Below are 57,671 nucleotides of genomic sequence, written 5' to 3'. Positions count from 1 at the left end.
GTTGGCGGAGATATTCACCCCGTTGGCGTCCACCGTGAGCTTATAGGTTTCATCGCTGTCCGGCAGCGGCTGCGGCTTGACCTTTTTGGCAATCGCGATGCGGATAGTCGGTTTGTCCGGCTTTTCAGCCTGCGGCTGCAGCGTCCAGCCGGTTTGCAGGGCGATGCGCTGGCGCAGTCGGTTGACGGCGTCACCGAGATCGTCCCCGCTGACGCTAATGGATACGTTGTTGCTGAGCACCAGCGCGCCCTGGGTCGTCGGGCGTTCGACCTTCGCAGGCCAGGGCATTAAAGGGAGATCCCCTGCCGGGGCGGCAAAGGCAGAAGCGCCGAGCATCAGCCCGGCGGTTAAGAGACTGTACCGTAACATGAATGTTCCTTATCTGACGGGCCAAATAAAGGCAAAACATTCTGTTAACATGCGCTCAATTTGTCGTCAAGCGAATGCGCCGACGGAGATCACAGGTTGTTGAATTTAGGAGGAAAGCTAGCTGCCCGGCGGCGCTGCCGTTACTGCCACCCATACCGACGCGCATAGAATCCTTTCACCATCTGGGTCAGCACCATATAGCCCGCGAGGATCGCCACCAGCCACGGGAAGTAGCTCAGCGGCAGCGCCTGAAGCTGCAGGTAGCTCGCCAGCGGTGAGAACGGCAGCGCGATGCCGAGCGCCATCACAATCCCCGTCATCACAATCAGCGGCCACGCGGCACGGCTCTGGATGAACGGAATGCGGCGGGTGCGGATCATATGCACAATTAGCGTCTGCGACAGCAGGCCTACCACGAACCAGCCGGACTGGAACAGCGTCTGATGTTCCGGGGTGTTGGCATGGAACACAAACCACATCAGGCAGAAGGTCAGGATGTCGAAGATGGAGCTGATCGGGCCAAAGAACAGCATGAAGCGCCCGAGATCTGCCGGGTTCCAGTGCTGCGGCTTCTGGATCTGCTCGTCGTCCACGTTATCAAACGGAATCGCCACCTGAGACACGTCGTACATCAGGTTCTGGATCAGCAGGTGCAGCGGCAGCATCGGCAGGAACGGCAGAAACGCGCTCGCCACCAGCACGCTGAAGACGTTACCGAAGTTGGAGCTGGCGGTCATCTTGATGTACTTGAGCATATTGGCAAAGGTACGGCGCCCTTCGATGACGCCCTCCTCCAGCACCATCAGGCTTTTTTCCAGCAGAATGATATCCGCCGCTTCACGGGCAATATCGACCGCTCCGTCTACGGAGATACCGATATCCGCCGCACGCAGAGCGGGCGCATCGTTGATGCCGTCGCCCATAAAGCCCACCACGTGCCCTTCGCGCTTGAGCAGGGTGACGATGCGCTCTTTGTGCATCGGCGTCAGGCGGGCAAACAGCGTGGTACGCTGGGCAAGCTTCGCCAGCTCGTCATCAGAGAAATGTTCAATATCGCTCCCCACCACCACGTCACCCGCGTCCAGCCCCACCTCGTGGCACACTTTCGCCGCCACCAGCTCGCTGTCGCCGGTGAGGATTTTCACGGTAATACCGCTCGCCTTCAGCGCTTTGAGCGCCGGGGCGGTGGTCTCTTTCGGCGGGTCGAGGAAGGCGATGTAACCTTCGAGGATCAGATCGGATTCGTCAATACGCTGGTAATCACCCTCGCGCGCGGGCAGGAACTTGCTCGCGACCGCCACGACGCGCAGCCCCTGACGGTTCAGGTTGTCGGTGACGCGCTTGATGCGGCGCAGCATAGTGTCGTCCAGCGGCACGATGTCGCCGTTATAGCGAACCTGCGTCGACACGTTAAGGATCTCCTGCAGCGCACCTTTGCAGATCAGCTGATGCACGTCCGTCTGCTCGCTCACCACCACCGACATGCGGCGGCGCTCGAAGTCGAACGGGATCTCATCCACCTTCTGCCAGCGGCCGGAGAGCGTGCGGGCTGATTCTTCATCCACCCCTTCCAGCACCGCAACGTCGAGCAGGTTTTTCAGCCCGGTCTGATAATGGCTGTTCAGCCACGCGCTGTGAAGGACGCGCTCGCTGGTTTTGCCGGAGATATCGGTGTGGTTCTCCAGCACGATTTTGTCCTGCGTCAGGGTGCCGGTTTTATCGGTACAAAGGATGTCCATCGCGCCAAAGTTCTGAATGGCATCGAGGTGTTTAACGATCACTTTTTGTTTAGAGAGCTTCACCGCACCGCGCGCCAGCGTGGATGTGACGATCATCGGCAGCATTTCAGGCGTTAAGCCAACGGCCACGGAGAGCGCGAACAGGGCCGCTTCCCACCAGTCGCCTTTGGTGTAGCCGTTGATCAGCAGCACGATTGGCGTCATCACCATCATAAAGCGGATCAGCAGCATGCTGACGCGGCCAATCCCTTTCTGGAAGGCGTTTGGCTCGCTCTCCTGCTCGCTGACGCGCCCGGCAAGCTGTCCAAACCAGGTGTTGCCCCCGGTGGCGGTGACAATCGCCTGCGCCGTACCGCTGACCACCGTGGTGCCCATAAAGCACAGGGTGTCGCACTCGAGCGGATTCATCTGCTGCGGGTCGCGGCTGCGCGCCACCTTTTCAACGGGCAGGGATTCCCCGGTAAGGGAGGCCTGCGCGACGAAAAGATCGCGCGCCTGGATGATGCGTAAATCCGCCGGGATCATGTCCCCCGCGGCCAGCTTCACCAGATCGCCCGGCACCAGCTGGTCGATAGGCAGTTCCACCCAGGCGTTTTCGCCGAGATCGTTAATCACGCGCGAGACGGTCGCGGTGTTGCTGACCATCGCCTTCAGGGCGTCAGCCGCTTTGGTAGAGCGGGCTTCCTGAATAAAGTTCAGCAGCGTGGAGATACCGACCATAAGGGCAATGACGCCTGCGGCAAACAGATCTTCCGTCGCGTAGGAGATGAGGCCGAGCACGGTCAGCAGCAGGTTGAACGGGTTGCGGTAGCAGAGCCACAGGTGCACCCACCACGGAGACGGCTTTTGCGCCGGAATGAGGTTATCGCCATGCACGGCGCGGATTTTTTCCACTTCTGACGCGTTCAGCCCTTCCGGGTGTCCGCCAAAGGCGCGCCAGACTTCGTTTTCATCCATCGCCGCCACGTTCAGGCAGCGTTCGGTCAGGGACGCGGGGATCGCCGCCCCCGCCATGTTTTTGGCATTAGGCAGCGGGTCGCGCTGGACAAGACGGTGTGGCAGGTGGCGGCTCAGCAGGGCCTGCAGCTGCCGGGTGATATTTTTAAACATAGTCATTCCTCCGCATCCGCGAATGCGGACGCAGCATTTCCTTCAGGCGTGGCAAGGCCGTACCTGAGAGGCACTCAATTTTTCAAGCAGGAACGTTTGGGACGTTGCTGCCTCACATCACCGGTGAGACAGCAAAAGCTGGCTTACCGGAAAGAACGCATTCTCCCGTTCAGGAGAGGTGAGGGATCGGGATCCATGAAGCCTCCGGTAAGTAAAAAACAGGGTGTCGCCGCGCAGTCCAGGGATTTAGGCATACCCTTTATGACGATTCGGGCGGTATTATACCCCCCTGCAAATAAACCGAACGTAAACCAGACTTTGCCCATAGCGAAATCGCGCTATAGCATTAGGCTCAATTCACTACATCGTCGTTGTTACAGGGAATACAGCATGCAGAACCGCCTTACGATTAAAGACATCGCACGTTTAAGCGGCGTGGGGAAATCGACCGTCTCACGCGTGCTGAATAACGAAAGCGGCGTCAGCGAACGCACCCGCGAGCGCGTCGAGGCGGTTATGAATCAGCACGGTTTTTCCCCTTCCCGCTCCGCGCGCGCCATGCGCGGGCAGAGTGACAAAGTCGTCGCCATCATTGTCTCGCGTCTGGACTCTCTGTCTGAAAACCTCGCCGTGCAGACGATGCTGCCCGCCTTCTACGAGCAGGGATATGATCCGATCATGATGGAGAGCCAGTTCTCGCCACAGCTGGTGGAAGAGCATCTGGGCATGCTCCAGCGGCGCAACATTGACGGCGTGGTGCTGTTCGGCTTTACCGGCATCAAAGACGAGATGCTAAAACCCTGGCAGCCGTCGCTGGTGCTGCTGGCGCGCGATGCCCACGGGTTTGCCTCCGTCTGCTATGACGACGAGGGCGCGATTATCACCCTGATGCAGCGCCTGTTTGACGAAGGCCATCGCCACATCAGCTTCCTCGGCGTCCCGCACGCGGACGTCACCACCGGCAAGCGTCGTCATGAGGCCTACCTGGCCTTTTGCAAAAAGCACAATCTTTCCGCCGTGGCCTCCCTGCCGGGTCTGGGCATGAAGCAGGGCTACGAGCAGGTCGCCAGCGTACTGACGCCGCAGACCACCGCGCTGGTGTGCGCCACGGATACCCTTGCACTGGGTGCCAGCAAATATCTGCAGGAGCAGCGTATCGATAACCTGCAGGTGGCGAGCGTCGGCAGCACGCCGCTGATGAAGTTTCTGCACCCGGAGATCATCACCGTCGATCCGGGCTACGCCGAATCCGGCAGACAGGCCGCCGCGCAGCTGATCGAGCAGATAAACGGGCGCGCTGAGCCGCGTCAGATCGTCATTCCCGCTCACCTTTCGTAATCGCCATAAAACAGATTATTGTGATCTTCGCCCGATTTCGGGAACGTTCCCATTTTCGCCGCCACGCTGAAGGAGTAGGCTTGCGCTCAGGTCATTACCCCCCTCACCATCTGTCATGAGGTTTCATGATGAGTAAAGTCAAACAAGCAGATATCGATCGGCTGATCGTCCTGGTCGGCGGCCGCGAAAACATCGCCACCGTCAGCCATTGCATTACCCGCCTGCGCTTCGTGCTGAACGATCCGGCCAAAGCCAACCCGAAGGCCATTGAAGAACTTTCCATGGTCAAAGGCTGCTTCACCAACGCCGGGCAGTTCCAGGTCGTTATTGGTACCGAAGTGGGCGATTACTATCAGGCTCTGCTGGCGACAACCGGTCACTCCTCCGCCGATAAAGAGCAGGCGAAGAAGGCCGCGCGCCAGAATATGAAGTGGCACGAGCAGCTGATTTCCCACTTCGCGGAAATTTTCTTCCCGCTGCTGCCCGCGCTGATCAGTGGGGGCTTGATCTTAGGCTTCCGTAACGTCATCGGCGATGTGCCGATGAGCGACGGTAAAACCCTGGCGCAGATGTATCCGGCGCTGAAAACCGTTTACGATTTCCTGTGGCTGATTGGCGAGGCGATCTTCTTCTATCTGCCGGTCGGGATTTGCTGGTCCGCGGTGCGTAAAATGGGCGGCACGCCGATTCTCGGAATCGTGCTGGGCGTCACGCTGGTCTCTCCACAGTTAATGAACGCTTACTTACTTGGTCAGCAGCTGCCTGAGGTGTGGAACTTCGGCCTGTTTACCATCGCCAAAGTGGGCTATCAGGCTCAGGTCATTCCGGCCCTGCTGGCGGGTCTGGCGCTGGGCTTTATTGAAACGCGCCTGAAACGCATCGTGCCGGATTACCTCTATCTGGTGGTGGTGCCGGTCTGCTCGCTGATCCTGGCGGTGTTTCTGGCGCACGCCTTTATCGGTCCGTTTGGCCGCATGATTGGCGACGGCGTGGCCTTCGCGGTGCGTCACCTGATGACCGGCAGCTTCGCGCCAATCGGCGCCGCGCTGTTTGGCTTCCTGTACGCCCCGCTGGTGATCACCGGCGTGCACCAGACCACGCTGGCCATTGATATGCAGATGATCCAGAGCCTCGGCGGCACGCCGGTCTGGCCGATTATCGCCCTGTCTAACATTGCTCAGGCGTCCGCGGTGACCGGCATCATCATCGTCAGCCGCAAGCACAACGAACGCGAGATCTCCGTTCCGGCGGCCATTTCCGCCTACCTCGGCGTCACCGAACCGGCGATGTACGGTATCAACCTGAAATACCGCTTCCCGATGCTCTGCGCGATGATCGGTTCCGGTCTGGCTGGCCTGGTATGCGGACTGAACGGCGTAATGGCAAACGGGATTGGCGTCGGCGGCCTGCCGGGCATCCTCTCCATCCAGCCCGCTTACTGGCAGGTGTTTGCCCTGGCGATGGCCATCGCGATTATCGTCCCAATGGCGCTCACCACCGTGGTTTACCAGCGTAAGTTCCGTCAGGGCTCGCTGCAGATTGTTTAACTCTCTCTTTCGGGGCGCAGTTGCGCCCCTTCGCATTTGCAGGAACACACTATGAATACCCTTCCTCACTGGTGGCAAAACGGCGTTATCTACCAGATTTACCCCAAGAGTTTCCAGGACACCACCGGCAGCGGCACCGGCGATCTGCGCGGCGTGACGCAGCGTCTGGACTACCTGAAAACCCTCGGCATCGACGCCATCTGGCTGACGCCGTTTTATATCTCCCCGCAGGTGGACAACGGCTACGACGTGGCAAACTACACCGCCATCGACCCGGCCTACGGCACGCTGGATGATTTCGACGAGCTGGTCGCTGAGGCGCACGCGCGCGGCATTCGCATCGTGCTGGACATGGTGTTTAACCACACCTCCACGCAGCACGCCTGGTTCCGCGAGTCGCTGAACAAAGCGAGCCCGTACCGCCAGTTCTACATCTGGCGAGACGGCACGCCGGAGCAGTTGCCCAACAACTGGCGCTCCAAGTTTGGCGGCAACGCCTGGCGCTGGCACGCGGAGAGCGAGCAGTATTACCTGCACCTGTTCGCGCCAGAGCAGGCGGACCTCAACTGGGAAAACCCGGCGGTGCGCGGCGAGCTGAAAAAGGTGTGCGAGTTCTGGGCCGACCGCGGCGTCGACGGCTTGCGCCTCGACGTCATTAACCTGATTTCGAAAGATCAGGATTTCCCTGACGATAACACAGGCGACGGCCGCCGCTTCTACACGGACGGCCCGCGCATCCACGAATATCTGCAGGAAATGAGCCGCGACGTCTTCACCCCGCGCAACCTGATGACGGTGGGCGAGATGTCCTCGACCTCGCTGGAAAACTGCCAGCAGTATGCATCGCTCGACGGGCGCGAGCTGTCGATGACCTTTAACTTCCACCACCTGAAGGTGGACTACCCGGGCGGCGAAAAATGGACGCTGGCGAAGCCGGACTTCGTGGCGCTCAAAACCCTCTTCCGCCACTGGCAGCAGGGGATGCACAACAAAGCCTGGAACGCGCTGTTCTGGTGTAACCACGATCAGCCGCGCATTGTGTCGCGCTTCGGTGACGAAGGAGAATACCGCGTTCACGCCGCGAAGATGCTCGGCATGGTGCTGCACGGCATGCAGGGCACGCCGTATATCTACCAGGGGGAGGAGCTGGGGATGACCAACCCACACTTCAGCCGCATCACCGATTACCGCGACGTGGAGAGCCTGAACATGTTCGCCGAACTGCGCGCCAACGGCCGCGAGCCTGAGGAATTGCTGGCGATTCTGGCGAGTAAGTCCCGCGATAACGGGCGAACCCCAATGCAGTGGGACGCGTCGCACAATGCGGGCTTTACCGAGGGCGAGCCGTGGATTGGCGTCTGCGATAACTACGAGACGGTGAACGCCCGCGCGGCGCTGGACGACCCGGATTCGGTGTTCTATACCTACCAGTCGCTGATTAGCCTGCGCAAAACCCTGCCGGTGCTGACGTGGGGGGATTATGAGGATCTCCTGCCGGAGCATCCTTCTCTGTGGTGCTATCGCCGCCAGTGGCAGGGACAGACCCTGATTGTTGCGGCAAACCTGAGTAATACGCCTCAGGAATGGCAGACAGACCTTCTCAGCGGTAAGTTGCAGGTGCTGATGAGTAACTACCCGACACCGCAAACGACGTCGCTGCGTCCATTTGAAGCCGTCTGGTGGTTGCAGCAGTAGCATTCCCTGCCGGGTGCGGCTCAGCACCCGGCTTACTTAACTGTTTTTGTTGAGTAATTAATCAGATTTTTCTCTCGCGCCTTTACAATCGCTGAAGCGCCCGTCGTTTGTACTCTCGTCTTTTTACTTTGTTCTGCATCAAATAAATCGCAAACATGTTTGATGCAAATCACTATATGTAGCACTTAAAATGCACGCCAACCCAACATCTTGTATTTATCGTCTACTATTCCAACAACAAGACGGCGCTTACGCTGGCCGGAATTGTGGATAACACGAGCTGGGAACGCGGGAAGTCTTTGGCCTGGCGGGGAATACGCCCGGAGAAGACTTCTCCACCTCTGTGGATAACCTGTTTTCAAAAAATGGAGTGATCATGACACCGCATGTGATGAAACGTGATGGCTGTAAAGTGCCGTTTAAATCAGAGCGCATCCAGGAAGCCATTCTGCGTGCAGCTAAAGCAGCGGGAGTCGATGACGCAGATTACTGCGCCACCGTCGCAGAAGTCGTTAGCAGCCAGATGAACGAACGCAGCCAGGTCGATATCAACGAGATCCAGACCGCGGTTGAGAACCAGCTGATGGCGGGGCCTTACAAGCAGCTGGCGCGCGCCTACATTGAGTATCGCCACGATCGTGACGTGCAGCGTGAGAAGCGCGGGCGTCTGAACCAGGAGATCCGTGGTCTGGTAGAGCAGACCAACTCTGCCCTGCTCAATGAAAACGCCAACAAAGACAGTAAAGTGATCCCGACCCAGCGCGACCTGCTGGCCGGCATCGTCGCCAAACACTATGCCCGTCAGCATCTGCTGCCGCGCGACGTAGTCTCGGCGCACGAGCGCGGCGAAATTCACTACCACGATCTCGACTATTCGCCGTTCTTCCCGATGTTCAACTGCATGCTGATCGACCTGAAAGGGATGCTGACCCACGGTTTTAAAATGGGTAACGCGGAGATTGAACCGCCTAAGTCGATCTCCACGGCCACCGCGGTCACGGCGCAGATCATCGCCCAGGTCGCCAGCCATATTTATGGCGGCACCACCATTAACCGCATTGATGAAGTGCTGGCCCCGTTCGTGACGGCAAGCTTCATCAAGCACCGTAAAACGGCCGAAGAGTGGCAGAGCCCGGACGCTGACGGCTACGCCCATTCCCGCACCGAGAAAGAGTGCTACGATGCCTTCCAGTCGCTGGAATATGAGGTGAACACGCTGCACACCGCCAACGGCCAGACGCCGTTTGTGACCTTCGGCTTTGGCCTGGGCACCAGCTGGGAATCACGCCTGATCCAGCAGTCGATCCTTCGCAACCGTATTTCTGGCCTCGGCAAAAACCGCAAAACGGCGGTGTTCCCGAAACTGGTGTTCGCCATCCGCGACGGCCTGAACCACAAGTTTGGCGATCCGAACTACGACATCAAACAGCTGGCGCTGGAGTGCGCGAGCAAGCGCATGTATCCGGACATCCTGAACTACGACCAGGTTGTGAAAGTTACCGGTTCGTTTAAAACGCCAATGGGCTGCCGCAGCTTCCTCGGCGTGTACGAGGATGAAAACGGCGAGCAGATCCACGACGGGCGCAACAACCTGGGCGTCATCAGCCTCAACCTGCCGCGCATCGCGCTGGAGGCGAAAGGTAATGAAGCTGAGTTCTGGAAACTGCTGGATGAACGTCTGCAGCTGGCGCGCAAAGCGCTGATGACCCGCATTGCCCGTCTGGAAGGGGTGAAAGCCCGCGTCGCGCCGATCCTCTATATGGAAGGGGCCTGCGGCGTGCGCCTGAAGGCGGACGATGACGTATCCGAGATCTTCAAAAACGGTCGCGCGTCCATTTCGCTGGGCTATATCGGTATTCACGAAACCATCAACGCGCTGTTTGGCGACACGCACATGTACGACAGCGAAGCCCTGCGCGAAAAAGGGATCGCCATCGTTCAGCGCCTGCGCGACGCGGTAGACCAGTGGAAAGAGGAAACTGGCTACGGGTTTAGCCTGTACAGCACGCCGAGCGAGAACCTGTGCGACCGCTTCTGCCGTCTGGACACCGCCGAGTTCGGGATTGTGGAAGGCGTGACCGACAAAGGGTACTACACCAACAGCTTCCACCTCGACGTGGAGAAAAAGGTCAACCCGTACGACAAGATCGACTTCGAAGCGGCGTATCCGCCGATCGCCAGCGGCGGCTTCATCTGCTACGGCGAGTACCCGAACATTCAGCACAACCTTAAGGCGCTGGAGGACGTGTGGGATTACAGCTACCAGCACGTGCCGTATTACGGGACCAACACGCCTATCGACGAGTGCTACGAATGCGGCTTTACCGGTGAGTTCGAGTGTACGAGTAAAGGCTTTACCTGCCCGAAATGCGGCAACCACGATGCGGCTCGCGTATCCGTGACCCGTCGCGTATGCGGCTATCTCGGTAGCCCGGACGCGCGTCCGTTTAACGCCGGCAAGCAGGAAGAGGTGAAGCGTCGCGTCAAGCATTTGGGGAATGGGCAGATCGGTTAATCCTCAGCCACGTTAATGCCCGGTGGCGCTGCGCTTACCGGGCCTACGGACCGCTCTCTTTTGTAGGCCGGGTAAGCGCAGCGCCACCCGGTGTGGTTATTCGCTATGAACTATCACCAGTACTACCCTGTCGACATCGTCAACGGCCCCGGCACCCGCTGCACCCTGTTCGTTTCAGGCTGCGTCCACGAATGCCCCGGCTGTTACAACAAAAGCACCTGGCGTCTGAACTCCGGCATGCCGTTCACCGCGGAGATGGAAGATAAAATCATCCGCGATCTGAACGACACGCGCATCAAACGCCAGGGGGTTACGCTCTCCGGCGGCGATCCGCTGCACCCGCAAAACGTGCCGGATATCCTGAAGCTGGTGAAGCGCATTCGTGCAGAGTGTGCGGGAAAAGATATCTGGGTCTGGACAGGCTACAGGCTGGATGAACTGAATACGCAGCAGATGGAAGTGGTGGATCTGATTAACGTGCTGGTCGACGGCAAGTTCGTGCAGGATTTAAAAGACCCGGCTTTGATCTGGCGCGGCAGCAGTAACCAGGTAGTGCATCATCTGCGATGATCAAAGGCGGATGTTATCCATCCGCCCTTACCTCAAAACCGACTCAAACTCTCCATCGCCACCGCCTTAAACCCGGCAAAATCTCCGCAGCTAGAGAGCCTCGACATCGCCCGCTCGCGCAGGAAGGTGACGAAGATATCGTAAATCGCCATCGCCTCTTCGTACTCGCTTTTGCTGATGGCGAGCAGGAAGATGACGTGCGCGGTTTCGTCGCCCCACTGAACGCCGTGCGGGGCGAGCACGGTGTAGACCACCGTTTTCTGCGCCAGCAGGCCGAGGGAGTGCGGGAGCGCGATGCCGTCGCCGAGCATGGTGCTGACGATGGCTTCACGCTCAACAACCGAATCCAGAAACTCCGCGCCGACAAAGCCTTCTGCTTCAAGCTGTTCACACAGCTCGCGGAACAGCGTCTGCTGATCGATTGGCTTGTCGATAATGCGGAAATGGGCCGCGTCGAAGTATTTATCCAGCATCCACGGGCGGGTGCGGTCCACGAGCACCAGTTTGCCAATCTGTTCTAACTGATAGTCGGTCGGGAACGGGGCGATCGTTACTACCGGTTTCGACTTTTCGCTGACGCGTGCGGTGGCTATCACAAAGTCTTCGCCAATGGTTTCCGCAACCTCGTACTCGCGCAGGGTGAGCGTGCGCGTCACCTCAATCTGCGGATATTTACGCTGCAGCACCGCCTCAATCATGCGGACCATCGCGTTACCGGCGTCGCATACCAGCAGCACGCGCGGCTGGCGCTGGTAGCCGATGTTGTAGTGGCGCTCGAGCCCGACGCCAATGTGCAGCACCAGGAAGCCAATCTCGTTTTCGCTGATCGCATACGGCGTGTATTTGCCCCAGCTCGACACCGCCGCCAGCGTCATGTCCCACGCCATCGGGTAGTGCTGCTTGATGTTATCCAGCAGCGGATTGGGGATCATAATTTGATACCGCACGCGGGTGATCATGGTTTTGATGTGCGTGAGCAGATCCGCGTGCAGCTGTTCGTCGCTGAGCAGGTTGTAGTTATAGTGGGTGTTGATGTAGCGCAGGATGTAGTTGACCAGCGCTTCGTCGTCGTCGGCGTTAATGGCGCTGGGCGCGATCTCCTGAATCTGCCGCGCCGCAATGTGCACGCACAGCCAGCTCTCCTCTGATGGCGAAAGCGCCTTGCCCGCCAGCTGCTGGATGGTGACGGCGATATCCTTAGCCGCCTCGCGCACGTTCTCTTCAACGTCTTCGGCGTGGAATTCCGGCAGCGGATAGCCCTCGCTGATGCGCCGTACCGACACCGCGCAGTACAGGCGCAGGAACAGCTCGCCTTCATCGGTCAGGCGAATGTGGTGACGCGTCAGGGCGTCGTGTAGCACCGGCACCATCTGCTCCGCCACGCCCGCATTCAGCGCCACGTCGGTCACCAGCGGGTTCAGGCTGTCCTGCTGCGCCAGCTCCCAGAGCAGATCGGTCAGGCACGCGCGGGTCGACATCTCGCTGCCAAACAGCTTCATGCCATGGCGCGGACGCGTTTCCAGCGTCAGGTTGTAACGATGAAACCACTCGCGCACCTCCGCCATGTCACTTTGCAGCGTGGCGCGGCTGATAAACCACTCGTCCGCCAGATCCTCCAGCTTAAGAGAAAATGCCGAGGTCAAAAAACGTACCACCAGATAATGCACCCGCTCCGGCCCGGTGCGGGGGATACGCAGCGCGCGCGGGTGGGATGCCTGCAGCTGCTGGTAGCGCTGGGCATCATCTATTTTGAGCTGGTAGCCATTGCCCCTGCTCAAGATAAACTGCGCGCCGTGGCTTGCCAGCAGCGCGTTCAGGGCGGTGATATCGGCACGGACGGTTCGCGTGGAAACCGACAGCCGCTGCGCCAGTTCGTCCTGCGGCAGCGTCTCGTTTTGCAACAGTTCGAAAAGTTGCGCTAAACGTTGGTTCGGAAATCGCACGTCGTTGTCCTCTTACGGCTTAAGGTGAAATGACCATCTGGGATGGGCTGCCGACCGGGGTATAGTCCGGTTCGAAGCTCAATTTCCCGTCCTGCGCCACGCGGAAACGGGTAATGTTGTCGCTGCGCTGGTTCATGACGTACAGCCAGCGTCCCTGCTTATCGAGCGTCAGGGTGCGGGGATAATCACCACGCGTCCACACGTCATCCTGATGCGTCAGCGTGCCCTCCGCCGTTACGGTAAAGTGCCCGATGCTGTTATGCAAACGGTTAGCCACATACAGCTGTTTGCCGTCTGCGCTTAACGCCAGACCGGCAGCAAAGCTGGTGCCTTTGTAACCTTCAGGCAGGGCTGAAATTGTTTTGCCCTCTTTTAAGGTGCCGTTGGCGTTCACGGTATACCGGGTGAGCGTAGACGCCTCTTCGTTAATCAGCCACAGGGCATCGCCCTTTGGCGTAAAGACAAAGTGGCGCGGCCCGGCCCCTTTTGAGGAGGCGCTGATAAACGGCGGATCGTTCGGCGTCAGCTTTCCTGTCCGATCGTCAAAGCGGTACTGATAGATGCGATCCAGCCCAAGATCGGTCGAAAACACGTATTTCCCGCTCGGATCGGCGGCGATCATGTGCGCATGCGGGCCGTTATGATCGCTGATCGCGAAACTGCCCTCGACGGCAGCTTCCGGCTTCGCCGCGCCCGGTTCGCCTTGATCCTGACGTTTGTCCGTGGCTTCCCCCAGGCTGCCGTCTGCTTTAACGGGCAGCACCGCGACGCTTCCGCTGACGTAGTTCGCCACCAGAAGATGCTTGCCGTTCGGCGTCAGGGAGAGATACACCGGCCCCGCACCGCCGGAGGCCACCTGATTCAGCTCGCTCAGCTCACCGTTATCGCCGACGCGCAGCGCCTGCACCACGCCCTGCTCCACTTCGCTTGCCAGATACAGCGTTCTGCCGTCCCGTGAAAGGGTCAACTGCGCCGCATTCGGCAGTTTGCTCACCAGCGTTTTATCTTTCAGCGCGCCGGTTTGCGGGTTAACAGTAAAACGGTACAGCCCTTCACCGTTCGGATTATAGGTACCCACCCAGGCGTATTGCGTCTGGGCGACAGCGGCGGTGGCGAACATTGAGAGTGAAGCGACAAGCAGGGTACGGGTGTGCATGGTGGCTCCTTCAGGTATGTGCGGTTTAGTTTTGTTTTATTTAACCAGCTTCTTCGTCATCGCCAGCAGCGTACGCACGTCTTCCGGACGCGTATCGCCGCTGGCTTTATCGATAATCGAGCTGTAGATATGCGGGACGATCTTGCTCACGCCCGCGTCGAGGGCGATCTGCAGGATCTCCTCATAGTTTTCCAGATCGATACCTCCGGTCGGCTCCAGCCAGAAGTCGTGGCGGGCGCAGGCTTCCGCTACCGCCTTGTACTCGTCACGGTACTTGAGGCCGCCCATCGGGAAGTATTTGATGGAGCTGCCGCCGAAATCTTTCAGCAGGGCAATCGCGGTATCAACCGGCACGATACCGTCCGGCGCTTTGCTGCTCAGCGGGCCGGTGGAGATTTTTACCATGCCAACGGTGCCTGTCGGAGAGACCAGACCGTTGACCACGGACTCATTCTGCCCCAGCAGCGCGCGGCTGGTGGCCACGCCGGTAAAGACCTGGTTAACGTGCTGCGGCTGCACCTGGCGGGAGATTTCACTCACCATCGCCGACTGGTTCGGGTCGCCCGCGCCCAGCCCAACAGACAGCGCGTTATCAATCAGCTTCGCGTATTCGCGCATATCAGCAACAGCGCTCGCCACGTCCGGGTAGTTTTTGGAGAGCACGCCCACCAGCACGTGACCTTCCGCCGCCTCGTAAATAGCGCTGGCGTTGGCCTTTGAGCCGGCCAGCACGTTCAGGCAGACGCGGTCACGGTAAAAGTTGGGGGTCAGTTTCATGCGTTTTTCTCCTGTCCTAACACTTCGCTAATGCGGCGGTACACGATGTTCAGCTGGTCAGCATTCACGCTGCGCACGTCCGCTTCGATTATCCCTTCGTTGGCCTTGTAGCCACGGAAGTAAATGGCGTATTCGCCCTGCTTCAGCTTCGCCACCAGATCGCCCGTGCCGACGCCGGTCGTGACTTCGTCGAACTTAATCTCGGTGCGGGCAATATCGCGTCCGGCGCTGTCCCAGACCACGCGTGCGGTAACGCCGTTCAGGGTGTTGAGCGCCTCGATAAACGGCGTCATTTTCGCCACCATCTCGGCGCCGCTCTCTTTGGTGGCCGTCAGATAGTGTTCGATGGCGCAGGTCAGGCCAAGAATGCCCTCTTTACCCACCTTCATGGCGCGGCCAATCCCCGCCGTCTGGCGCTTCACCCACTCAACGTACCGGGTTTTGCCGATCACCAGACCGCTGGTGGGGCCTTCGATCGCCTTCGCGCCGCTGTAGATCACCAGGTCCGCGCCGGCGCGGTAGTACACGTGCAGATCTTCTTCCGCCGCGGCATCGACGATGAGCGGCAAGTCGTGTTTACGTGCGATAACCGCCGCCTGCTCGACGCTGAGCATGCTTTTCTGCACGCAGTGGTGAGATTTGATGTACATGATCGCCGCCGTACGCGGCGTGATTGCCGCCGCCAGCTGATCGGCGGAACATTCGTTGGCGTAGCCCGCTTCCACCAGCTTGCCGCCGCCCAACGCCACCATGGTGCCCACCGGCGCGCCAAAGTTCACGTTGTGGCCTTTCGGCAGGACGATTTCGTTATTTTCAATCGGTGTGACGTGCAGGTTTTCCAGCAGCCAGTCGCTGTCTTTTACCAGCACCGCCGCCACGGACTGGGCAATGCCCGCCGACGCGCAGGAAACCACCGTCGCCCCTTCCACGTCCAGCAGCTTCGCGATGTAATCCCCGGTTTTATTGACCAGATCCTTCATCTCGAAATAGTGATTCATGCCGTCCATCGCCGCCTGCACGACTTCCGGGCGCGGCGTGGAGACGCCGAGCGCCGTCATGCGGCCAGAGGTGTTGATCACCTGCTTTAAGTTGTACTTCTCATAAATCGAAGGCATGTTCCGTGCTCCCTTGTTCGGTCATGTAGCCCTTGCCCGCGCGGATCGCGGCAAGCGGCACCAGAATGTATTCAGCCTGCAGGCTGTCGTTTTCGGCATCCGTCAGCACCGTCGGCTGATGTTTGAGGGTGAATAGCGTCAGATCGGCGTCGAGACCCGGCTGAATGCGGCCCTTGCGCGCCAGGCGCAGGCCGTCGGCGGCGTTCGCGGTGACGCAGTCAATCACCTGCGGTAAGGACATGCCGATGGCGAGAAACTTCGACATCACGCTTGCCAGCGAGCCCACCGGGCCGTTGATGCGGTTGCGGCAGTAGATATCCGAGCTGATGGTGTGCGGCAGAATACCCATCGCGATGGCGCGTTTCGCCACCTCAAAGCTAAAGCTCGCCGTACCGTGCCCGACGTCCAGACGCACGCCGCGCTTCAGGGCGGAGGAAATGGAGGCGCGCAGCTCGCCCGAGGGCGTCAGAATGCGGTTAGGCTTGCCGTTATAGCAGTGGGTAATGATGTCGCCGGAACTCAGGAGTTCGGCGATTTCGTCGAGATTTGGCGGGTTGTTGCCGATGTGCACCATCAGCGGCAGGTCGCCGTTCTCTTTCTGAATCGCTTTCGCGCGCTCCAGCGGCGTGATGCCGTTGTCACCGACCACGCTGCTGCTCATGCGCGCCTTCAGGCCGACGATAAAATCAGGGTGGCGCTTCACCGCCTGCTTCACCGCGTCGGCATCAACATTGGCCATGTTGGCCAGCTCGTTCTGGGCAATCAGCCCCACGCGGGAGATGTTCAGCAGGGCAAAGACTTCAGTGGAGGCCCTGCGGGTAATGTCATAGAAATCGTCCACATCGTCGGCACCGGTACTGCCCGCGTCCACTACGGAGGTGACGCCAGTGGCAATGCCCACGCTGTCCGGCTCGTCGTGGTAAATCGGGGAATTCGGATAGCAGTGTACATGGGAGTCAATCCAGCCTGCGCTGACGAACACGTCACCGTTAAGATCAACCGTCTTGCGAGCGGGAGCGTCAATGTCGCCCGTCGCGGCAATCTTCCCGTCCTGAATCGCGATATCGGTCAGGGTATCGTCGGCGAGGCGCGCGCGGCGCAGGAGTAAATCAAACATGAGGATCTCCTGAAAAGGCGGGCGCCGGAGCGCCCGCGGGTATTAAAGGGCGACCGGGAACAGCCAGCCCAGAATCATCGCGCCGAGGATAGCGCCACCGGTAATCGGCTTCTGCCAGATGTAGAACAGCAGCGCACCCACCAGCGAACCGACGCCGATTGGAATGGAGGCGGTCATGGCGCTGAGAATAATCAACGGCCCGAGGAAGCGGCCGGAGGCGTTGCCCGCGCCCATCATCACGTCTGCGCCGTAGGTGGAGTTGCTCTGGTTGATAGTGAACTTACGCGCCAGGATGATGACGTAGCCAATCGCCAGGCCAATCACCAGGCCGGTGATCAGCGAAGCAATGAAGTTGGTCACCGGGAACATGATCCCCGCGCCCAGCAGCAGCGCCGGAACGCCAAGGCCCACGCCGGTCTGGATCGCGCCGCCGATGTCGAGAATACCAACCAGCGACCCTTCGATAATACGGGCGAACAGGAAGCTCGCGCCAAACGCCGCCACCGCGCCGTAAACGCCGGTATCAATGCCCGCTTTCAGCATCGCCACGAAGGCCACTTCGTTAAACGCGCCGATGCCGTAGAGGTAGTACATGTGCGTCCCGGCAAACACGCCGGAAGAGAGCAGGCCAACGAAGATCGGGAACGACCAGTCGGCATACCAAAAACCTTTATTCTGTTCCATTTAGAGGCTCCTGTTATTTACCGCTGAGCGAGTTGTGGATCATGTCGAGCCAGTTCGGCACGGTCAGATGGAAGGATTCGATCATCTTCATGTCGAAGCCGCGGAAGAAGCCGCTCAGCACGAAGAGCAGGACGATCGCCGCCATCATCACTTTGGTGACGTGGTTCCAGCCGCTCTCTTCCACGCCTTTACCGATCAGGATCCCCAGCACCAGGCCCGGTACGGCGTTCCCCATAATCAGCTGCGCCGCGCCGCCAAAAATGGTGGCCCAGAAGCCCGATTTTTTACCCGCATCGATAGCCGCCAGCCAGAAGATCACCGGCATCACGGTGTTCACCAGCAGGTTTGCCGCCGGCACCAGCACCTTCACGGCGGTGACCTGAAGGGCAGCCGGCACGGAGGAGGCGGTAAGGTTAAGGAAGGTCACGACAATCATGCCGATCAGGCCGCAGGCAATCGCCATTTTGCGCGGGTCGTGCAGCGTTTCGCCGACGTTACGGTTTTTGATCATCAGTGCAGCAGCACCCCAGTTCGGGATGATGCGGTGGTCAACGTCCTGTGTGAAGGCACCTGCGGCCACGGAAGAGGCCCAGGCGTTAAAGAAGAAACCTAACCCAAAGGAGAAGTGGGACGCCGGATCACCTTCACAGGAGTTCAGTTCCCCCAACGTACGAAACGCGCCCATACCCTGAGTGGTAGGCGCATGAAACATGCGTGCAGCCCCGGCTCCGACACCGACGCCAACCAGGCCGCCAATGATGAGCGATTTTATTAATATAATTAAGAACATCAGTCTGCCCTTTTATGAATAATCAGCGTTGCGTGACGAAATCCACCTGGTCAAGATTGATAGCGGTCACGTTGACGGTCACATCCAGCTCCACGCTGTAGGTGCGTCTTTCCCGGCGCAGAAAGAAGAACAGAAACGCTTCTTTACGCACCGCTTCTTGCGCCTGAACGACCTGCACATCCTGTGGCTCAATACGCAGTAAGATATGCGGTGAGGCTTTCATCACCGCGGCCTGAACGTGGTTGAGCGCGTCGGCAAAGGCGCGCGCTTTGGCGTCGCCTTTGCCCTTCACTCTCACCGTGGTTGTGAACTGTTCTTTCATGCTTATGCGCCGTATTTCTTCTGCCACGCCTGCACCAGACGCTCGCCCAGCTCTTCTTTATCCATAAAGCCGAAGCCCAGCACGTTGCAGCCTTCGTTGATGGCGGTCACGCCCTCTTCCACGGAACGCATGCCGTATTTCGCTTTGTAGCCATATTTGGTCTGGGCGGTGATAGCGCCCGCGCCGCCGCTGCCGCAAAAGGAAATACCGAAGGTGGCGTTTTCCGCTTTCATCATGTCGCCGAGCTTCATGTCCGCCGCCATGCCCGGCACGACCACCGCGCGTCCACCTGCTTTTTCCACACCGGCAGCCACTTTCTGACCTTTACCCAGGCGATCGCCAATCACGACTGTAATCTGTTCCATGTGTTGCTCCTTAAAGGTTGTCTTTCGCGACTTCAAAGTGAACGGAGAGCAGCCAGGCTTCTTCATCAGGAAGATTGCCAAACTGCGCGACCACTTCACGGGCGAGCCGCATTGAATCCGGTGAAATTTCGTCAAACAGCTCTGCTTCAACCTCCGGCAGCGGCTCGCCGGTCACGGACCGGTGCGCCATGGCGCGCACGTGGGAGGTGAGCATCTGCTCCTGTACCGCATTGGGGATGATGTTGTTCCGGGCCAGCAGGGCATAAACCTGCTGCAGCATGGTGTTCGCGAGCTTTTCTGTTTGCTCCGCCTGTTCCCCAACGTCGTTCATTACCGCTCCGTTAATCACTGGTCTTACCCCGTTAATGGCTCTGGAATAAAACTAACGTTGGGGGGGAATTGTTTGTAGCGAGTTGTTTTCCACTTCGAAGTGGAAAGGCGAGCCGCGGCAGTGATCTGTGCCACATAAATGCGGTGAATCTGAATTAATGACGGTATTCGCGTGATGAATATCACGTATTCCAGCGGCAAAACGCGCGTCGGGGAAACGAAACGTTCAGGCGTGGTGACGCAAAAATGTGATGGCGATAGGGTTTACTTATTACCGCGTAAAAAAAACGGGGGCCGCTGGCCCCCGCTGGTTGTTTGTCAGATGCGCGATCGGTTAACGGTATTTCTTGTGATACGTGTTACGGGTCGTCACAAACTGCTCGGCTGCCGCCTGGGCTTCCTTCACTTTGCCTTCGTTAGCCAGCTTCAGCGCGCCGTCGATCTGGCCGACCAGCACGTCAAAGCCGTGGCGGTAGTCTTTCATCTCTGCACTGTCTGCCGCTTTGCTTTCCAGCTTTGGAGGCGTCGCTTTTTGTGCGTCCAGCGCCGCTTCACGCATTTTGGTCAGCGCGTCTTTCATTTCCGCCGCATTGTCGGTTTTCTGCACCACCTTCAGGTTTTGCCCGAGGATGCCCATGTCGTCTTCAAGATCGGCAGCAAACGCAGAAGAGCCAAGAACCAGCGTTGAAGCCGCGACGATCGCTAACAGATGTTTACGCATTGCTCACTTCCTTTTTTATTATTAACAAAACGCTATCTCTATTGTCCGGCGATTTTCATTTCCGGGAGTAATACAGAACCACACTGTATATTGCTGCGTGTTTCAATATCGTTACCGACAGTAACGATATTGCGCCACATGTCCTTCAGGTTGCCGGCGATGGTAATTTCGCTCACCGGATACTGGATTTCGCCATTTTCCACCCAGAAGCCCGCCGCGCCGCGAGAGTAGTCTCCCGTGATGCCGCTGACGCCCTGACCCATCAGCTCGGTCACCACCAGACCGGTGCCCATCTCTTTCAGCATCTGCTCAAAGTTGAGGCCCTGCCCGGCAATGCGCCAGTTGTGAATACCGCCCGCGTGCCCGGTGCTTTTCAGCCCCAGCTTGCGCGCGGAGTAGTTGGTCAGAAGCCACTGGGTCAGAATGCCGTCCTTCACTATGTCACGACGCTCCGTGCGCACGCCTTCGCTGTCGAACGGCGTGGAGGCCAGGCCTTTCAGCAGGTGCGGATGCTCTTCGATGGTCAGCCATTCCGGCAGGATCTGCTTGCCCAGCGAGTCGAGCAGGAAGGTCGATTTACGGTAAACGGAGCCGCCCGCGATAGCGCCCACCAGATGGCCAAACAGACCGGTCGCCACTTCGTTGGCAAAGATAACCGGCGCTTTCATGGTGGAGAGTTTACGCGGCGACAGGCGAGACAGCGTGCGTTCGGCGCACTCTTTACCCACCCACTCCGGAGACTGCAAATCCCCCAGCGCGCGGCCAATGGTATAGGCGTAGTCGCGCTCCATGTCACCGTTCTCTTCGGCGATGACGCAGCTGGAGAGCGAGTGACGGGTAGAGCAGTAGCCCTGCAGCATACCGTGACTGTTGCCGAAGACTTTGATGCCGTAGTGGCTGTTAAAGCTGCCGCCTTCGGTATTGGTGATGCGCTTGTCGGCCTGCAGGGAAGCCTGCTCGGCGCGCGCGGCAAGCTCGATCGCTTCGTCCGGGGTCACTTCCGCCGGGTGGAACAGATCGAGATCCGGCGCGTCAAACGCCAGCAGATCTTTATCCGCCACGCCTGCGTAAGGATCCGGAGAGGTATAACGGGCAATATCCAGCGCCGCCTGCACCGTACGGGCAATGGCATCCGGGCTGAGATCGGTGGATGACGCGCTGCCTTTGCGATTCTGGTGATACACCGTGATCCCAAGCGCGCCATCGCTGTTGAATTCTACATTCTCCACTTCACCATAGCGGGTACTCACGCTGATGCCGGTGGTTTTGCTGACCGCCACTTCGGCGCCATCTGATTTTTCTGAAGCAAGCATCAGCGCGGTGGAGACGGCTTCTTCAAGAATCTTACGCTGCGCTTCAACTTGTGAGGTTACTTTCATCGCAAATGCCATACTGTAAGAGAGAGTTATCTGAAGTCTAACAGAGAACCGTTTTTCAGTGCGCGTCTTAACTGGTAACATTAGCCTCTTTTTTTAAGGAGCCTGACATGACTAAGCAGCCCGAAGACTGGCTCAACGACGTTCCCGGTGATGACATCGAAGACGAAGATGATGAGATCATCTGGGTCAGTAAAAGTGAAATTAAACGTGACGCCGAAGAGTTAAAACAGCTTGGCGCGGAAATGGTAGAACTGGGTAAAAACGCGCTGGATAAGATCCCGCTCGACCAGGATCTGCGCGATGCCATTGAACTGGCACAGAAAATCAAAAAAGAAGGCCGTCGTCGCCAGCTTCAGCTTATCGGGAAAATGCTGCGTCAGCGCGACGTCGATCCGATCCGCCAGGCGCTGGACAAGCTGAAAAACCGCCACAATCAGCAGGTTGCGCTGTTTCATAAGCTGGAGCAGATCCGCGATCGTCTGATTGAACAGGGTGATGATGCCGTGCCGGAAGTGCTGAACCTGTGGCCGGATGCCGACCGCCAGCAGCTGCGTTCCTTGATCCGCAACGCGAAGAAAGAGAAAGAAGGGAATAAGCCGCCGAAGTCCGCGCGCCTGATTTTCCAGTATCTGCGCGAGCTGTCTGAGAACGAAGAGTAATTCGTTCCCCTCACCCCGAAGGGGCGAGGGAGAAAAGAACGTAGACCCGGTAAGCGCGAGCGCCACCGGGCTTTTTTTTACGCGTCGGCTGCCGCTTCCGCTTTCTTCGCCAGACCGTCCAGCAGCTTCTGATGGATCCCACCGAACCCGCCGTTACTCATCACCAGAATATGGTCGCCGGGCTGAGCGGCTTTCACCACCATATCCGCGAGCGCGTCCACGTCCGCACTCCAGTGCGCAGGCTGAATGCAGGCGTCGGCTACTTCAGCCACCTGCCACGGAATATGCTGCGGCTGCAGCAGGAAGACTTCATCGGCACGCCCTAACGACGGCGCCAGATCGTCTTTGCAGATGCCCATCTTCATGGTGTTCGAGCGCGGTTCCAGTACCGCCAGAATGCGGGCAGTGCCGCCGACCTTGCCACGCAGGGCGGCGAGCGTTGCCAGAATGGCCGTTGGGTGGTGCGCGAAATCGTCATACACGGTAACGCCGTGGGCTTCACCGCGCAGTTCCAGACGGCGGCGGGCATTGATAAACGAGCCCAGCGCGTTGGCTGCATCCGCAGGCAGAACGCCGACGTGACGCGCCGCAGCAATGGCCATCAGGCCGTTGTGCATGTTGTGCTCGCCCACCAGGCCCCACTTCACCTCACCCACTTTTTCACCGTCGAGCAGCACTTCCCACTCGGAGGCATCGGCGTTGAGTTTCTTCGCCTGCCAGTGGCCCTGCTCGCCCACCAGCTCCTGCTCGCTCCAGCAGCCCATCGCCAGAGTCTGCTTAAGGTTGATATCGTTCTCCGGCAGGATGATGCGCCCCTGACCCGGAACAATGCGCACCAGATGGTGGAACTGTTTCTGAATCGCTTTCAGATCGTCAAAAATATCCGCGTGGTCGAACTCAAGGTTGTTGAGGATCAGGGTGCGCGGGCAGTAATGCACGAACTTGGAGCGCTTGTCGAAGAACGCGCAGTCGTATTCGTCGGCTTCGATCACGAAGAACGGGCTGTCACCCAGACGCGCAGAAACGTCGAAATTACCCGGTACGCCGCCGATCACGAAGCCCGGCTTGTAGCCGCAGGCTTCGAGGATCCAGGTTGCCATGCCCGCAGTCGTGGTTTTGCCATGAGTACCGGCAACGGCAACCACCCAGCGGTCGCGCAGGACGAAGTCATGCAGCCACTGCGGGCCGGACATGAACGGAATATTGCGTTCCAGTACCGCCTCGACGCACGGATTGCCGCGGGTCATCGCGTTACCAACGATCACCAGGTCCGGCTCGGGATCCAGCTGGCTGGCATCGTAGCCCTGAATTAAAGAGATGCCCTGTTTTTCCAGAAGTGTGCTCATTGGCGGATACACATTGGCGTCCGAACCTGTCACTTCATGGCCCAGCGAGCGCGCCAGCATTGCCAGTCCGCCCATGAAAGTGCCACAAATCCCCAATATATGAATGCGCATACGTCACTATCCTTCTTCAATGTGGCGCACATTTTACTCACATGTTAGCGGCTGTGAAACGCATTTCAGGTAAATCCGTATGTTGCTGGCGCGATTCACCTCTGCGCTACTATTTGAATATTTGTTAAGATTGTTGGGCTTTAGTCGTTTTAGTGAACATACAATCGCTCTACTCACAAAGATGCAGGGAAAGTGTTATGAAAACGTTAGGTGAATTTATTGTCGAAAAGCAGCACGAGTTCTCTCATGCTACCGGTGAACTCACTGCTTTGCTGTCGGCAATAAAGCTGGGCGCTAAGATCATCCACCGCGATATCAACAAGGCCGGTCTGGTCGATATCCTGGGTGCCAGCGGTGCCGAGAACGTTCAGGGCGAGGTTCAACAGAAACTCGATCTGTTCGCAAATGAAAAACTGAAAGCTGCACTGCGCGCGCGCGACATCGTTGCGGGTATCGCCTCTGAAGAAGAAGATGAAATTGTTGTTTTCGAAGGGTGTGAACACGCTAAATACGTTGTTCTGATGGATCCGCTCGACGGTTCCTCAAACATCGACGTTAACGTTTCTGTCGGTACCATTTTCTCCATCTATCGCCGCGTCACGCCTGTTGGCACGCCGGTGACCGAAGAAGATTTCCTGCAGCCTGGCATTAATCAGGTTGCTGCCGGTTACGTCGTTTATGGCTCGTCCACCATGCTGGTGTATACCACCGGATGCGGGGTTCACGCCTTTACGTACGATCCTTCACTGGGCGTTTTCTGTCTGAGCCAGGAACGCATGCGCTTCCCGGAAAAGGGCAACACCTACTCCATCAACGAAGGCAACTACATCCGATTCCCGAACGGCGTGAAGAAGTACATTAAATTCTGCCAGGAAGAAGATAAAGCGACCCAGCGCCCTTACACGTCCCGCTATATCGGCTCTCTGGTCGCTGATTTCCACCGTAACCTGCTGAAAGGCGGTATCTACCTCTACCCAAGCACCGCCAGCCATCCGGACGGGAAACTGCGTCTGCTGTACGAGTGCAACCCGATGGCATTCCTCGCCGAACAGGCGGGCGGCAAGGCGAGCGACGGTAAAGAGCGTATTCTGGATATCGTGCCGGAAAGCCTTCACCAGCGCCGTTCATTCTTCGTCGGCAACAACCACATGGTTGAAGACGTTGAACGTTTTATCCGTGAGTACCCGGACGCGTAATACCTCTCTACAGGGGAGCCGTTCTGGCTCCCCTGGTCATTTATATATTTTACCGTATAAGTGTTTATAAAAAACATGCTTTAATATTCACCACTGCTCCTGCATTATTTCCATAACAGTTTGATAGATATTTCGTGGAGCAGAATCGCAATGAACAATTATTCCCGTGCTAATACCGGCATTGATTTAAATCTTATCCCTGTATTTATTGAAGTCGTCCGCTGCGGCAGCATGGCAAAAGCCTCTTTGCGTCTGGAGATGTCACGCCCCGCGGTGAGCCTGGCCTTAAAGCGTTTTAATCAACTCTTTGATGAACCATTATTTTTCCGAAAAGGTTTATATCTTGAACCGACGGAAAAAGCGTTAGCCTTAACCAGCTCGCTGGAAATATTAATGGGTGAAATTCACGATAATATTGCGGCAGTTAATTCCGGGAAAAATAAAACCCCGGCACAGAACGTACCGGGGTTGAGTAATATTATGCAGCGGTCTGAGTCGTCACTTTGAATGATGACATCGCTTCCATAAGCTGACGCGACTGCTCCTCAAGGGAGCGGGTCGCAGCGGAGGATTGCTGCACCAGCGCAGCATTCTGCTGCGCGGTTTCGTCCATCTGATTCACCGCAATATTCACCTGCTCAATGCCGCGGCTTTGCTCCTGGGACGCGGTCGCAATCTCACGCATCAGTTTGGTCATGCGCAGCACTTCTGTTGCGATCTCATCCATCGTTTCGCCAGCCTGCTGAGCCAGCTCGCTGCCCTCGTTAACGTGGGTCTGCGAATCACTGATAAGCGATCGGATCTCTTTCGCCGCGTCGGCGCTGCGGCTGGCAAGGTTTCGCACTTCGCCCGCGACGACGGCAAACCCACGCCCCTGCTCGCCCGCGCGCGCCGCTTCCACGGAGGCGTTAAGCGCCAGAATATTGGTCTGGAAGGCAATACCGTCGATCACGCTCAGGATGTCGGCGATGCGCGCCGAGCTGCCGGAGATATCGCGCATTTTTTCAATCACGTAGCAGACCATTTCGCTGCCGTGATCGGCCGTATCGGACACCGACTTCGCCAGCTGGTGCGCCTGCTCGGCGTTATCCGCGTTGAGTTTCACCGTCGCGGTGATTTGTTCCATGCTGGCCGCCGTCTGCTCCAGCGACGTGGCGGTGGATTCCGTACGCTCGGCAAGATCGCGGTTTCCCAGGGTCAGTTCGCGGCTGCCGGTGTCAATTTGCGAGCTGGCATCGCGTACCCGCATTACCGAGTTCATCAGCGACTGTCGCATCTCCTCTATCACCGCGTTGAGGCGGTTAAACTCCTGACTCGCGGGCGCGGCAAGCGTATGGGTTAAATCCCCCGCCGCCACGTTCTCCAGCTGAGCAATGGAGGCCGAGAGCGGCTGGAGCAGCATATGGCGCAGCACCAGCCACGCGAGCACGATAATGCCCGCCGTCAGCAGCGCTGCGACGATAATCAGGATCAGCACGCGGGTTTTACTCGACTGTACGGCACTCACTTCCGCCTGACCACGCGCTTCGCTCCATTTCTGAAACGCCTGCATATCGTTATCAAACTGCTTCGCCACCGGGATCAGCGTCTTCTCCAGCAGATCGTAATACCCGTCCGCGCTCTGGTCATTCAGGGTTTTCAGCATCGGGTTGATCCCCTGCTGGCTATACGTCGCCAGGCTGGCTGACACTTTGTCGAGCAGCTGTTGCCCCTGCTCGTCAGCCACGCCGTCGTCGATCACGCCTTTCAGCGTTTTCTGGGCCAGGGCAACTTCCTGATTGATGTTTTTTACCGCTTTGGCCGCATCGTCCAGCATGCCGATTTCCATCATGCGGACGGCCTGGCCCGCCTCATTGCGCGCGCGCAGGATCAGCGTATAGCCAGAATTAAGCTGCACCATCTGCTCACCCTGAAGGTGATTAATACGCTGCAGTGAAGAAGAACTCTGTGTGAGGGCATAAATGCCAATGCCGCTGACAATCAGCAGCAGAAGGGTCATAACGGCCAGTAAAGAGAGCAAGCCGGTACGAATCGATAGCGTTTTAAGCATGATATTATTTCCGGTAGCGAGATATTTCTGGGCATAAAAAAAGAGTATCGGCCGCTACCGGAAAATGTTTAGACTTTAAGCAAATTCAGCGTGTTATCGCTCTGTTACCGATGTGTTTACGCGGGTAACAGGTGAGCTTTGGCGGTTCTCCCAGAGCACCGTAAGACCGCGCTGCAGGGCAATAAAGATAAACAGCAATATGCCGATGGCGATCTTCGTCCACCAGGAGCTGAGCGTGCCGTCAAAGTTGATATAGGTTTGTATCAGCCCCTGTATAGCCACGCCGAACAGCGTCCCCAGCACCGTACCCACGCCGCCGCTAAGCAGCGTACCGCCGATGACCACAGAAGCAATCGCATCCAGCTCAACGCCAACGCCTGCAAGGGCATAGCCCGCCTGGGTGTACACCGAGAAGACGATACCCGCCAGCGTCGCCAGGCCTGTCGAGAGCATATAGATGCGGATGGTAGTGCTGCGGGTCGAGATCCCCATCAGGTTTGCCGACGTGGCGTTACCGCCGATGGCGTAAACCTGATTGCCAAACCGGGTACGGTGGGCGAGGAAGATGCCGATCACCACCACGCCCAGCATCAGCAGCCCCATCGCGCTCAAACGACCGCCGCCGGGAATTTTCCACGCCAGGCTGGAGAGCGTGTCATACACCGGATGGTTAATCGGGATCGACTCTTCCGACACCAGATAACTTACCCCACGGAGGAAGAACATCCCCGCGAGGGTAATGATAAACGCCGGGATTTTCAGCGCGTCGATCAGCAGCCCCATAAAGGCACCAAACGCGCAGCCCATCGCCAGCACCAGCGGAAACGCCACCAGCGGAGAGATCCCCCAGAAGCCGATCGCCTTCGCGAGGAACACGCCCGTAAACGCGATCACCGAGCCGACGGAGAGATCGATCCCGCCGGAGAGGATCACAAAGGTCATTCCGACGGCGATGATGCCTAAAAAGGCGTTATCGGTCAGGATATTGCAGATCACGCGCGTCGAGGCAAAGCCGGGGAATTGGGTGAGGCAGTAGAGATACCCCAGCACAAATACGCCCAGCGTGATCATCAACGGTAAATTACGTTTTATCATGGCCACGGATCCCCTTAATGATGCTGACAAAGCGCGGCGACTGGACGATCAGAACGCAGAGTACGACCACCGCTTTCACCACCTGATTGAGTTCCGGCTGGAATCCCGAAAGCAGGATCCCGGTGTTCATGCCCTGAATGATCAGCGCGCCGATCACCGAGAGCAGCAGGTTAAAGCGCCCGCCCATCAGCGACCCGCCGCCGATGACCACCGCCAGGATTGCGTCCAGCTCCAGCCAGAGCCCGGCGTTGTTGGCATCGGCTCCGCGGATATCCGCCGCGACGATCACCCCTGCGATGGCGGCGCAAACGCCGCTCAGCACGTAGGTCAGCATCACCATCAGCCGGGTGTTGACCCCGGCGTTGCGCGCGGCGCGGATGTTGATCCCGACGGCCTCAATGAACATGCCGAGCGCCGTTTTACGGGTGAAGAGCCAAAAGACAACCAGCGTGGCCAGGGCAATAATCACCGGCGTCGGGAAGAACAGAAGGTTGCCGCTACCAAGCCACGCCAGGCTCGGGGAGTTAAAGGTGACAATCTGGCCGGAGGTAATCAGCTGCGCCACCCCACGCCCGGCCACCATTAAGATAAGCGTGGCGACAAAGGGCTGAATTTTCAGCACCGCCACCAGAATGCCGTTCCATAATCCGGCCAGCACGCCGGTGCCTAACGCCGCCAGCAGTACCACCGGCAGGCTGTGTCCGGCCACGGTCATGGAGGCTGCAGTGGCCCCGGCGATAGCCATCACCGCGCCGACGGAGAGATCAATCCCGCCGGTGGCAATGACCAGCGTCATCCCGATGGCCAGCAGCGCCACGGGCGCAGCACGGTTCAGGATGTCTATTGGGCTGCCAAACAGGCGACCATCCTGCACGATAATCTGGAAGAAATGCGGTGCGACAAGGCTGTCAACCAGCAGTACCACCAGCAGCGCCGCGATTTGCGGCGTGCCGGTTGGCCAGCTGAAGCGGCGCTTTGACTCACCGGTTTGCGAAAGCGAACGGGACATCACGATTCACTCCTTATGCCGCAATGGCATTCATGATCGCCGGAACGGACAGCTTATCCAGCGGGATCTCTGCCACCTGCTTGCGATCGCGCATGATAATGACGCGATCGGCATAACCTACCAGCTCCTCCAGCTCGGACGAAATGACGAGCAGGGCCAGACCGTCTGCACACAGGGTTTCGATAAGTCGGATAATTTCGGCGTGCGCCCCCACGTCAATGCCGCGGGTCGGTTCGTCGAGGATCAGGAACTGCGGTTTGGTCAGCAGCCAGCGCGACAGCAGCACCTTCTGCTGGTTGCCGCCGGAGAGGAACTCGATCGGCTGTTCCGCGCTCGGGGTGCGGATCCCGAGCTGGCGGATAAAGCGCTCGGCTATGGCATTTTGCTCTTTACGGGGGATCGGGCGCAGCCAGCCGCGCTGGGCCTGCAGCGCCAGAATGATATTCTCCCGCACCGAGGCTGCGGCAATGATACCGTCCGTTTTCCGATCTTCCGGGCAGAAGCCGACGCCCAGACAGGAGGCCTGATGCGGCGATCGCAGGGTTTGCGGTTTGCCCTTGATCAGCGCGCTGCCGCTGTCCGCGGGCTTGATCCCGAAGATCACCTCGGCGGTTTCGGTTCGGCCCGAGCCTAGCAGGCCCGCCAGCCCGACAATTTCGCCCGGCCGCACCTCAAGGTTAAACGGCGATATCACTCCTTTTTTGCCGTAATCGCTGAACGCGGCGACCGGTTTCTCGCTCAGCAGCGTGCGCCCTGCGCGCTGGAGGGCGTTGGTTTCCAGCTCACGACCCAGCATCATTTTCACCAGCTCGATCTGCGGCAGCTCGCGGGTTTCGCGGCAGCCAACAAAGCTGCCGTTGCGCAGCACCGTAATGCGATCGCTCACCTCATATACCTGATCGAGGAAGTGGGTAACGAAGATCAGGCTTACGCCCTGATCGCGCAGCTGGCGCATCAGGGTAAAGAGCATCTCCACTTCCTGGGTATCGAGGCTGGCGGTGGGTTCGTCCAGGATGAGTACCTTCGCGGAGAGATCGATCGCGCGACAGATGGCAACGATCTGCTGCATCGCCACGGAAAAGCGGTTCAGCGGCTCGCGGACGTCGAGGGAGAAGCCGTAGGATTCCATCAGCTTTGTCGCCCGCGCCTCCATCTCTTTGCGGCGCAGCAGGCCAAAGCGTCGCGGCTCACGGCCAATAAACAGATTATCCGCCACCGACATATTAGGCAGCAGGTTCACTTCCTGATAGACCGTCCCGATCCCCAGCTGTTGGGCATGGGCGGTATTTTTTGGCGAAATGGCGTTGTCTTCCAGCCAGATGGTGCCGCGGTCGGCGTGATAAACGCCGGTCAGGGATTTAATCAGCGTCGATTTTCCCGCGCCGTTCTCGCCCAGCAGCGCCATGATCTCCCCACGCCGCAGGCTAAAATCAACGTTATCCAGCGCTTTTACGCCGGGGAAGAATTTACTCAAGCCCTCTGTGCGGAGGATTTCCTGGTGTTGTTCAGTGGTCATGGTTTCCCCCTGCGTCAAGCCGGATGGCGCAGCGCCACCCGGCATGTTCAGACAGGCTTAGTAGCCCATATTTTTCTTCTTCTCTAACTCTTCTTTCGCCGTGTCAGGCAGGTAGAGCGTGGATTTGGTAACCGTCACTTTCTCCGGCATCGTGCCGTCTTTCTTGAATTTCTCCAGCGCGTCGAATGCCGGGCCCGCCATGTTTGGCGTCAGCTCCACGCTGGCGTTGGCTTCGCCGTCAATCATCGCTTTGTAGATATCCGGCACGCCGTCGATAGAGCCGGTGAGGATATCTTTGCCCGGCTTCAGGCCCGCTTCTTTAATTGCCTGAATCGCGCCGATTACCATGTCATCGTTGTGGGCGTAAACCATGCAGATATTCTTGCCGTTGTTTTCAGCCTTAATGAAGCTCTCCATGACCTCTTTACCTTTACTACGGGTAAAGTCGCCGGACTGAGAGCGGATGATCTTGATGTTTGGCGCTTTCGCGATGGCTTCAGCAAAGCCTTTTTTACGGTCGATGGCCACGCTCGCGCCGACGGTGCCCTGCAGCTCAACGACGTTACACGGCTTGCCGTCGACCTGTTTCACCAGCCAGTCGCCAATCAACTGCCCTTCAAGCACGTTGTTAGCGGTGACGGTTGTCATATAAAGGGATTTGTCTTTGACGTCGATGGAACGGTCGAGCAGGAAGACCGGGATCTCAGCGTCTTTCGCTTCCTTCAGGACGGGTTCCCAGCCGGTTGCCACGACGGGTGCAATAAAGATGGCATCCACGCCCTGGGCGATAAAGGAGCGCACGGCTTTGATCTGATTCTCTTGTTTTTGCTGACCATCGGCGATTTTCAGGGTAATACCGCGTTTCTGAGCTTCGCTTTTCGCCACGTTGGTTTCTGCCGCTCGCCAGCCAGATTCAGAGCCGACCTGCGAAAAACCTACGGTTAAGGGAGCGGCCATCGCCATAGACGACATGGCTGCCGAAACTGCTGTGACCAGGAGTAAGCGCTTCCACATATGAACGTCCTCGTAGGGTGAGTTATTGTTGGTTAAAAGATGTTCTGCGGAATGACTATAGCCCATGAAATATGTAACGAATTGCGTTACATCACACTTCAGAAAAGTGAATAAAACGTTAATCACAAGTTTGTAATCGCTTTCATTTCTCCATGAAAAATGCGGCTGAGTTTATGGATTTTTCTGTCATGAAATCGGTCTGAAAAGTGGGAAGAACGTGGAGAGAAGGCGAAAACAGGCGGAGACATTCAGCGCGAGTTGGCTATAATACCTGCCACTTGTTTACCATCCATTTTAAAGGACACCGACATGAGCTTACTCAACGTCCCAGCGGGTAAAGAACTGCCAGAAGACATCTACGTAGTTATCGAAATCCCGGCTAACGCAGATCCGATCAAATACGAAGTGGACAAAGAGAGCGGCGCCCTGTTCGTAGACCGTTTCATGTCTACCGCGATGTTCTATCCGTGCAACTACGGTTACATCAACCATACCCTGTCTCTGGACGGTGACCCGGTTGACGTGCTGGTCCCAACGCCATACCCACTGGAGCCAGGCTCCGTCATTCGCTGCCGTCCAGTTGGCGTGCTGAAAATGACCGACGAATCCGGTGAAGATGCGAAGCTGGTTGCGGTACCGCACACCAAGCTGAGCAAAGAGTACGATCACATCAAAGATGTGAACGACCTGCCAGAGCTGCTGAAAGCGCAGATCACTCACTTCTTCGAGCACTACAAAGACCTCGAAAAAGGCAAGTGGGTTAAAGTTGACGGCTGGGACAACGCAGAAGCAGCGAAAGCGGAAATCATCTCCTCTTTCGAACGCGCTGCTAAGAAGTAATTCTTACCGCTGTTAATGAAGGCCCCGCGAGTCGGGGCTTTTTTATTTCCCTGGTTGAGAGTAGTACAAACTTAATTTTTAAGAATAATCCCATTACTTTTGTTTTGAATATTAAAAACAAAAATGACACCCTATCATTTATAGTGGGAGTGGTTGAATAGCCTGGCTGTTCACAACATACTGTCATGATGATCATTAATCCCCATTCAGTACAGGATTCATATGTCATCCATTAACATTGATGTTGCCCGCCCAACTGGAATTTATTTTATCATTGAACGGTTGTATTCCCGCGATGGTTTTATGCCTTCTATTGGGGAAATCAGCCCCTCTTTGACACAGGTGCACCGTACTGTCATTCAGCTAAAACGCAAGCAGGATATGTTTATGGATGGTGTTAAGGTTACCCCTAAAGATATTACCCTTTGGCAACAGATAAAATATATTACGGGTTCAAAAGTAACGACCAAGGATACAGATGCGTTAGTGTATACGACCGATTTTATCGGCTCCCTTGTTGCCACCACGCCTTTAGGTAATATTGAGCATGAAAATATTCCTCGCTTCCTCACGACAGAGTCTATCCACTCCCTTCCACAGGCGGTGAGTTATGGGCGTGATCCCATCCCACAAGTCCTTCTTTATGGTCGTAAGGATATAGTCTTCTTTATGGATAATGGTGGTAAGGGTACACCAACCGCTATTGCAAAATATAACCACAATACTCGTGACCTTGCCATAATCAAAGATCAGCTTGAAGCCAGTAAAACGATGAAGGAGCTGCTATCTAAGGGAGCAAAATTATGAGTAAGAAAAGCCATGCCATGAGCCTATTCGTCCTTATTATTGCCTCCTTTGTCTTTGGCAGAAGTACTTATATTGAATATCTGTCATGGTACTATGGAAGCGATCATTTAATATTCAGTCAAATAAATAGCGCATTACTATCTGGTTTACTTAACGGACTTTACTTCGCGCTATCATCAAGCATTATTTATGCGTTACTCTCTCTATTAAAAACAATTCCCAGAAATATCTTCTTTTCTTGTCTTCTGCAATTCTTTATTAACATAGGGCTATATACGCTTTTTGTTGCAGTAGATAAAGGTTATAGTAAATTGCATACTTTAGGCTCGGGTGCTACTGATATCACCCACAGCTATTTTTTAGGGGCGTTGCTGATGAGCACACTCCTGACCGTCGCGATCGTGAGCGTTATACATGCTAAGTTTCTTTCTTCAAAGCATAAAGATGGGCTACATAAAGGCGTTTGACTGTTACGGTAAAGACAGTAAATGGCAGTATCTCTGCATCATGACATTCCAGCTTGCCTGGTTTTTGTTTTACTTATGGATCCCTTATCGAAGCGATTATGCGATTCTGCTGTTTTTACTGTTTTTCCTGCCCGTCATATCAAGCAATACGCGGTGCATAAACTACTATGGCCGTTCACGCGCCTTGTGTTTTTTATGGCTTATTGCCCCATACATCATGCTGTTTGTTCCTCTGTTTTTAACCCGACGCAGGGATACAGAAGAGAATTGAAAGTGCAAAAAAACAACGCCACCTCACGGTGGCGCTGTTTTTTTTTCAGTACTGGTCTCTGTCTAACCAGTTACCGCTTACAATCCGCGTTAACCCTTCGACCGGACGCTGGTAGACATACATCCACGCGCTTCCGTACGGCGTCTGGATCAACTGGCGTGCGTATTCACCGCCCCTGGTGCGCAAGGCATCAAGTTCGGCAAGCGTCGCGTTATCAATACGATAAACTTCACCCTGTACTGTTCCTTCGCCCGGAACCGCGCCTGGATAGTGGCCCAGGCTGTACAACTGGTAGTTCTCGATATCGTAATTCCCCAGTAGCTGGGCATTGGTCATCCAGTGACTGTTGCCTTGCCTGGTTCGTAAACTGCCGTAGACAAATATTCGCATTGCTAAAACTCAAACTGATAGAGCAGATCAAGTGCCTGGTCTACGCCGGACACTGCTTCCAGATATAGCTTAGGCATCAGGCGATAGCGTAACGTGAGTGTTGCCAGTGAGTCAAAGATCCCCACACCATATTTTACCTGCAGACCCGGCAGTACATAGCCGCTGACCACCACCTGCGAGGAGTCACCCACGCCCTGGGTGTCCAGCGCCAGATTGCTTACGCCGAACGTCTCGCCGATTTTACCCACAACCTGCCCACTTTGTGCAACCCCCAGACCCACTAACATCGAGGTCATCGCCGCGCTGTCGCTCTGACCGCTGTCCAGGCCTTGTCCACGCAGCAGATAAGAGAGGGCTTCCTGCTGCGACATCGCCGGGTCAGAGAAGATCTCCGCCTTCGGTTCGTCGGCGGAACCGGTAACGCGTACGCCAGCAATAACGTCGTTTTCCGTCGCTTCAGGGTTACGAATCGCTTCGATGTTCAACAGAGGCTGATCCGGTGGACCGGAGAACAGCAGCTCGCCTTTGCGCACAATCAGGTCCTGACCATAGGCGTGGAAACGCCCTTCAGGAATATTGATCTGCCCGTTCAGGCCAAGCCCTTGTTTATCCTGCGCCACCTTCAGGTCGCCCGTGAGCCTCGCCTTCAGCCCAAACGCATTCAACCGCACGTTATTCCCCACGTGCACGATAAGGTTACTATTGATCGGTATGCCCGCGCTCTTCTGTTCGACAGGTTTCAGATTTTCATTGAGCATAACTTCATCACTTGAGACGCCGACCGCGCTTTCCGGCACGTCGTGAACCACGATGCGCGCCCACGGCACGTCGACGCGTCCGTCAAGCGTGAAGAGGCTTGGCGTGGCTTCAAAGACCACATCAGGCGAGACGTCCAGGCGTACCATCGGCGGTACGGTGATGCGCACCTTGCTGCCTTTCGCGGCAATACGCGCGCGCCAGTTATCGAGCTGGCTCCAGTCCGCGTCACCGCTCAGGTTGATTTGCCCTTGCTGCGTCAGTACCGAGCCGCTCAGCGTCGAGCTCATGCCGTTGAAATTCATCGCGATCTGGCTGGGCTGCATGTCAAACGGCATAAAGTTGCCGTCAATATCCACGCCGCTAAGCCGCATCTGACCGAACAGCTGCGGGCTTTGCGCGTTGCCGGCCAGGCGCAGGTTAGCGTTCAGCATGCCCTCGGCTTTTTCCCCGCGGGCGAAAATCGGGTTCACCATCGCCAGGTTGAAGTTACGGATGTTGACGTTACCGCCCAGATTACGCCGTCCCTGCGGATCGGTAATCTGGACCTGCCCATCCAACTGGCCGTTGTTGGTCAGGCGGATTGTCCACCCCAGCTGTGCGCGATTGTTATGCAGATCGGCACTCAGGTTCAGAGTATCGAACGCTACCGGAAGGGGCGCGTTGTTGACCTCCTGCGTCACCTTCACGTTACGCCCGGACAGCGTGACGCTGCCCTGCGGCAGCCCCTCTTTGGTGGTGTCCCAGGCGACATCGGCTTTTCCGCTGAAGACGCCGCTCGCCTGTGTTGTATCCGGCATAAACGGCTTCAGCATCGCCAGATCGAAGCGGTTGAGGTTGATCTGCGCCCGCCCTTCCGCGCCCGCATCGATGGTCTGCGGCACGCACAGTTCCGCATTCGGGTTGGTCCAGCAGTGCGGCCCAATGCTGATCTTCTGCTCGGCGTTGCGGTAGTCCAGGGCGATGGAGCGCGAGAGCGCCAGCGGCCCGACCGGCGTATTGAAACGGGTGTTATCCAGCGTACCTTTCCAGCGCTCCTCTTTGCGGTCGAAGCTGCCGGTCAGGTGAAGCTGGCCGGAGACCGGCTCGCCCTGCACGCGCAGCTGGAGATCGTGCTGCTTCTCGTTCCCTTTCGCGTCCAGGGTGACAAGGCTAATGTTCACGTCCGGCTGAGAAATGCGCTCCACGCGCAGGTTCAGGTTACCGCCAATCTGATCGGTGGATTTCACATCCCCTTCCACGCGGACGCGGGCAACGCTCAGCTCCTGCCAGCGCAGGTTATTGGCGGTGATATCCGCCAGCAGCTGCGGCGCGTCTACCGTGCCGCGAACCTTCACGAGTCCTTTTGCCGTGCCGCCAAGCCCCGGCAGGGCGTTATCCAGATTCGGCGCGTCGATGGTGGCGTCCAGATTGAGATCTTTCACCCCCAGCTCGCCTTTGATATCCGCCGTGTTGCGGCCCAGCGCCACGTGCAGCCCCGGGATAACCCACTGCAGATAGCTGTTGCCTTTCACCGAGCCTTCAACGTTCACCTTGTTCTGCTTCACGTTCCCGGTGAGCTTAATTTCCGGCACGTCCATCTGCCACGTGCCGCCGTACAGGCTGCCGCGGGTTTTGATCAGGCCATCCAGCTTCGACGGCCAGTCCGGCACCTCTTTGGCGGTATTAATGCCCGTCAGCTTCAGCTCGCCGCGCCAGCTGATCGCCTGCTGCCAGTCGAGCAGAGCGGTCAGCTCGGTTTTACCTTCCAGCGCCGCGACGGTCAGCTTGTCGAGGTTGACCTGCTGTTCGTTGCCCTTCGCATCCAGGGTGATGTTCGCGGGCGGCACGCCCTGCCCCTTCACCGCGGTGCGGAACGAAAGCGTGTAGTCGGTCATCTTGCCGCTCAGCTTCAGCTTCAGGTCATCGGCCTGGAACTGTTTTTCGCCGGTGAACGGCCAGGAAAGCTGCTTGCTGACCACCTCAAGATTGAGCGGCAGCCCGGCTTCCGCCAGCTGGGTTTGCGCGCGCAGGACCATGTCCACCGGGCCGGAGAGATTCACGCCAACATCGAGCTTATCGCGCAGCGCCCCGCCCACCTTGACCTTCACCTTTTCGCCTTTCAGCGGATCGATGTTGAGGGCACTGTTAAGCGTGATGTCCACCGGCCAGTTATCGCGCAGCAGGGCATTCCCTGACGCATTCACCGAGCCCTGGTTGGTGTCGATATCCAGCGCGTCGAGCTTCATGTTGCCGTCAATGCTGCTGACTTTCAGCAGCATATTGTAGACCGTCAGATCGGTATCGCCGGTCAGGCGCAGCTGCTCGCCTTTGAACTCCTCAATATTGAGGTTCAGCGGCAGGTGAACGTCGGTCATTTCCGGCAGGACAGGCTTCGAGAAGAGATCTTTCAGCGTTTCGCCCAGCGGCTTCTCTTCCGGCTGCGGGTTCTGAATTTTCGGCTCGACGATCTCTTCCTGCGCCACGTCGGCCACCTTCGGCAGCGCGATCAGCAAGCCCTGCAACGACGTCGGCGTCAGGGTGAGGTTTTTCTCCTGCCAGCGCAGGCCGGAGGTAAAATCCATCACGGACACGGTGGTGTCGTCGATTTTGATATTGACGTTATCAAGCGCCACCCGATAGAGCGCGATCGGGTACGGCGTGGAGAGATTCAGCGGGCCGCTGTCTTCTTCTTCAACCGGCGCAGATTTCGGCATTTTCTTCGAGTCTATCGCCACGTTGACGTCTTTAAGCGACAGATCGTTGACGCAGAGCTTGCTGTCCCGCAGGCAGCCTAGCTTCACCGCGAGATGGAACTCCCCGGCGTTCACCGCCACGCCCGGCTGCTCGTAGCGGATATTATTCAGACGCAGATCGCGCCAGCCACCCGTCACCTGACCAATCTCCAGCCCCGGCACCCAGCGGTTCGCGGCGTTAAACAGCAAATGCAGCCCGGTCGTCGTTCCTACCAGAAACGCCACCGTACCGAGCAGCAGCACGATAAAAATCAGCACCCCGAGGCTTATTTTCTTCCATAAACTCATAATTCAGGCCCCAGACCGATGTAAAACTGTAATCCGTGTTCATCTTTGTCGCCGACAGGCACGGCGAAGTCGAGCTTGATGGGTCCGACGGGCGACTGCCAGCGTACGCCCACGCCCGCGCCGGTTTTAAAGTCGCTGCGGCGGATATCGTTCACCGCTTCACCGCCGTCAACAAACATGGCGCCCCACCACTTTCCGCTGACGTTGTACTGATACTCCAGCGATCCCGTCGCCAGTTTTGACGCACCGGTTAGCTGGCCCTTTTCGTTCTCAGGTGAGATCGATTTGTACTTATATCCACGAATGCTGCGGTCGCCCCCGGCGAAGAAGCGCAGATCCGGCGGAACGCGCTCGAAGTCTCCGGTTTCAATCCAGCCGAGATTGCCGCGCATCACAAAGCGGTGTTTGTCATATAGCGTGCGGATCCAGACGTTCTGCGCCTGCAGAACGGAGAAGTCCACGTCGGAGCCCCAGGCGGAGTTGGAATAATCGATCGAGTAGCGCTGTGAGTCGCCCCAGGTCGGCATCAGCCCCCCGCGCGAGCGGGTTCGGCTGATCATTACGCCCGGATAAAGCAGCATGGTGGTATTGGTGACGTTGGCCTGGGTAAAGTGGTCCAGGCTCCAGCGCAGGTTAATGGCGCGCTGCCAGCCGCTGGAGAGATCCCAGAAGCGGGAGACCGCAAGCGTCGTAGAGTCCTGCTTTGTGTCGTTTAAATCGGTGCGCTTAAAACCGCCCTGCAGAAGGTAATATTGCTCAAGCGGATTTTTCAGCAGCGGCATTTTGTAGCTGAAATCCAGCTGCTGCTCGGGCGCAGAGAGGCTCAGGCTGGTGGTCAGGCTGTGGCCGTAAGAGTTCATCCACGGTTTTTTCCACGAGGTTTTCACGCGTGGTCCGACATCCGTCGAGTAGCCAACACCGGTCTCAATGGTGTTCTCGGTGCGCGGCGAGACAACGCCATGCAGCGGCAACACCTTGGTTTTGCGAGACTTCTCAAATTCCGGTGCGACAACTACGGAGTTAAACCAGCCGGTAGCGGAGAGGCGTCGGTTCAGCTCTCCGAGATCGCTCGACTGGTAGTAATCCCCTTTTTTGAAAGGCACGAGGTTTTGCAGGTACTCTTCGCGAATTTGCGAACCTTCAAACGTCACGTCGCCAAAGCGGTAGCGCTCTCCACTGTCGTAGTCGATATCCCAGAAGGCCTGACGTCTCTCCAGCGCAATGCCCAGCTGGCTTTTATTGAACTGGCTGTCAAAGTAGCCCTTACGCAGGGAAACATTCGTCAGCTCTTTTTTGAAATGGTCGTAGTCACCGTGGTTAAGCACGGTACCGATTTTCGGCCGCGTGCTGAGCAGGTCCAGATAATCCCGGTCGGTACGCGCCCCGCCGCGCAGGATGACGTTCGTACCGCCAATCAGTACCGGCTCACCCGGCGAAACGCGGGCAATAAGGACCTGGCGCCCCTTCTTTGGCGGCGGACGGAGGTCAAAATCAATGGTGGGTTCGTAATACCCCAGCGCTTTCAGCCCTTCACGGATCGCATCATCTACGCGCGCGCGAAAACGCCGGTCCGGCGTCACCTCATCACTCTGGATGGTCGACAACTGCGCACGCACGTTTTTTTGTAGCGCCCCGGATAACCCCTCAACCTGCAAACGGACATTCGCCGCGCTGGCAATCCCGCTTGTCAGCAACACACTGACTAAACATAACTGGCGGATTTTTGTCACGTTTTCTCCTGAATATCCCTGTTTCCACCCTGGAAGCAAATGAAGTGCCGCTCCGCGGCAAAATACGGCCTGTGGCCAAAAACCCGAATCGCGGGTTGAAAATGGGTGTAACACCCAAATATTTCTTATGATTAAATCTAGACTGATTCAGCGCATTTATTGTGTTCAATTAAACGCTTCGTGACAACCTTAACTGAAACATCGCACCCCGGGAGGCCCCATCGTGAGTTTATTCGACAAAAAGCATCTGGTTTCACAAGCTGATGCATTACCGGGACGCAACACCCCTATGCCTGTGGCGACCTTACACGCCGTCAATAACCACTCCATGACGAACGTGCCGGAGGGAATGGAAATCGCCCTGTTCGCCATGGGCTGTTTCTGGGGCGTTGAGCGCCTCTTCTGGCAACTCCCCGGCGTTTACAGCACGGCGGCTGGCTACACGGGCGGTTACACGCCGAATCCTACCTATCGCGAAGTCTGCTCCGGCGAAACCGGGCATGCGGAAGCGGTGCGCGTGGTCTATGACCCTGCGGTAATCAGCTACGAACAGCTGCTGCAGGTCTTCTGGGAGAACCACGACCCGGCGCAGGGCATGCGTCAGGGCAACGACCACGGCACACAGTATCGCTCGGCCATTTATCCGCTCACGCCGGAGCAAGATGCCGCCGCGCGCGCCAGCCTTGAGCGTTTTCAGCAGGCCATGCGTGAAGCGGGCGACACGCGCGAGGTGACGACGGAAATCACAACCGCGAAACCATTCTACTATGCGGAAGACGATCACCAGCAGTATCTGCATAAAAACCCTTACGGCTACTGCGGTATCGGGGGCATCGGCGTCTGCCTGCCGCCACAGCTTGCCTGATTTCCGATCCAGCGCCACGCGAGCAGCGTGGCGCACACGGCAGCGACAGCGTTGTCTCATAACCTAACCACCACGAGTTGGCCGCCCCCTCCGGCTATCTTCGCCAAAATGTGACCTCTGGCAGATTTACATCTCTTTACGCTATACTACCCGCTGAAATAATCGGCTCAACGCTACGAGCTGGTGTTCAATGTGTTTTCACACAAATGGTATCAACTCCCCTTCTGAGGATCTGGCGAGAAGCCGGATAAACTATGTTAAACAGTATTTTAGTAATACTTTGTCTGATTGCCGTCAGCGCATTTTTCTCGATATCTGAGATCTCGCTGGCCGCGTCCCGTAAAATCAAACTGAAGCTGCTTGCCGATGAAGGCAACATCAATGCCACCCGCATCCTGAAAATGCAGGAAAACCCCGGGATGTTCTTCACCGTAGTGCAGATTGGCCTCAACGCGGTGGCCATACTCGGCGGTATCGTGGGTGATGCGGCGTTTTCTCCGGCGTTTTACAGCCTGTTTGTTAAGTACATGTCCGTTGAACTGGCCGAACAGCTCAGCTTTATCCTCTCCTTCTCGCTGGTAACCGGCCTGTTCATCCTCTTTGCAGACCTGACCCCGAAACGCATCGGTATGATTGCGCCAGAAGCTGTGGCTTTGCGTATCATCAACCCGATGCGCTTCTGTCTGTACGTGTTTCGTCCGCTGGTGTGGTTCTTCAACGGCCTGGCGAACGTGATTTTCCGCATCTTTAAGCTGCCTATGGTGCGTAAAGACGACATCACGTCTGACGACATCTATGCGGTAGTGGAAGCCGGCGCGCTGGCCGGGGTGCTGCGCAAGCAGGAACACGAGCTAATTGAGAACGTGTTCGAACTGGAATCCCGTACCGTACCGTCTTCCATGACGGGCCGTGAAAGCATTATCTGGTTCGATTTACATGAAGATGAGCAGAGCCTGAAGAACAAAGTGGCGCAGCATCCACACTCTAAGTTCCTGGTCTGTAATGAAGATATCGACCACATCATCGGTTACGTCGACTCCAAAGACCTGCTGAACCGCGTACTGGCAAACCAGAGCCTGGCGCTCAACAGCGGCGTGCAGATCCGCAATACCCTTATTGTGCCGGACACTCTGACGCTCTCAGAAGCGCTGGAAAGTTTCAAAACCGCCGGGGAAGACTTCGCGGTTATCATGAACGAATACGCCCTGGTGGTGGGTATTATCACCCTGAACGACGTGATGACCACGCTGATGGGCGACCTGGTTGGCCAGGGGCTGGAAGAGCAGATTGTTCAGCGTGACGATAATTCATGGCTGATTGATGGCGGCACGCCGATTGAAGACGTGATGCGCGTGCTGGATATCGACGAGTTCCCGCAGTCCGGTAACTACGAGACCATCGGCGGCTTTATGATGTTTATGCTGCGTAAAATCCCGAAACGTACCGACTCGGTGAAGTTCTCCGGCTACAAGTTTGAGGTGGTGGATATTGATAACTACCGCATCGACCAGCTGTTGGTGACGCGCATCGACAACAAACCGACCGTACTGGTTCCGAAGCTGCCGGATGCGGAAGAGAAGGTATCGGCGTAAGGTTCCAGCCTCCACAAACATCAACGGCTCCCATTGGGAGCCGTTTTTTTAACTACTGCATAGCACGTTGGTTAAGCCATCTCAGTTTGCAGACGCATAACCTGACGGTTGACTTCGGACATCACAGACAGGTGCTGTTTGTCCTTCACTTTTGGGACAAGGATCTTGCCCTTATCAAACTCAAAAGCGCCAACATCCTTGATATACAACCGTCCACGGAACAGGATCTTCACGTACTTCGCCACCTGAAGCGGGTTGTAGCGTTGGAAAATTTTCATTCTTGTATCTCCTGCGAATCATACGCTCTTGCGGTGCCACAATCGGCCCGACTGTCCTGAGCGCAAATTTTAATGCCCATTGACTATAGACCAGAACTACGGTGTTACCCAGTGTGCATAAGTTTATTTACCGTTTGATTACAATTATTCAGAATAATCTTTGCAAAGCGTGACCGGGCGCAGTATAAGCCGTCGTTTTTTCATGGATATGTGCGTTCACCCGCAAACTGGCATCGGGATTGCGGGAAAACCACATTGATCGCACTTATGATTAAAGCGTAAGACCAAGTGGTCGGATCACCTGCAAACAATAAGGAAACGCCATGACCCTACGTAATATCCTTGCAGCAGCCTGCCTGCTGCTGCCTCTGTGGGCTTCCGCTCACAACATTGAAAAAGGACAACGTGTACCGCCAGTCGGCATTGCTGACCGGGGAGAATTGATTCTCGACAATGATAAGTTTAGCTACAAACCCTGGAATAGCGCGCAGCTCGCGGGCAAAGTGAGAGTTGTACAACATATTGCCGGTCGTACATCTGCAAAAGAGAAAAATGCCAACCTGGTGGAAGCGATCAAGGCTGCGAAATTCCCGCACGACCGCTACCAGACGACCACTATTGTTAATACCGATGACGCCATTCCGGGCTCCGGGATGTTTGTGCGCTCAAGCCTTGAGAGCAATAAAAAGCTCTATCCGTGGTCGCAGTTTATCGTCGACAGCAACGGCTTAACCCGTAAGGCCTGGCAGCTGGAGGAAGAAAGCTCAGCGATTATTGTGTTGGATAAGGAAGGTCGCGTGCAGTGGGTGAAAGACGGGGCGTTAACCCAGGAAGAGGTGCAGCAGGTTGTCGACCTGCTGCATAAGCTGCTGGCTCAATAAATAGAGACGCGGAAGCCGGGGTTAAGGAAGGATTCGCGCGGGGTGTAGTCCAGCGGTTTGCCCTGCCAGTCATGAACATGCGCCCCGGCGGCCGCAGCAACGGCATGCCCGGCGGCGGTATCCCAGATATTGGTTGGCCCAAAGCGAGGATACAGCTGCGCATGGCCTTCCGCCACCAGGCAGAATTTCAGCGACGAGCCGATCGAGGTGGTCTGGTGTTCACCCAGCTGCTGCAGGTACTCCTGCAGTTCGCTGTCGCTGTGCGAGCGGCTAATTACCACCAGCGGCGGACGCGCATCGCGCACCTGGATCTGCTTGCGCACGCCGCACTCTTCCTTCCACGCCTTCCCTTCTGCGGCGCTGTACATCACCTTCATTACCGGCGCGTAAACCACACCCAGCACCGCTTTCCCTTTCTCAATCAGGGCGATATTGACGGTGAATTCACCGTTGCGCTTGATGAACTCTTTTGTCCCGTCCAGCGGATCGACCAGCCAGTAGCGCTGCCAGTGCTGGCGCTCGTCCCAGCTTTGCGGCGCTTCTTCTGACAGGACGGGGATGTCCGGCGTTAAGGCCTGTAACCCTTTGAGGATCACCTTATGCGCGGCAATATCCGCCGCCGTGACCGGAGAATCGTCGGCTTTGCTGACAACCTCCATAGGTTTAATACCGTCATACACCTGCATGATGGCATCTCCCGCATCCCGTGCGAGCTGACAAATTTTTTCTAGCATTTTCCACCTCTTTGTTAACGCAGTGAGGTTAACTCTTTGTTTTAGTTATATCGTAATGTGAACAATTCCGCTATCTGTGAAGCAATTCCGGTTTCAGGTTACTTTTTTCTGTCAGGATTCACATTTCTGTAAGCAACAAGCTATAGATACATACTCTTTTGTGGTCTGCATCGAAAAAAGGACTCCTCTGATGATTAAGTTTAGTGCAACGCTTCTGGCGACGCTGATTGCAGCGAGCGTGCAGGCGGCGACGGTAGATCTGCGTATTCTGGAAACGACCGATCTGCACAGCAACATGATGGACTTCGATTACTACAAAGATACCCCGACGGAAAAATTCGGACTGGTACGCACGGCGAGCCTGATCGATGCCGCACGCGGCGAAGTGAATAACAGCGTGCTGGTCGACAATGGCGATCTCATTCAGGGCAGCCCGCTTGGGGACTACATGGCGACCAGGGGGTTGAAAAAAGGCGAGATCCATCCTGTTTATAAAGCGATGAACACCCTGGATTACACCGTCGGCAACCTCGGCAACCACGAATTCAACTACGGTTTGAAATACCTTCACGATGCCCTGGCCGGCGCGAAATTCCCGTACGTTAACGCCAATATCATCGACGTTAAAACGCAAAAGCCGCTCTTTACCCCATACCTGATTAAAAATACCGAGGTTGTCGATCGGGACGGGAAAAAACAAACGCTCAAAATCGGCTATATCGGTTTTGTCCCGCCGCAGATCATGACGTGGGATAAGGCCAACCTCGACGGTAAGGTGACCGTCAACGACATCACCGAAACCGCGCGTAAATACGTGCCGGAAATGCGCAAAAAAGGCGCCGATCTGGTGGTCGTTGTCGCCCACTCGGGTCTCTCTGCCGATCCGTATCAGGCCATGGCAGAAAACTCCGTTTACTATCTGAGTGAAGTCCCTGGCGTCGACGCGATCCTGTTCGGCCATGCCCACGCGGTCTTCCCGGGTAAAGATTTCGTCAGCATCAAAGGGGCTGACATTGAGAAAGGGACGCTCAACGGCGTGCCGTCGGTGATGCCAGGCATGTGGGGCGACCATCTTGGCGTAGTGGATCTGGTGCTGAATAACGACGGTGGCAGCTGGAAGGTGACGCAGTCAAAAGCCGAAGCGCGCCCGATCTACGACGCTGCAGCGAAAAAATCTCTGGCGGCTGAAGATAAAAAACTGGTCAACGTGCTGAAGCACGATCACGACGCCACGCGCGAATTCGTCAGCAAGCCGATCGGCAAATCCGCCGATAACATGTACAGCTTCCTCGCGCTAGTGCAGGACGACCCGACCGTTCAGGTCGTCAACATGGCGCAGAAAGCCTATGCCGAACACTTTGTGCAGGGCGATCCGGATCTGGCAAAACTGCCGGTCCTGTCAGCCGCTGCGCCATTCAAAGTGGGCGGGCGTAAGAATGACCCGGCCAGCTATGTTGAAGTCGAAAAGGGCCAGCTGACCTTCCGTAACGCCGCCGACCTCTATCTCTACCCGAACACGCTGGTGGTGGTTAAAGCCACCGGGAAAGAGGTAAAAGAGTGGCTGGAGTGTTCTGCCGGACAGTTTAACCAGATTGACCCGCACAGCAGTAAGCCGCAGTCGCTGATTAACTGGGACGGCTTCCGTACCTATAACTTCGACGTGATCGACGGCGTTAACTACCAGATTGACGTCACCCAGCCGGCGAAATATGACGGCGAGTGCCAGGCGGTTAACCCGCAGGCGGAGCGCATCAAAAACCTGACCTTCAACGGCAAGGCGATCGACCCGAATGCCACCTTCCTGGTGGCGACCAATAACTACCGTGCCTACGGCGGTAAGTTTGCCGGTACGGGAGATAGCCATATCGCCTTTGCCTCGCCGGACGAGAACCGCTCGGTGCTTGCGGCGTGGATCAGCGCGGAGTCGAAGAAGGCGGGCGAAATTCATCCTGCGGTGGATAACAACTGGCGTCTGGCACCGATCCACAGCGATACGAAACTGGATATTCGCTTTGAAACGTCGCCATCCGACAAGGCAGCCACGTTTATCAAGGAGAAGGCGCAGTATCCAATGAAACAGGTCGCGACGGATGATATTGGGTTCGCGATTTATCAGGTGGATTTAAGCAAGTAGCGGCGATTGTGCCGGGTGGCGCTTCGCTTACCCGGCCTACGGGATGAAAGAGTACGGGTAGGCCGGGTAAGGCGAAGCCGCCACCCGGCTTTTACGCCGCGCGATCGTCCCTGTTCGCCATCACCTTCGGCGTATTCACCTCAATCCAGTCAGCCAGCGCGGCAACTTTCTCGCTGACCTCAATACCCATCGGCGTCAGGCTATACTCTACGTGCGGCGGCACGACCGGATACGATACGCGATCGACAAACCCGTCCTGCTCCAGCGCCTGAAGCGACTGGGAGAGCATCTTTTCGCTAACCCCGCCCATTTTGCGGCGCAGATCGCTAAAGCGATGCGTTCCCTGGCGCAGCGCCAGCAGAATCAGTACCCCCCAGCGGCTGGTTACGTGTTTGAGCACCTCTCTTGAAGGGCACTGCTCCGCGAAAAGATTGCCATCGCGCATTTGTTCGCTGAGCGTCGGTATCATTGTTTTCATACTTACCTTTTTGTACGTACTTACCAAAAGTTAGCTATGGTGCTAGTGTGCCACAACATCAGACAAACACGAAGGAGATTCATCATGATCGCGATTACCGGCGCTACCGGCCAGCTTGGCCATCTCGTTATTGAACAGCTGCTGAAAACCGTACCGGCCAGCCAGATTGTGGCCATCGTACGTAACCCGGCGAAAGCGCAAGCCTTAAGCCAGCAGGGTATTGTGGTGCGTCAGGCAGACTACACGGATGAAGCCACCTTCGCCGCCGCGCTGAGCGGCGTGGAAAAGCTTCTGCTGATCTCCTCCAGCGAAGTCGGACAGCGCGCGACCCAGCACCAGAACGTGATTAACGCCGCTAAAACGGCAGGCGTGAAATTTATCGCCTACACCAGCCTGCTGCATGCGGATACATCGCCGCTCGGTCTGCACGTTGAACACGTTGCGACTGAAAAAGCTCTGGCGGCGTCCGGCATTCCTTATGCCCTGCTGCGCAACGGCTGGTATACCGAAAACTACCTGGCGAGCGCGCCGCCTGCGCTGGAGCACGGCGTGTTTATCGGTGCGGCAGGCGATGGCAAAATTGCCTCTGCTACCCGCGCAGACTATGCCGCGGCGGCAGCCAAAGTGATCGCTGAAGAGGGCCATGCGGGCAAAGTGTATGAACTGGCGGGCGACCACGGCTGGACGCTGAGCGAACTGGCGGCTGAACTCAGCAAACAGAGCGGGAAACCGATAACCTATCAGAATCTCAGTGAAGCAGATTTTGCCGCCGCGCTTAAAAGCGTCGGTCTGCCTGCCGGGCTGGCTGATATGCTGGCGGATTCCGATGTGGGCGCGTCCAAAGGGGGACTGTTTGACGATGGCCATACGCTGAGCAAACTGATCGGGCGCGCAACGACACCGCTGGCGCAGAGCATTAAAGCCATTCTTTAACGGTGTCACCGTTCTTTCCTGCGGCCGGGTGATTTCCCTTACCCGGCCCACACATATTGATTAATAATAAAAACAGATATAACGATTAAAAGTCCGGGTATTCTTTTTCCGTCGCGTACATTATCGGTTTTTCAAATCCGGGAATGGTGATGCCATCCCTGGCAATCTTAATATCTTCCTCATTTATCCCCTGCTGGCCAAACAGATAAATAACGTTGAGTTCACCCTGCGAAGCCGACTCGTCGTACGCGTTCGCCTGATGTCGCACCTCGCGGTTACGCTGCTGATAATCCGCAAATACCGCGTCCCCGTAGCGTTTGCGCAACCATTGATGGGTAAGCTTTGGCGAGTAAACCACCCCCGTGGCATTATTACCGCCAAAGCCTTTTGAATTAATAAAGGCAATTTGCCCCTGGCCTTGCTCTAATTTGTAGTCCTGAAGAGGAATGGATAAGCGTGCGTTATTCACCTGCGGCGCGATCTGGGTTACGCTTTTAATTCCCGGTAAAATGCCATAGCGGAAGACGCCGAGGCAGCTGATGAGCTGGTCGCCGCTGGCGGGTCCCAGGGAGTGACCGAGATACGATTTCACCGCCGTCACCGGCCAGTCGCGGATCGCAAAGGCTTGCGCAACGCGGTCAAAAATATCGGCCTCGGAGACGCAATTCTTCGGCGTGCTTGAACCGTGCGCCTGAATAAACGATCCCTTTTGCACCGCTTCCATTCCGACCATCGACACTGCCGAAGCCACGGCTTTCGCCATGGTGATGTAGTTCCCCGGTCCCGGTGAGGCAATAGAACGCTTAAAGCCGTCAGCGTTGATAAAGACATTCCCCACCGAACCATGGATCTCTGCCCCAAGCTGCAGCGCCAGCTCGTCGTCCATTAACACGACATACTGGCTGGATTCTGCGATCACAAAACCACAGCTGTCGCCAAAAGGACGGCTGCTGCTGCGCCAGCCGGGCGTTTCCGTTTCATCAATATGCTTAAGCTTGCTCTCCGTTGCCAGGGCGCCCATGGCGTCGAATCCTTCAATCACTTCGGAGGTGACCGGCGCTTCGGCACTGCCCACAACGGCCACGCGAATGCGCCCCGCTTTGATATCTTCGACTGCCGCATTGAGGTTATACAGAAACGTGGCGCACGCCCCCAGCGTGGCGCTGGTATGGCCAACGCTACCCAGCACATACGCATTGAGGAAATCAGCGCACATGCTGTTCAGGCCCAGCGGACACTGTTTGGCGCTGACGCGCTGGCCTTTCAGGCGCGACTGGAGCATACCGCCAAAGCCATAATCGTCGAGCTGTCCCATGATATTGCCCGAATAGACCCCGAGCTGATCCGGCGCGATCGCTGCCTGTATCTCGCGCCACGGGATCCCCAGAGCGTTGATGGCGTCCGATGCCCCGACAATCGCCATTTGTAGCGCCCGCGGATGGAACTGCGAATTGTAATGGTCACCCGGCCGGAATCCCTGCGGCAGCAAACCTGCAGCCTGAACCTCCGTGCGCAACAACGCCTCAATTTTACAGTCCATCTCTCCCTGAACGGTAATACGCACGCGCCGATCCGCTAATTCCTCAACCTGCCATCCCGCCGGTAAGGGATGCGGTAACTGTCTGGCAGAGATATTAAAGCTGAATCCTTCTTCGCCAGAAACCATATTCAATTTTGCATGGCTGGTGATAGCATCGACATCAAAATAGTCGCGCGTAATTATTCTGATAAGGGTTCCTTCCAGCGTCTCGTCTTTTATCTTCTCGGCAGCCTGAGCGGGCGTAAATCTTTTACCTGAAATGTCGCAATACCCACCTTCATCATATTTAAGCACGCCCATCAGAATAGCTAACGATAATAACGTCTCCTGCCTTTCCTCTTCCGATAATGAATTAATAATCATTCGGCGAAATGCATGATGAAAAGAACTACGACCAGCTGGACTATAGCCGCCAAAAGCCGTTATTACGGGTAATTTCACCATAATTCATCCTGTAGTGGTCGTGGATTTATATTGTGCAAATGCGATAATTTCAGATATTAGTTTACAAATTACCGACAAAAGCTAATATGAAAATCCAGCCAAAATGCTGACTTTTTTGGCCAGGGCAACGATGAGTCACCAAAAATAATAGTCAAAACAGGTATTAATCGAAAATGACAAATACACAAATTGGATTTGTGTTATGTGAACGCATGCTAAGTTCCGGTCTCAGTCTGCCGATTGAAATGTGGAAAGCCGCAGCCAGCAGCTATTTAGCCGAGCAAAAAACAACATCCCACGCAGACACGCACAAAACGGAGACATCTGCGTTCAGGCTCTGTCGTCCGGAGAATATACTGAAAGTTCATACTATTGGCATAAATAACGAGCCCATCCTGACGCAAAGTGGCTTTAGCATTACCGCCGATACTACGCTTGCCGCAGACAGGCACTATGACGTTATCTATCTTCCTGCCCTGTGGCGCAACCCTCGAGCAGTGGTCAGACAAAAGCCTGAACTTCTGAAATGGTTGACCGAGCAGGCTGTGCGAGGAACCCGTATCGCCGCCGTCGGAACGGGCTGCTGTTTTCTGGCGGAGTCGGGATTGCTCAACGGAAAGCCCGCCACCACCCACTGGCACTACTTCAAACAATTCTCGCGCGACTACCCCAGCGTAAAATTACAAACCAAACATTTTCTCACGCAGGCCGATAATATTTACTGTGCCGCCAGCGTTAAGGCCCTGTCAGATCTGACGATTCATTTTATCGAAACGATATACGGGAAACGTGTAGCCACACATACTCAACGGACATTTTTTCATGAAATTCGTAGTCAGTTCGATCGCCAGTGTTACAGTGAAGAAAACAAACCCCACCCGGATGAAGATATTGTTCAAATTCAAACCTGGATAAAAGCCAACTGCGCCTCGGATATATCCATGCAGAATCTTGCCGATATGGCTGGCATGAGTTTGCGCAACTTCAACCGTCGCTTTAAAAATGCCACCGACATATCCCCCCTGCAGTATTTATTAACCGCCAGAATTGAATCCGCCATGACAATGCTGCAATCCACCAATCTGTGCATTCAGGAGATCGCGAATGCGGTGGGATATCAGGATATTGCGCACTTTAATCGCCAGTTTAAGCATAAAACAACGGTTTCACCGGGGGATTACCGTAAGACCGTCCGGGCAAAGATGTTTAGTGCATAAACGCCGGTCATCTCTGATAATGAAAAGATGACCACGAGGAGGTTTAACGTGCAAGGCGTACCGGAACAGTTTAATGATGAAAGAGACAGCGCGCGCTTTCGCCATCTGGCGCAGCTGCCGGGTCTGGAGCTGTATCACGCGCACATTTCTGACTACGCCTTTGAGCCTCACACCCATGAAGCCTTCGGGATCGGCACGATTGAAACCGGTGCCGAACGCTTTCGCTATCGCGGTACCCAGCATCTCGCGGCGGAAAAATCCGTCGTCACCATGAACCCGGACGAGATCCACACCGGTGAATCCGCCACCGAGGGCGGCTGGCGCTACCGGATGGTCTATATCGAACCCGATCTGCTTGAAGAGGTGACCGGCCTCAGGCACTGGTGGTTTAGCGACGTGACCCGCCATGACCCGTTGCGCTCACAGCAAATCGGCAGGCTGATTTACGGCCTGTGGCACACGGACGATCCGCTTGCGCAAAAAGGATTACTGCTGGATCTGATTGAGACCTTCCAGCCTCTGGCCCATCACGCGCCGGTGATTCAGGAGGGCGCGCACCGCTTCGAACGCGTACGCGAGTACCTGCACGACAACTACATGCACCCCCTGACGCTTGACGAGCTGGCCAGCGTCGTTTCACTCAGCCCGTATCATTTTCAGCGCCAGTTCAAAGCCCATTTTCACGTGACGCCGCATCAGATGCTGATGGCCATTCGCCTCTGGCGCGCCAAAGCATTCCTCACGCACGGCATGCCCGCCGCAGAGGTCGCCGCCGCAACCGGGCTGACCGATCAGTCGCATCTCACCCGCGCGTTTACCCGCCGCTACGGCATTACGCCCGTGCGCTACCAGAAGCAAGTCATCCGGCGCTAATGCGCAATCTCATACAATACGCGCGTATTTTCCCCTCCTACACTGCATACAGCGTAAATACCTGTGGATGGAAAAATGATTAGTGGAGTGTTGTATGCCCTGCTGGCCGGGATGATGTGGGGTCTGATTTTCGTCGGCCCGCTGATCGTGCCCGAGTATCCGGCAATATTGCAGTCGACCGGACGTTATCTGGCGCTGGGGCTGATTGCCCTGCCTCTGGCGTGGCTGGGACGCGCGCGCTTGCGTCAGCTCAGCCGTCAGGACTGGGCCACCGCGCTGGCGCTGACCATGATGGGTAATCTTATCTATTACGTTTGCCTCGCGAGTGCCATTCAGCGTACCGGTGCGCCGGTATCAACCATGATTATCGGCACGCTGCCGGTCGTCATCCCCGTCTTTGCTAACCTACTCTACAGCCAGCGCGATGGCAAACTGGCGTGGACTAAAATGGCGCCGGCGCTGGTCTGCACTGCCCTGGGGCTGATATGCGTCAATATTGCCGAGCTGCGTCATGGCCAGGCGAATGTTGATCTGTGGCGTTACGGTTCTGGCATTCTGCTGGCGTTCATTTCCGTGGCGTGCTGGGCATGGTATGCCCTGCGCAACGCGCGCTGGCTGCGGGAGAATCCGGACAAACATCCGATGATGTGGGCGACGGCGCAGGCGCTGGTCACGTTGCCCGTATCCGTCGTGGGATATCTCGGCGCATGCCTCTGGCTGGGCCATCAGCAGCCGGACTTCGCCCAGCCCTTCGGGCCAAGACCGTGGGTATTTATTGGGCTGATGGTTGCGATCGCCGTGCTGTGTTCATGGGTGGGCGCGCTGTGCTGGAATATTGCCAGCCAGAAGCTGCCGACGGTGATATTAGGGCCGCTGATTGTCTTCGAAACCCTGGCCGGACTGCTTTATACCTTTCTGATGCGCCAGAGCGTACCGCCGCTGTTCACGACCTGTGGGATCGTGCTGTTGGTGGTGGGGGTAGTGATGGCGGTGAGAGCGAAGCCGGAAAAACCGAGGGTTGTTCCGGCATCGGAGATGTGAGCATTGCCCGGCGGCGCTGCGCTTGCAGGGCCTACAAAACCGTAGACCCGGTAAGGCGTAGCCGCCACCGGGCAAGCCCTTAAAACGTTTCCCAGTTCCCTTCAGACGCCGCCGCGACAGGCTGCGCTTTTGGCACATAGGTTTTTACCGGGGCCGCTTTTACCGCCTGGTTGCGGGTAATTTTGAACACCGCCACCGCTTCGTTCAGGCGTGCAGCCTGATCTTCCAGCGCCGCCGCCGCGGCCGCAGACTCCTCCACCAGCGAGGCGTTCTGCTGGGTCACGCGGTCCATCTCGGCTACCGCCTGACCCACCTGGTCGATACCACGGCTCTGCTCGTCAGAGGCCGAAGCAATTTCGCCCATGATGTCGGTGACGCGGGTGACCGCATTGACGATCTCTGCCATCGTCTCCCCGGCTTCGTTAACCAGCTGAGAGCCCGCGTTCACGCGTTCACCGGAATCGTCGATCAGCGCTTTAATCTCTTTCGCCGCCTGGGCGCTACGCTGGGCAAGAGTACGCACTTCGCCTGCCACAACCGCAAAACCACGGCCCTGCTCGCCCGCACGCGCGGCTTCCACCGCCGCGTTCAACGCCAGGATATTCGTCTGGAAGGCAATGCCGTCGATCACGTTAGTAATTTGCGCAATTTTGCTGGAGCTGGTGGCGATTTCGTCCATCGTCCGCACGACGCCTTCAACCACGTTACCGCCCTTCTTCGCCGTTGAGGAGGCGTCCAGCGCCAGACGGGAAGCCTGACGCGCGTTATCGGCGTTCTGCTTCACGGTTGCCGTCAGCTGCTCCATGCTGGCTGCCGTCTCTTCCAGAGACGCGGCCTGCTGCTCGGTGCGGGAAGAGAGATCGTTACTGCCTGCAGAGATTTCGCCTGCACCGGTGTAAATGGTATCTGCGCCTTCACGCACCACGCCCACGGTGTTTGCCAGCGAGGTTTGCATCTCCTGCACGTTGCGCGCAAGGATAGCCATTTCATTATTACCGTCTGCCTGAATCGGCTGGGTGAGATCGCCTGCCGCAATAGAGCGAATATGGTTAATCACCTCTTCAAGAGGCAGCAGCAGCACGCGGCGCATGGCGATCCAGCTGGAGATAATCACCACAATCACCAGCAGCATAACCGCAGAAAGGATCCACAGGATGCGCTTGTAGTCGCTTTCATTGTCCTGGATGCCTTTATCGGTAAGCATTGCCTGCGCTTCGCGCCATTCACGATATACCGTCTGCATCGCGTTTTGTTTCTGTTCGGCATTCTGCTTGAACATATCTTCCAGATTGCCCTGGCTCAGCAGAACGTTCATTTGCGTCAGCGTTGCAGAGTAAATGCGGTACTGCTCTTCGAGTTGGTTGGTCAGGTTCTCATCCAGGCCTGGCGTGTTCGGCAGGGCATAGTATTTATCGTAATGAACCTGCGCTTCAGTCAGCAGATTTTTCGCCGTGGTCACCAGCTCATTCAGCTGACCGCCGTTAATTTGTGAGGCCATGCTGCTTTGCAGGCGCAGCATCCCGCGGTTCAGGGTGACGCGAGCCTGGTTCAGACTGATCCACGCATCGGTAAACTCCGCCACGTTCTTGCTGGAGAGCTGCGACACGGTGAAGTTGTCTTTATCGTTATTCAGGGCGTTGATAAAGATACCGGCGGAAATCACTTGCATGATGCCGAGCACAAGCAGCACCGAAATCAGAAGGGTAATGACTTTTATACGTTTAAACATGCGTTGCCTTTGTTTTATGCAGGTTTGTCTGACGTGGATATATCGGCAGGCGCGGCGGGTTGTTTACTGTTCCTCCACCTTTAAAAAGTTTCGAAACCACTTTCCTGAGCCCATTCAGAGAGTTAAAAGTGGGATTTTTTTTGTGATCCACATCTCACTTTCCCCCTTCCCTCTAAAGGGTTATAGCGCTGGCATAAAGATGCATTTAATATGCACTTTATATTATTGATGACGAGGTAACTGCTATGGCCTTTCGCGACCAACCCCTTGGCGAGCTGGCGCTCTCCATTCCTCGCGCTTCTGCGCTGTTCCGTAAATACGATATGGACTACTGCTGCGGCGGTAAGCAAACACTGGAGCGTGCGGCCTCACGCAAAGAGCTGGACGTTGAGGTTATTGAAGCAGAGCTGGCGCAGCTGGCCGAGCAGCCCGTCGATAAAGACTGGCGAACCGCCCCGCTCGCGGAAATCATCGACCATATCATCGTGCGTTATCATGATCGTCACCGTGAACAGCTGCCGGAACTGATTCTTCAGGCGACCAAAGTCGAGCGCGTCCATGCCGACAAACCTTCCGTACCGCGCGGTCTGGCAAAGTACCTGACCCTGCTGCACGAAGAGCTTTCAAGCCACATGATGAAGGAAGAGCAGATCCTCTTCCCGATGATTAAACAGGGTATGGGAAGCCAGGCGATGGGGCCCATCAGCGTGATGGAAAGCGAGCATGATGACGCGGGCGAACTGCTGGAAGTGATCAAACACACCACCCACAACGTTACGCCACCGCCAGAAGCGTGCACAACGTGGAAAGCGATGTACAACGGCATTAACGAGATGATTGACGACCTGATGGAACACATCAGTCTCGAGAACAACGTTCTGTTCCCGCGGGCATTAGCGGGGGAATAAAAAGGCCGCTGCGGCCTGATGCCCCCACCCCGCCCCTCTGCCACGGGAGAGGGTGCAAAAACTAAAAACGGCAACCGAAGTTGCCGTTTTGCTTTTACCGTACGCCTGCCATACGTTTCTTACCGATAAACACCCAGCCCAGCCCCAGCGCGATAAACCACAGCGGCGTGACGATGAGTGCCTGACGGGTATCATCTTCCAGCGTCAGCAGAACCAGCACGAAGACGAAGAACGCCATGCACACCCAGCACATTAGCTTGCCCAGCGGCATCTTGTAGATCGATTTCTCATGCAGATGTGGGCGCTGCTTGCGGTACACCAGATATGAACAGAGGATGATGGTCCAGACGAACATAAACAGGATCGCTGAGACCGTGGTGATCATGGTGAACGCGCCAATCACGCTTGGGTTCACGTAGAGCATCACCACGCCGCCCAGCAGGCACATGCAGGAGAAGGTCAGCCCTTTTGCCGGTACGGCACGCTTAGAGAGCTTGGCGAACGCGCTCGGCGCCACGCCTTCCTGCGCCAGGCCAAACAGCATACGGCTGGTGGAGAACACGCCGCTGTTCGCGGAAGATGCCGCAGAGGTCAGCACCACGAAGTTAATCAGGCTCGCGGCAGCAGGCAGGCCTACCAGCACGAACAGCTCAACGAACGGGCTCTTGGTTGGCACCACGGAGCTCCACGGCGTCACGGACATAATAACGATCAGCGCGAAGACGTAGAACATGATGATACGCACCGGAATGGAGTTGATGGCGCGCGGCAGGGACTTCTCCGGATCTTTGGTTTCCGCAGCGGTCGTTCCGACCAGCTCAATTCCCACAAACGCGAACACCGCGATCTGGAAGCCGGCAAAGAAGCCGCTAATACCTTTCGGGAACCAGCCGCCGTCATTCCACAGATGGGTAAACGACGCCTGAACGCCGGTTGGTGACTGGAAGTGGGTGAGCACCATCACCAGGCCCACCACGATGAGCCCGACAATGGCCACGATTTTGATCATCGCGAACCAGAACTCCATCTCACCGAACATTTTAACGGTGGCGAGGTTAAGGCTCAGCAGCAGAACAATAACCGCCAGCGAGGCGACCCAGTCCGACAGCCCCGGGAACCAGAACTGCGCGTAGGCGGTAATCGCCACGACGTCCGCCATACCGGTGACAACCCAGCAGAACCAGTAGGTCCAGCCGGTGAAATAGCCCGCCCACGGCCCGAGCAGGTCAGAAGCGAAGTCGCTAAAGGATTTGTATTCGAGGTTCGAGAGCAGCAGTTCACCCATTGCACGCATCACGAAGAACAGCATAAAACCGATAATCATATAAACGAATATGATTGACGGCCCGGCGAGACTAATAGTTTTGCCTGAACCCATAAACAGCCCGGTACCGATGGCACCCCCGATGGCAATGAGCTGAATATGACGGTTTGTGAGATTGCGCCGTAGCGACTGTTCAGACGACGCCCCTTCGTCGGCGACGACTTTAACCTGATCTACCATGTGATATTTTCCTGTTTATGCCTGTCTGTGTTGTTAAGGCTCTTCTGGCCTTTAAATACGTCAAAAGATGACGTTCCCTTGTAAGGGCTAATCGATATTAGGTAAGAATCGGCGGGATGAATACTATGATTTAGATATTATGTTAATAATATGTTGAAAGTGAGTGTCATATCACTCATACAGCGCGAAACAGCTCACAAAAATACACGCAACAGTTTCGTTTGCAAGATAAAATGTTGATTGCATCATAACTATAGGTTTTTACACTATTTTCCTCTCCCCAACCGGAGAGAGGAAATAAGAAAAGTCGATTACAGAATTTCCAGCAGCTCGACTTCAAATACCAGGGTGCTGAATGGCGGGATGGACGCGCCAGCGCCGCGCTCGCCGTAGGCCAGGTTATGCGGAATAGTCAGTTCCCATTTGGAACCGACTGGCATCAGGGTCAGCGCTTCAATCCAGCCTGCGATAACACCGTTCACCGGGAACTCAGCCGGTTCGCCGCGCGCCACGGAGCTGTCGAACACGGTACCGTCGATCAGCTTACCGGTGTAGTGTACGCGAACGTGGTCGGTACGCGCCGGGATTGCGCCGTCACCCTGATTGATCACGCGGAACTGCAGACCAGACTCGGTGCTGTTAACGCCTTCACGCTCAC

50 protein-coding genes (2 of these 50 only partly in view) are annotated in these 57,671 nt (G+C 56.6%); 20 read left to right on the top strand and 30 right to left on the bottom strand.

Annotation, left to right across the window (positions count from 1 at the left end):
- Together FOY93_RS02465 and mgtA are read right to left on the bottom strand one after the other, a co-directional pair.
- Window positions 1-369 carry the start of a beta-N-acetylhexosaminidase gene (locus FOY93_RS02465; protein WP_143344584.1) on the bottom strand. It extends 2,016 nt beyond the left edge of the window, so 369 of the gene's 2,385 nt are visible here — the first part of the coding sequence; the start codon lies at window positions 367-369; its stop codon lies off the left edge, out of view.
- A gap of 140 nt (window positions 370-509) precedes the next feature.
- Window positions 510-3,218, bottom strand: coding sequence for a magnesium-translocating P-type ATPase (gene mgtA / locus FOY93_RS02460; RefSeq protein WP_133293661.1), 2,709 nt, complete (start codon window positions 3,216-3,218; stop codon window positions 510-512).
- Between the two features lie 390 nt (window positions 3,219-3,608).
- Between mgtA and treR the strand changes: the two genes are divergently transcribed.
- The 5 genes from treR to nrdG all read left to right on the top strand — a co-directional run bounded on the left by treR (window position 3,609) and on the right by nrdG (window position 10,883).
- Entirely contained in the window at window positions 3,609-4,556 is a 948-nt protein-coding gene (treR, locus tag FOY93_RS02455; RefSeq protein WP_032651468.1) for a trehalose operon repressor TreR, read from the top strand.
- Window positions 4,557-4,684: 128 nt separating this feature from the next.
- Window positions 4,685-6,103, top strand: coding sequence for a PTS trehalose transporter subunit IIBC (gene treB / locus FOY93_RS02450; protein WP_172621928.1), 1,419 nt, complete (start codon window positions 4,685-4,687; stop codon window positions 6,101-6,103).
- Window positions 6,104-6,154: 51 nt separating this feature from the next.
- Window positions 6,155-7,798, top strand: a complete 1,644-nt coding sequence (gene treC, locus FOY93_RS02445) for an alpha,alpha-phosphotrehalase (protein WP_143344582.1) — start codon at window positions 6,155-6,157, stop codon at window positions 7,796-7,798.
- A 376-nt stretch (window positions 7,799-8,174) separates the two neighbouring features.
- Window positions 8,175-10,313 (top strand): anaerobic ribonucleoside-triphosphate reductase, encoded by a 2,139-nt coding sequence (gene nrdD / locus FOY93_RS02440; RefSeq protein WP_143344581.1) that lies wholly within the window; start codon window positions 8,175-8,177, stop codon window positions 10,311-10,313.
- Between the two features lie 105 nt (window positions 10,314-10,418).
- Entirely contained in the window at window positions 10,419-10,883 is a 465-nt protein-coding gene (gene nrdG / locus FOY93_RS02435) for an anaerobic ribonucleoside-triphosphate reductase-activating protein (protein WP_143344580.1), read from the top strand.
- Window positions 10,884-10,915: 32 nt separating this feature from the next.
- Here the strand turns inward: nrdG and FOY93_RS02430 are convergent, their stop codons facing one another.
- The 12 genes from FOY93_RS02430 to pmbA all read right to left on the bottom strand — a co-directional run bounded on the left by FOY93_RS02430 (window position 10,916) and on the right by pmbA (window position 21,594).
- Window positions 10,916-12,826, bottom strand: a complete 1,911-nt coding sequence (locus tag FOY93_RS02430; protein WP_133293651.1) for a BglG family transcription antiterminator — start codon at window positions 12,824-12,826, stop codon at window positions 10,916-10,918.
- Window positions 12,827-12,845: 19 nt separating this feature from the next.
- Window positions 12,846-13,982 (bottom strand): lactonase family protein, encoded by a 1,137-nt coding sequence (locus tag FOY93_RS02425; protein ID WP_136195698.1) that lies wholly within the window; start codon window positions 13,980-13,982, stop codon window positions 12,846-12,848.
- Window positions 13,983-14,018: 36 nt separating this feature from the next.
- Entirely contained in the window at window positions 14,019-14,759 is a 741-nt protein-coding gene (gene dagF, locus FOY93_RS02420; RefSeq protein WP_136195699.1) for a 2-dehydro-3-deoxy-phosphogluconate aldolase, read from the bottom strand.
- On the bottom strand, window positions 14,756-15,874 hold the full coding sequence (locus FOY93_RS02415; protein WP_143344579.1) for a DgaE family pyridoxal phosphate-dependent ammonia lyase: 1,119 nt from the start codon (window positions 15,872-15,874) through the stop codon (window positions 14,756-14,758). Before FOY93_RS02415 ends, dagF begins: the two co-directional genes overlap by 4 nt.
- Window positions 15,858-16,991, bottom strand: coding sequence for an amidohydrolase/deacetylase family metallohydrolase (locus FOY93_RS02410; RefSeq protein ID WP_047174653.1), 1,134 nt, complete (start codon window positions 16,989-16,991; stop codon window positions 15,858-15,860). Before FOY93_RS02410 ends, FOY93_RS02415 begins: the two co-directional genes overlap by 17 nt.
- A 42-nt stretch (window positions 16,992-17,033) precedes the next feature.
- Window positions 17,034-17,675 carry a DUF4310 family protein gene (locus FOY93_RS02405; protein ID WP_003856081.1) on the bottom strand — a complete coding sequence of 214 codons (642 nt, stop codon included), beginning with the start codon at window positions 17,673-17,675 and terminating at the stop codon, window positions 17,034-17,036.
- A 13-nt stretch (window positions 17,676-17,688) separates the two neighbouring features.
- Window positions 17,689-18,465, bottom strand: coding sequence for a DUF4311 domain-containing protein (locus tag FOY93_RS02400; RefSeq protein ID WP_024907277.1), 777 nt, complete (start codon window positions 18,463-18,465; stop codon window positions 17,689-17,691).
- 22 nt (window positions 18,466-18,487) lie between these two features.
- Window positions 18,488-18,787: a DUF4312 family protein gene (locus tag FOY93_RS02395; RefSeq protein WP_006810338.1), complete on the bottom strand. Its 300-nt coding sequence runs from the start codon at window positions 18,785-18,787 to the stop codon at window positions 18,488-18,490.
- A 2-nt stretch (window positions 18,788-18,789) separates the two neighbouring features.
- A complete protein-coding gene (locus tag FOY93_RS02390; protein ID WP_010427372.1) occupies window positions 18,790-19,152 on the bottom strand; it encodes an SFCGS family glycine-rich protein in 363 nt (120 codons plus the stop codon).
- Window positions 19,153-19,162: 10 nt separating this feature from the next.
- Complete coding sequence (locus tag FOY93_RS02385; RefSeq protein WP_136195702.1) at window positions 19,163-19,501, bottom strand: glycine dehydrogenase; 339 nt, start codon at window positions 19,499-19,501, stop codon at window positions 19,163-19,165.
- A gap of 315 nt (window positions 19,502-19,816) precedes the next feature.
- Window positions 19,817-20,203: a cytochrome b562 gene (cybC, locus tag FOY93_RS02380; RefSeq protein ID WP_008501412.1), complete on the bottom strand. Its 387-nt coding sequence runs from the start codon at window positions 20,201-20,203 to the stop codon at window positions 19,817-19,819.
- A 38-nt stretch (window positions 20,204-20,241) separates the two neighbouring features.
- Entirely contained in the window at window positions 20,242-21,594 is a 1,353-nt protein-coding gene (gene pmbA, locus FOY93_RS02375) for a metalloprotease PmbA (RefSeq protein WP_008501413.1), read from the bottom strand.
- Between the two features lie 95 nt (window positions 21,595-21,689).
- On the opposite strand from pmbA, the gene yjgA reads away from it, so the two are divergent.
- Window positions 21,690-22,241, top strand: coding sequence for a ribosome biogenesis factor YjgA (gene yjgA / locus FOY93_RS02370; protein WP_143344578.1), 552 nt, complete (start codon window positions 21,690-21,692; stop codon window positions 22,239-22,241).
- Between the two features lie 77 nt (window positions 22,242-22,318).
- Here yjgA and mpl read toward each other — a convergent pair whose 3' ends face one another.
- Entirely contained in the window at window positions 22,319-23,698 is a 1,380-nt protein-coding gene (gene mpl, locus FOY93_RS02365) for a UDP-N-acetylmuramate:L-alanyl-gamma-D-glutamyl-meso-diaminopimelate ligase (protein WP_111965364.1), read from the bottom strand.
- Window positions 23,699-23,895: 197 nt separating this feature from the next.
- Between mpl and fbp the strand changes: the two genes are divergently transcribed.
- Together fbp and FOY93_RS02355 are read left to right on the top strand one after the other, a co-directional pair.
- Window positions 23,896-24,894, top strand: coding sequence for a class 1 fructose-bisphosphatase (gene fbp, locus FOY93_RS02360; protein ID WP_023310178.1), 999 nt, complete (start codon window positions 23,896-23,898; stop codon window positions 24,892-24,894).
- Window positions 24,895-25,044: 150 nt separating this feature from the next.
- On the top strand, window positions 25,045-25,401 hold the full coding sequence (locus tag FOY93_RS02355; RefSeq protein WP_133293646.1) for a helix-turn-helix domain-containing protein: 357 nt from the start codon (window positions 25,045-25,047) through the stop codon (window positions 25,399-25,401).
- On the opposite strand, the gene FOY93_RS02350 is transcribed toward FOY93_RS02355, so the two are convergent.
- The 5 genes from FOY93_RS02350 to ytfQ all read right to left on the bottom strand — a co-directional run bounded on the left by FOY93_RS02350 (window position 25,373) and on the right by ytfQ (window position 31,578).
- Complete coding sequence (locus FOY93_RS02350; RefSeq protein WP_133293645.1) at window positions 25,373-26,944, bottom strand: methyl-accepting chemotaxis protein; 1,572 nt, start codon at window positions 26,942-26,944, stop codon at window positions 25,373-25,375. The genes FOY93_RS02355 and FOY93_RS02350 overlap by 29 nt on opposite strands.
- Before the next feature lie 93 nt (window positions 26,945-27,037).
- Window positions 27,038-28,039 (bottom strand): galactofuranose ABC transporter, permease protein YjfF, encoded by a 1,002-nt coding sequence (yjfF, locus tag FOY93_RS02345; protein ID WP_023293434.1) that lies wholly within the window; start codon window positions 28,037-28,039, stop codon window positions 27,038-27,040.
- A complete protein-coding gene (gene ytfT, locus FOY93_RS02340) occupies window positions 28,026-29,051 on the bottom strand; it encodes a galactofuranose ABC transporter, ATP-binding protein YtfT (protein WP_172621900.1) in 1,026 nt (341 codons plus the stop codon). Before ytfT ends, yjfF begins: the two co-directional genes overlap by 14 nt.
- Before the next feature lie 10 nt (window positions 29,052-29,061).
- Entirely contained in the window at window positions 29,062-30,564 is a 1,503-nt protein-coding gene (ytfR, locus tag FOY93_RS02335) for a galactofuranose ABC transporter, ATP-binding protein YtfR (protein WP_143344576.1), read from the bottom strand.
- Window positions 30,565-30,621: 57 nt separating this feature from the next.
- Window positions 30,622-31,578, bottom strand: a complete 957-nt coding sequence (gene ytfQ / locus FOY93_RS02330; protein ID WP_014882271.1) for a galactofuranose ABC transporter substrate-binding protein YtfQ — start codon at window positions 31,576-31,578, stop codon at window positions 30,622-30,624.
- 309 nt (window positions 31,579-31,887) lie between these two features.
- Here ytfQ and ppa point away from each other — a divergent pair, with 309 nt between their 5' ends.
- From ppa to FOY93_RS02315, 3 genes are all read left to right on the top strand, one after another.
- Window positions 31,888-32,418 carry an inorganic diphosphatase gene (ppa, locus tag FOY93_RS02325; RefSeq protein ID WP_111965368.1) on the top strand — a complete coding sequence of 177 codons (531 nt, stop codon included), beginning with the start codon at window positions 31,888-31,890 and terminating at the stop codon, window positions 32,416-32,418.
- A gap of 222 nt (window positions 32,419-32,640) precedes the next feature.
- Window positions 32,641-33,225, top strand: coding sequence for a hypothetical protein (locus tag FOY93_RS02320; RefSeq protein ID WP_023616970.1), 585 nt, complete (start codon window positions 32,641-32,643; stop codon window positions 33,223-33,225).
- Window positions 33,222-33,692 (top strand): hypothetical protein, encoded by a 471-nt coding sequence (locus tag FOY93_RS02315; protein WP_143344575.1) that lies wholly within the window; start codon window positions 33,222-33,224, stop codon window positions 33,690-33,692. The genes FOY93_RS02320 and FOY93_RS02315 overlap by 4 nt, the downstream gene beginning before the upstream one ends.
- 316 nt (window positions 33,693-34,008) lie before the next feature.
- Here FOY93_RS02315 and FOY93_RS02305 read toward each other — a convergent pair whose 3' ends face one another.
- From FOY93_RS02305 to tamA, 3 genes are read right to left on the bottom strand one after another with little or no spacing between them, the layout of a single operon-like run.
- Window positions 34,009-34,353 carry a gamma-glutamylcyclotransferase family protein gene (locus FOY93_RS02305; RefSeq protein WP_111965369.1) on the bottom strand — a complete coding sequence of 115 codons (345 nt, stop codon included), beginning with the start codon at window positions 34,351-34,353 and terminating at the stop codon, window positions 34,009-34,011.
- 2 nt (window positions 34,354-34,355) lie between these two features.
- Entirely contained in the window at window positions 34,356-38,132 is a 3,777-nt protein-coding gene (tamB, locus tag FOY93_RS02300) for an autotransporter assembly complex protein TamB (protein WP_143344573.1), read from the bottom strand.
- On the bottom strand, window positions 38,129-39,862 hold the full coding sequence (gene tamA / locus FOY93_RS02295) for an autotransporter assembly complex protein TamA (protein ID WP_111965371.1): 1,734 nt from the start codon (window positions 39,860-39,862) through the stop codon (window positions 38,129-38,131). The genes tamB and tamA overlap by 4 nt, the downstream gene beginning before the upstream one ends.
- A 223-nt stretch (window positions 39,863-40,085) precedes the next feature.
- Between tamA and msrA the strand changes: the two genes are divergently transcribed.
- Together msrA and paeA are read left to right on the top strand one after the other, a co-directional pair.
- Window positions 40,086-40,727: a peptide-methionine (S)-S-oxide reductase MsrA gene (gene msrA / locus FOY93_RS02290; protein ID WP_023310171.1), complete on the top strand. Its 642-nt coding sequence runs from the start codon at window positions 40,086-40,088 to the stop codon at window positions 40,725-40,727.
- A 254-nt stretch (window positions 40,728-40,981) separates the two neighbouring features.
- The gene (gene paeA / locus FOY93_RS02285) at window positions 40,982-42,319 is read left to right on the top strand and encodes a polyamine export protein PaeA (protein WP_023310162.1); all 1,338 of its coding nucleotides are present in this window, start codon (window positions 40,982-40,984) and stop codon (window positions 42,317-42,319) included.
- Between the two features lie 71 nt (window positions 42,320-42,390).
- Here paeA and FOY93_RS02280 read toward each other — a convergent pair whose 3' ends face one another.
- Window positions 42,391-42,597: a DUF1107 domain-containing protein gene (locus FOY93_RS02280; protein ID WP_008501430.1), complete on the bottom strand. Its 207-nt coding sequence runs from the start codon at window positions 42,595-42,597 to the stop codon at window positions 42,391-42,393.
- A gap of 323 nt (window positions 42,598-42,920) precedes the next feature.
- Here FOY93_RS02280 and FOY93_RS02275 point away from each other — a divergent pair, with 323 nt between their 5' ends.
- On the top strand, window positions 42,921-43,478 hold the full coding sequence (locus tag FOY93_RS02275) for a YtfJ family protein (RefSeq protein ID WP_136195706.1): 558 nt from the start codon (window positions 42,921-42,923) through the stop codon (window positions 43,476-43,478).
- Here FOY93_RS02275 and cysQ read toward each other — a convergent pair.
- Entirely contained in the window at window positions 43,472-44,212 is a 741-nt protein-coding gene (cysQ, locus tag FOY93_RS02270; RefSeq protein WP_111965373.1) for a 3'(2'),5'-bisphosphate nucleotidase CysQ, read from the bottom strand. The two genes, FOY93_RS02275 and cysQ, sit on opposite strands and share 7 nt — an antisense overlap.
- Before the next feature lie 190 nt (window positions 44,213-44,402).
- Between cysQ and FOY93_RS02265 the strand changes: the two genes are divergently transcribed.
- A complete protein-coding gene (locus tag FOY93_RS02265) occupies window positions 44,403-46,346 on the top strand; it encodes a bifunctional 2',3'-cyclic-nucleotide 2'-phosphodiesterase/3'-nucleotidase (protein ID WP_143344572.1) in 1,944 nt (647 codons plus the stop codon).
- A 91-nt stretch (window positions 46,347-46,437) separates the two neighbouring features.
- On the opposite strand, the gene FOY93_RS02260 is transcribed toward FOY93_RS02265, so the two are convergent.
- Window positions 46,438-46,824 carry a winged helix-turn-helix transcriptional regulator gene (locus FOY93_RS02260; protein WP_111965375.1) on the bottom strand — a complete coding sequence of 129 codons (387 nt, stop codon included), beginning with the start codon at window positions 46,822-46,824 and terminating at the stop codon, window positions 46,438-46,440.
- Window positions 46,825-46,908: 84 nt separating this feature from the next.
- Here FOY93_RS02260 and FOY93_RS02255 point away from each other — a divergent pair, with 84 nt between their 5' ends.
- Window positions 46,909-47,757 carry an SDR family oxidoreductase gene (locus tag FOY93_RS02255; protein WP_143344571.1) on the top strand — a complete coding sequence of 283 codons (849 nt, stop codon included), beginning with the start codon at window positions 46,909-46,911 and terminating at the stop codon, window positions 47,755-47,757.
- An 85-nt stretch (window positions 47,758-47,842) separates the two neighbouring features.
- Here FOY93_RS02255 and FOY93_RS02250 read toward each other — a convergent pair whose 3' ends face one another.
- The gene (locus tag FOY93_RS02250; RefSeq protein WP_232057365.1) at window positions 47,843-49,660 is read right to left on the bottom strand and encodes a beta-ketoacyl synthase; all 1,818 of its coding nucleotides are present in this window, start codon (window positions 49,658-49,660) and stop codon (window positions 47,843-47,845) included.
- Between the two features lie 254 nt (window positions 49,661-49,914).
- Between FOY93_RS02250 and FOY93_RS02245 the strand changes: the two genes are divergently transcribed.
- The 3 genes from FOY93_RS02245 to FOY93_RS02235 all read left to right on the top strand — a co-directional run bounded on the left by FOY93_RS02245 (window position 49,915) and on the right by FOY93_RS02235 (window position 52,872).
- Entirely contained in the window at window positions 49,915-50,958 is a 1,044-nt protein-coding gene (locus FOY93_RS02245) for a GlxA family transcriptional regulator (RefSeq protein WP_232057364.1), read from the top strand.
- Between the two features lie 48 nt (window positions 50,959-51,006).
- Complete coding sequence (locus FOY93_RS02240) at window positions 51,007-51,831, top strand: AraC family transcriptional regulator (protein WP_143344569.1); 825 nt, start codon at window positions 51,007-51,009, stop codon at window positions 51,829-51,831.
- A gap of 75 nt (window positions 51,832-51,906) precedes the next feature.
- Window positions 51,907-52,872, top strand: coding sequence for a DMT family transporter (locus tag FOY93_RS02235; RefSeq protein WP_143344568.1), 966 nt, complete (start codon window positions 51,907-51,909; stop codon window positions 52,870-52,872).
- 79 nt (window positions 52,873-52,951) lie between these two features.
- On the opposite strand, the gene FOY93_RS02230 is transcribed toward FOY93_RS02235, so the two are convergent.
- The gene (locus tag FOY93_RS02230) at window positions 52,952-54,601 is read right to left on the bottom strand and encodes a methyl-accepting chemotaxis protein (protein WP_143344567.1); all 1,650 of its coding nucleotides are present in this window, start codon (window positions 54,599-54,601) and stop codon (window positions 52,952-52,954) included.
- Between the two features lie 245 nt (window positions 54,602-54,846).
- On the opposite strand from FOY93_RS02230, the gene ytfE reads away from it, so the two are divergent.
- Window positions 54,847-55,509: an iron-sulfur cluster repair protein YtfE gene (gene ytfE, locus FOY93_RS02225; RefSeq protein ID WP_143344566.1), complete on the top strand. Its 663-nt coding sequence runs from the start codon at window positions 54,847-54,849 to the stop codon at window positions 55,507-55,509.
- Window positions 55,510-55,603: 94 nt separating this feature from the next.
- On the opposite strand, the gene cycA is transcribed toward ytfE, so the two are convergent.
- Both cycA and bamJ read right to left on the bottom strand, forming a co-directional pair.
- Window positions 55,604-57,013, bottom strand: a complete 1,410-nt coding sequence (cycA, locus tag FOY93_RS02220) for a D-serine/D-alanine/glycine transporter (RefSeq protein WP_136195713.1) — start codon at window positions 57,011-57,013, stop codon at window positions 55,604-55,606.
- A gap of 311 nt (window positions 57,014-57,324) precedes the next feature.
- Window positions 57,325-57,671, bottom strand: the 3' portion of a protein-coding gene (bamJ, locus tag FOY93_RS02215) for a BamJ family beta-barrel-assembly machinery protein (protein ID WP_008502892.1). Its footprint extends 274 nt past the window's final position; the window shows 347 of its 621 coding nt (coding positions 275-621); the start codon falls outside the window, past its right edge; the stop codon is at window positions 57,325-57,327.

The sequence above is a fragment of the Enterobacter sp. 18A13 genome, assembly GCF_007035975.1.
In the GTDB taxonomy this organism is placed as follows: Bacteria; Pseudomonadota; Gammaproteobacteria; order Enterobacterales; family Enterobacteriaceae; genus Enterobacter; species Enterobacter vonholyi.
Note: the sequence above shows the minus strand (reverse complement) of the source record. Positions and strands in the feature narration are given on the sequence as shown.

What these genes read in the sequence shown, in the direction of transcription:
- mgtA (WP_133293661.1), bottom strand. Translation starts at nt 3,218, where the DNA reads ATGTTTAAAAATATCACCCGGCAGCTGCAGGCCCTGCTGAGCCGCCAC.
- treR (WP_032651468.1), top strand. Translation starts at nt 3,609, where the DNA reads ATGCAGAACCGCCTTACGATTAAAGACATCGCACGTTTAAGCGGCGTG.
- treB (WP_172621928.1), top strand. Translation starts at nt 4,685, where the DNA reads ATGAGTAAAGTCAAACAAGCAGATATCGATCGGCTGATCGTCCTGGTC.
- treC (WP_143344582.1), top strand. Translation starts at nt 6,155, where the DNA reads ATGAATACCCTTCCTCACTGGTGGCAAAACGGCGTTATCTACCAGATT.
- nrdD (WP_143344581.1), top strand. Translation starts at nt 8,175, where the DNA reads ATGACACCGCATGTGATGAAACGTGATGGCTGTAAAGTGCCGTTTAAA.
- nrdG (WP_143344580.1), top strand. Translation starts at nt 10,419, where the DNA reads ATGAACTATCACCAGTACTACCCTGTCGACATCGTCAACGGCCCCGGC.
- FOY93_RS02425 (WP_136195698.1), bottom strand. Translation starts at nt 13,982, where the DNA reads ATGCACACCCGTACCCTGCTTGTCGCTTCACTCTCAATGTTCGCCACC.
- dagF (WP_136195699.1), bottom strand. Translation starts at nt 14,759, where the DNA reads ATGAAACTGACCCCCAACTTTTACCGTGACCGCGTCTGCCTGAACGTG.
- FOY93_RS02415 (WP_143344579.1), bottom strand. Translation starts at nt 15,874, where the DNA reads ATGCCTTCGATTTATGAGAAGTACAACTTAAAGCAGGTGATCAACACC.
- FOY93_RS02410 (WP_047174653.1), bottom strand. Translation starts at nt 16,991, where the DNA reads ATGTTTGATTTACTCCTGCGCCGCGCGCGCCTCGCCGACGATACCCTG.
- FOY93_RS02405 (WP_003856081.1), bottom strand. Translation starts at nt 17,675, where the DNA reads ATGGAACAGAATAAAGGTTTTTGGTATGCCGACTGGTCGTTCCCGATC.
- FOY93_RS02400 (WP_024907277.1), bottom strand. Translation starts at nt 18,465, where the DNA reads ATGTTCTTAATTATATTAATAAAATCGCTCATCATTGGCGGCCTGGTT.
- FOY93_RS02395 (WP_006810338.1), bottom strand. Translation starts at nt 18,787, where the DNA reads ATGAAAGAACAGTTCACAACCACGGTGAGAGTGAAGGGCAAAGGCGAC.
- FOY93_RS02390 (WP_010427372.1), bottom strand. Translation starts at nt 19,152, where the DNA reads ATGGAACAGATTACAGTCGTGATTGGCGATCGCCTGGGTAAAGGTCAG.
- cybC (WP_008501412.1), bottom strand. Translation starts at nt 20,203, where the DNA reads ATGCGTAAACATCTGTTAGCGATCGTCGCGGCTTCAACGCTGGTTCTT.
- pmbA (WP_008501413.1), bottom strand. Translation starts at nt 21,594, where the DNA reads ATGGCATTTGCGATGAAAGTAACCTCACAAGTTGAAGCGCAGCGTAAG.
- yjgA (WP_143344578.1), top strand. Translation starts at nt 21,690, where the DNA reads ATGACTAAGCAGCCCGAAGACTGGCTCAACGACGTTCCCGGTGATGAC.
- mpl (WP_111965364.1), bottom strand. Translation starts at nt 23,698, where the DNA reads ATGCGCATTCATATATTGGGGATTTGTGGCACTTTCATGGGCGGACTG.
- fbp (WP_023310178.1), top strand. Translation starts at nt 23,896, where the DNA reads ATGAAAACGTTAGGTGAATTTATTGTCGAAAAGCAGCACGAGTTCTCT.
- FOY93_RS02355 (WP_133293646.1), top strand. Translation starts at nt 25,045, where the DNA reads ATGAACAATTATTCCCGTGCTAATACCGGCATTGATTTAAATCTTATC.
- FOY93_RS02350 (WP_133293645.1), bottom strand. Translation starts at nt 26,944, where the DNA reads ATGCTTAAAACGCTATCGATTCGTACCGGCTTGCTCTCTTTACTGGCC.
- yjfF (WP_023293434.1), bottom strand. Translation starts at nt 28,039, where the DNA reads ATGATAAAACGTAATTTACCGTTGATGATCACGCTGGGCGTATTTGTG.
- ytfR (WP_143344576.1), bottom strand. Translation starts at nt 30,564, where the DNA reads ATGACCACTGAACAACACCAGGAAATCCTCCGCACAGAGGGCTTGAGT.
- ytfQ (WP_014882271.1), bottom strand. Translation starts at nt 31,578, where the DNA reads ATGTGGAAGCGCTTACTCCTGGTCACAGCAGTTTCGGCAGCCATGTCG.
- ppa (WP_111965368.1), top strand. Translation starts at nt 31,888, where the DNA reads ATGAGCTTACTCAACGTCCCAGCGGGTAAAGAACTGCCAGAAGACATC.
- FOY93_RS02320 (WP_023616970.1), top strand. Translation starts at nt 32,641, where the DNA reads ATGTCATCCATTAACATTGATGTTGCCCGCCCAACTGGAATTTATTTT.
- FOY93_RS02315 (WP_143344575.1), top strand. Translation starts at nt 33,222, where the DNA reads ATGAGTAAGAAAAGCCATGCCATGAGCCTATTCGTCCTTATTATTGCC.
- FOY93_RS02305 (WP_111965369.1), bottom strand. Translation starts at nt 34,353, where the DNA reads ATGCGAATATTTGTCTACGGCAGTTTACGAACCAGGCAAGGCAACAGT.
- tamB (WP_143344573.1), bottom strand. Translation starts at nt 38,132, where the DNA reads ATGAGTTTATGGAAGAAAATAAGCCTCGGGGTGCTGATTTTTATCGTG.
- paeA (WP_023310162.1), top strand. Translation starts at nt 40,982, where the DNA reads ATGTTAAACAGTATTTTAGTAATACTTTGTCTGATTGCCGTCAGCGCA.
- FOY93_RS02280 (WP_008501430.1), bottom strand. Translation starts at nt 42,597, where the DNA reads ATGAAAATTTTCCAACGCTACAACCCGCTTCAGGTGGCGAAGTACGTG.
- FOY93_RS02275 (WP_136195706.1), top strand. Translation starts at nt 42,921, where the DNA reads ATGACCCTACGTAATATCCTTGCAGCAGCCTGCCTGCTGCTGCCTCTG.
- cysQ (WP_111965373.1), bottom strand. Translation starts at nt 44,212, where the DNA reads ATGCTAGAAAAAATTTGTCAGCTCGCACGGGATGCGGGAGATGCCATC.
- FOY93_RS02265 (WP_143344572.1), top strand. Translation starts at nt 44,403, where the DNA reads ATGATTAAGTTTAGTGCAACGCTTCTGGCGACGCTGATTGCAGCGAGC.
- FOY93_RS02260 (WP_111965375.1), bottom strand. Translation starts at nt 46,824, where the DNA reads ATGAAAACAATGATACCGACGCTCAGCGAACAAATGCGCGATGGCAAT.
- FOY93_RS02255 (WP_143344571.1), top strand. Translation starts at nt 46,909, where the DNA reads ATGATCGCGATTACCGGCGCTACCGGCCAGCTTGGCCATCTCGTTATT.
- FOY93_RS02250 (WP_232057365.1), bottom strand. Translation starts at nt 49,660, where the DNA reads ATGATTATTAATTCATTATCGGAAGAGGAAAGGCAGGAGACGTTATTA.
- FOY93_RS02245 (WP_232057364.1), top strand. Translation starts at nt 49,915, where the DNA reads ATGACAAATACACAAATTGGATTTGTGTTATGTGAACGCATGCTAAGT.
- FOY93_RS02235 (WP_143344568.1), top strand. Translation starts at nt 51,907, where the DNA reads ATGATTAGTGGAGTGTTGTATGCCCTGCTGGCCGGGATGATGTGGGGT.
- FOY93_RS02230 (WP_143344567.1), bottom strand. Translation starts at nt 54,601, where the DNA reads ATGTTTAAACGTATAAAAGTCATTACCCTTCTGATTTCGGTGCTGCTT.
- ytfE (WP_143344566.1), top strand. Translation starts at nt 54,847, where the DNA reads ATGGCCTTTCGCGACCAACCCCTTGGCGAGCTGGCGCTCTCCATTCCT.
- cycA (WP_136195713.1), bottom strand. Translation starts at nt 57,013, where the DNA reads ATGGTAGATCAGGTTAAAGTCGTCGCCGACGAAGGGGCGTCGTCTGAA.